58 protein-coding genes and 2 pseudogenes (1 of these 60 running past the window's edge) are annotated in these 57,671 nt (G+C 59.7%); 45 read left to right on the top strand and 15 right to left on the bottom strand.

Annotation, left to right across the window (positions count from 1 at the left end; all coding sequences use genetic code 11):
- The 8 genes from LDL28_RS14440 to LDL28_RS14405 form a co-directional block, all read left to right on the top strand.
- On the top strand, positions 1-254 hold the 3' portion of the coding sequence (locus LDL28_RS14440; RefSeq protein ID WP_233059378.1) for an ImuA family protein. 547 nt of this gene lie to the left of the window's left edge; the window shows 254 of its 801 coding nt (coding positions 548-801); its start codon lies off the left edge, out of view; its stop codon occupies positions 252-254.
- A gap of 13 nt (positions 255-267) precedes the next feature.
- Positions 268-1,668: a DNA polymerase Y family protein gene (locus tag LDL28_RS14435; protein WP_233059377.1), complete on the top strand. Its 1,401-nt coding sequence runs from the start codon at positions 268-270 to the stop codon at positions 1,666-1,668.
- Positions 1,669-1,678: 10 nt separating this feature from the next.
- On the top strand, positions 1,679-1,924 hold the full coding sequence (locus LDL28_RS14430; RefSeq protein ID WP_116703960.1) for a hypothetical protein: 246 nt from the start codon (positions 1,679-1,681) through the stop codon (positions 1,922-1,924).
- Between the two features lie 3 nt (positions 1,925-1,927).
- Positions 1,928-5,074 (top strand): error-prone DNA polymerase, encoded by a 3,147-nt coding sequence (locus tag LDL28_RS14425; RefSeq protein ID WP_233059376.1) that lies wholly within the window; start codon positions 1,928-1,930, stop codon positions 5,072-5,074.
- 188 nt (positions 5,075-5,262) lie between these two features.
- Positions 5,263-5,973, top strand: a complete 711-nt coding sequence (locus LDL28_RS14420; RefSeq protein ID WP_233059375.1) for an autoinducer binding domain-containing protein — start codon at positions 5,263-5,265, stop codon at positions 5,971-5,973.
- A gap of 78 nt (positions 5,974-6,051) precedes the next feature.
- Positions 6,052-6,681, top strand: a complete 630-nt coding sequence (locus LDL28_RS14415) for an acyl-homoserine-lactone synthase (protein ID WP_233059374.1) — start codon at positions 6,052-6,054, stop codon at positions 6,679-6,681.
- Positions 6,671-6,832, top strand: coding sequence for a hypothetical protein (locus tag LDL28_RS14410; protein ID WP_233059373.1), 162 nt, complete (start codon positions 6,671-6,673; stop codon positions 6,830-6,832). The genes LDL28_RS14415 and LDL28_RS14410 overlap by 11 nt, the downstream gene beginning before the upstream one ends.
- Before the next feature lie 703 nt (positions 6,833-7,535).
- On the top strand, positions 7,536-7,820 hold the full coding sequence (locus LDL28_RS14405; protein WP_233059372.1) for a hypothetical protein: 285 nt from the start codon (positions 7,536-7,538) through the stop codon (positions 7,818-7,820).
- 84 nt (positions 7,821-7,904) lie between these two features.
- Here LDL28_RS14405 and LDL28_RS14400 read toward each other — a convergent pair whose 3' ends face one another.
- Positions 7,905-8,387, bottom strand: coding sequence for an IS5 family transposase (locus LDL28_RS14400; protein WP_233059371.1), 483 nt, complete (start codon positions 8,385-8,387; stop codon positions 7,905-7,907).
- A gap of 550 nt (positions 8,388-8,937) precedes the next feature.
- On the opposite strand from LDL28_RS14400, the gene LDL28_RS14395 reads away from it, so the two are divergent.
- Positions 8,938-9,813 (top strand): bifunctional 2-polyprenyl-6-hydroxyphenol methylase/3-demethylubiquinol 3-O-methyltransferase UbiG, encoded by an 876-nt coding sequence (locus LDL28_RS14395; protein ID WP_233059370.1) that lies wholly within the window; start codon positions 8,938-8,940, stop codon positions 9,811-9,813.
- 65 nt (positions 9,814-9,878) lie between these two features.
- Positions 9,879-10,354: pseudogene (locus LDL28_RS14390) on the top strand (IS5 family transposase); the annotation flags it as partial.
- Between the two features lie 254 nt (positions 10,355-10,608).
- Here the strand turns inward: LDL28_RS14390 and LDL28_RS14385 are convergent.
- From LDL28_RS14385 to LDL28_RS14365, 5 genes are all read right to left on the bottom strand, one after another.
- Complete coding sequence (locus tag LDL28_RS14385; protein WP_233059369.1) at positions 10,609-11,232, bottom strand: hypothetical protein; 624 nt, start codon at positions 11,230-11,232, stop codon at positions 10,609-10,611.
- A 27-nt stretch (positions 11,233-11,259) separates the two neighbouring features.
- Positions 11,260-11,784, bottom strand: coding sequence for a hypothetical protein (locus LDL28_RS14380; RefSeq protein ID WP_233059368.1), 525 nt, complete (start codon positions 11,782-11,784; stop codon positions 11,260-11,262).
- Positions 11,785-11,974: 190 nt separating this feature from the next.
- Complete coding sequence (gene repC, locus LDL28_RS14375) at positions 11,975-13,279, bottom strand: replication initiation protein RepC (RefSeq protein WP_233059367.1); 1,305 nt, start codon at positions 13,277-13,279, stop codon at positions 11,975-11,977.
- 381 nt (positions 13,280-13,660) lie between these two features.
- Positions 13,661-14,176 (bottom strand): transglycosylase SLT domain-containing protein, encoded by a 516-nt coding sequence (locus LDL28_RS14370; RefSeq protein WP_233059366.1) that lies wholly within the window; start codon positions 14,174-14,176, stop codon positions 13,661-13,663.
- A 206-nt stretch (positions 14,177-14,382) separates the two neighbouring features.
- On the bottom strand, positions 14,383-14,847 hold the full coding sequence (locus tag LDL28_RS14365) for an SH3 domain-containing protein (RefSeq protein WP_233059365.1): 465 nt from the start codon (positions 14,845-14,847) through the stop codon (positions 14,383-14,385).
- A gap of 135 nt (positions 14,848-14,982) precedes the next feature.
- On the opposite strand from LDL28_RS14365, the gene LDL28_RS14360 reads away from it, so the two are divergent.
- Positions 14,983-15,903, top strand: a complete 921-nt coding sequence (locus tag LDL28_RS14360) for a DsbC family protein (protein ID WP_233059364.1) — start codon at positions 14,983-14,985, stop codon at positions 15,901-15,903.
- Positions 15,900-16,586, top strand: coding sequence for a hypothetical protein (locus LDL28_RS14355; protein WP_233059363.1), 687 nt, complete (start codon positions 15,900-15,902; stop codon positions 16,584-16,586). Before LDL28_RS14360 ends, LDL28_RS14355 begins: the two co-directional genes overlap by 4 nt.
- A 63-nt stretch (positions 16,587-16,649) precedes the next feature.
- Here LDL28_RS14355 and LDL28_RS14350 read toward each other — a convergent pair whose 3' ends face one another.
- Complete coding sequence (locus LDL28_RS14350) at positions 16,650-17,381, bottom strand: hypothetical protein (protein ID WP_233059362.1); 732 nt, start codon at positions 17,379-17,381, stop codon at positions 16,650-16,652.
- 159 nt (positions 17,382-17,540) lie between these two features.
- On the opposite strand from LDL28_RS14350, the gene LDL28_RS14345 reads away from it, so the two are divergent.
- Entirely contained in the window at positions 17,541-17,900 is a 360-nt protein-coding gene (locus LDL28_RS14345) for a hypothetical protein (RefSeq protein WP_233059361.1), read from the top strand.
- 315 nt (positions 17,901-18,215) lie between these two features.
- Here LDL28_RS14345 and LDL28_RS14340 read toward each other — a convergent pair whose 3' ends face one another.
- From LDL28_RS14340 to LDL28_RS14315, 6 genes are all read right to left on the bottom strand, one after another.
- Positions 18,216-18,542, bottom strand: a complete 327-nt coding sequence (locus LDL28_RS14340) for a hypothetical protein (RefSeq protein WP_233059360.1) — start codon at positions 18,540-18,542, stop codon at positions 18,216-18,218.
- Between the two features lie 4 nt (positions 18,543-18,546).
- Positions 18,547-20,724, bottom strand: a complete 2,178-nt coding sequence (locus tag LDL28_RS14335; RefSeq protein ID WP_233059359.1) for a DotA/TraY family protein — start codon at positions 20,722-20,724, stop codon at positions 18,547-18,549.
- A gap of 162 nt (positions 20,725-20,886) precedes the next feature.
- Complete coding sequence (locus LDL28_RS14330; protein ID WP_233059358.1) at positions 20,887-22,461, bottom strand: hypothetical protein; 1,575 nt, start codon at positions 22,459-22,461, stop codon at positions 20,887-20,889.
- Positions 22,462-22,468: 7 nt separating this feature from the next.
- The gene (locus LDL28_RS14325) at positions 22,469-23,650 is read right to left on the bottom strand and encodes a hypothetical protein (RefSeq protein WP_233059357.1); all 1,182 of its coding nucleotides are present in this window, start codon (positions 23,648-23,650) and stop codon (positions 22,469-22,471) included.
- Positions 23,647-24,198 (bottom strand): hypothetical protein, encoded by a 552-nt coding sequence (locus tag LDL28_RS14320; RefSeq protein ID WP_233059356.1) that lies wholly within the window; start codon positions 24,196-24,198, stop codon positions 23,647-23,649. Before LDL28_RS14320 ends, LDL28_RS14325 begins: the two co-directional genes overlap by 4 nt.
- On the bottom strand, positions 24,195-24,359 hold the full coding sequence (locus LDL28_RS14315; RefSeq protein ID WP_233059355.1) for a hypothetical protein: 165 nt from the start codon (positions 24,357-24,359) through the stop codon (positions 24,195-24,197). Before LDL28_RS14315 ends, LDL28_RS14320 begins: the two co-directional genes overlap by 4 nt.
- A 707-nt stretch (positions 24,360-25,066) precedes the next feature.
- Between LDL28_RS14315 and LDL28_RS14310 the strand changes: the two genes are divergently transcribed.
- The 31 genes from LDL28_RS14310 to LDL28_RS14160 all read left to right on the top strand — a co-directional run bounded on the left by LDL28_RS14310 (position 25,067) and on the right by LDL28_RS14160 (position 54,272).
- A complete protein-coding gene (locus tag LDL28_RS14310) occupies positions 25,067-25,438 on the top strand; it encodes a hypothetical protein (protein ID WP_233059354.1) in 372 nt (123 codons plus the stop codon).
- Between the two features lie 2 nt (positions 25,439-25,440).
- The gene (locus LDL28_RS14305; RefSeq protein WP_233059353.1) at positions 25,441-26,088 is read left to right on the top strand and encodes a DotI/IcmL/TraM family protein; all 648 of its coding nucleotides are present in this window, start codon (positions 25,441-25,443) and stop codon (positions 26,086-26,088) included.
- Positions 26,089-26,121: 33 nt separating this feature from the next.
- A complete protein-coding gene (locus LDL28_RS14300; protein WP_233059352.1) occupies positions 26,122-27,024 on the top strand; it encodes a DotH/IcmK family type IV secretion protein in 903 nt (300 codons plus the stop codon).
- On the top strand, positions 27,021-28,370 hold the full coding sequence (locus LDL28_RS15745; protein ID WP_233059351.1) for a TrbI/VirB10 family protein: 1,350 nt from the start codon (positions 27,021-27,023) through the stop codon (positions 28,368-28,370). The genes LDL28_RS14300 and LDL28_RS15745 overlap by 4 nt, the downstream gene beginning before the upstream one ends.
- 99 nt (positions 28,371-28,469) lie before the next feature.
- Positions 28,470-29,651 (top strand): hypothetical protein, encoded by a 1,182-nt coding sequence (locus LDL28_RS14290; protein ID WP_233059350.1) that lies wholly within the window; start codon positions 28,470-28,472, stop codon positions 29,649-29,651.
- A 7-nt stretch (positions 29,652-29,658) separates the two neighbouring features.
- Positions 29,659-30,210 (top strand): hypothetical protein, encoded by a 552-nt coding sequence (locus LDL28_RS14285; protein ID WP_233059349.1) that lies wholly within the window; start codon positions 29,659-29,661, stop codon positions 30,208-30,210.
- 34 nt (positions 30,211-30,244) lie between these two features.
- Positions 30,245-30,634 carry a hypothetical protein gene (locus LDL28_RS14280; protein ID WP_233059348.1) on the top strand — a complete coding sequence of 130 codons (390 nt, stop codon included), beginning with the start codon at positions 30,245-30,247 and terminating at the stop codon, positions 30,632-30,634.
- A 1-nt stretch (position 30,635) separates the two neighbouring features.
- On the top strand, positions 30,636-31,175 hold the full coding sequence (locus tag LDL28_RS14275) for a hypothetical protein (RefSeq protein WP_233059347.1): 540 nt from the start codon (positions 30,636-30,638) through the stop codon (positions 31,173-31,175).
- Between the two features lie 38 nt (positions 31,176-31,213).
- Positions 31,214-34,303 (top strand): type IV secretion protein DotO, encoded by a 3,090-nt coding sequence (locus LDL28_RS14270; RefSeq protein ID WP_233059346.1) that lies wholly within the window; start codon positions 31,214-31,216, stop codon positions 34,301-34,303.
- Entirely contained in the window at positions 34,300-35,274 is a 975-nt protein-coding gene (locus tag LDL28_RS14265) for a TrbG/VirB9 family P-type conjugative transfer protein (RefSeq protein ID WP_233059345.1), read from the top strand. The genes LDL28_RS14270 and LDL28_RS14265 overlap by 4 nt, the downstream gene beginning before the upstream one ends.
- Positions 35,274-36,062 (top strand): toxin co-regulated pilus biosynthesis Q family protein, encoded by a 789-nt coding sequence (locus LDL28_RS14260; protein WP_233059344.1) that lies wholly within the window; start codon positions 35,274-35,276, stop codon positions 36,060-36,062. Before LDL28_RS14265 ends, LDL28_RS14260 begins: the two co-directional genes overlap by 1 nt.
- The gene (locus LDL28_RS14255) at positions 36,059-37,561 is read left to right on the top strand and encodes a pilus assembly protein PilN (protein WP_233059343.1); all 1,503 of its coding nucleotides are present in this window, start codon (positions 36,059-36,061) and stop codon (positions 37,559-37,561) included. Before LDL28_RS14260 ends, LDL28_RS14255 begins: the two co-directional genes overlap by 4 nt.
- A complete protein-coding gene (locus LDL28_RS14250; RefSeq protein WP_233059342.1) occupies positions 37,467-38,183 on the top strand; it encodes an IS6 family transposase in 717 nt (238 codons plus the stop codon). The genes LDL28_RS14255 and LDL28_RS14250 overlap by 95 nt, the downstream gene beginning before the upstream one ends.
- Positions 38,184-38,248: 65 nt before the next feature.
- Complete coding sequence (locus LDL28_RS14245; RefSeq protein WP_233059341.1) at positions 38,249-38,632, top strand: hypothetical protein; 384 nt, start codon at positions 38,249-38,251, stop codon at positions 38,630-38,632.
- Positions 38,629-39,324, top strand: coding sequence for a type IV pilus biogenesis protein PilP (gene pilP / locus LDL28_RS14240; protein ID WP_233059340.1), 696 nt, complete (start codon positions 38,629-38,631; stop codon positions 39,322-39,324). The genes LDL28_RS14245 and pilP overlap by 4 nt, the downstream gene beginning before the upstream one ends.
- A 7-nt stretch (positions 39,325-39,331) precedes the next feature.
- Positions 39,332-40,507, top strand: a complete 1,176-nt coding sequence (gene pilO2, locus LDL28_RS14235; protein ID WP_233059339.1) for a type 4b pilus protein PilO2 — start codon at positions 39,332-39,334, stop codon at positions 40,505-40,507.
- A gap of 31 nt (positions 40,508-40,538) precedes the next feature.
- A complete protein-coding gene (locus LDL28_RS14230; protein WP_233059338.1) occupies positions 40,539-42,188 on the top strand; it encodes a GspE/PulE family protein in 1,650 nt (549 codons plus the stop codon).
- Between the two features lie 115 nt (positions 42,189-42,303).
- Complete coding sequence (locus tag LDL28_RS14225; RefSeq protein ID WP_233059337.1) at positions 42,304-43,428, top strand: type II secretion system F family protein; 1,125 nt, start codon at positions 42,304-42,306, stop codon at positions 43,426-43,428.
- A gap of 55 nt (positions 43,429-43,483) precedes the next feature.
- Positions 43,484-43,996, top strand: a complete 513-nt coding sequence (locus LDL28_RS14220) for a type 4 pilus major pilin (RefSeq protein WP_233059336.1) — start codon at positions 43,484-43,486, stop codon at positions 43,994-43,996.
- Between the two features lie 18 nt (positions 43,997-44,014).
- Positions 44,015-44,488 carry a hypothetical protein gene (locus tag LDL28_RS14215; protein WP_233059335.1) on the top strand — a complete coding sequence of 158 codons (474 nt, stop codon included), beginning with the start codon at positions 44,015-44,017 and terminating at the stop codon, positions 44,486-44,488.
- Positions 44,488-46,155, top strand: a complete 1,668-nt coding sequence (gene pilV / locus LDL28_RS14210) for a shufflon system plasmid conjugative transfer pilus tip adhesin PilV (protein ID WP_233059334.1) — start codon at positions 44,488-44,490, stop codon at positions 46,153-46,155. The genes LDL28_RS14215 and pilV overlap by 1 nt, the downstream gene beginning before the upstream one ends.
- A gap of 2 nt (positions 46,156-46,157) precedes the next feature.
- Entirely contained in the window at positions 46,158-46,874 is a 717-nt protein-coding gene (locus LDL28_RS14205) for a transglycosylase SLT domain-containing protein (RefSeq protein WP_233059333.1), read from the top strand.
- 7 nt (positions 46,875-46,881) lie between these two features.
- Entirely contained in the window at positions 46,882-47,325 is a 444-nt protein-coding gene (locus LDL28_RS14200) for a DotD/TraH family lipoprotein (RefSeq protein ID WP_233059332.1), read from the top strand.
- Positions 47,318-48,256: a type IV secretory system conjugative DNA transfer family protein gene (locus tag LDL28_RS14195; protein WP_233059331.1), complete on the top strand. Its 939-nt coding sequence runs from the start codon at positions 47,318-47,320 to the stop codon at positions 48,254-48,256. Before LDL28_RS14200 ends, LDL28_RS14195 begins: the two co-directional genes overlap by 8 nt.
- Positions 48,253-49,413: a hypothetical protein gene (locus LDL28_RS14190; RefSeq protein ID WP_233059330.1), complete on the top strand. Its 1,161-nt coding sequence runs from the start codon at positions 48,253-48,255 to the stop codon at positions 49,411-49,413. The genes LDL28_RS14195 and LDL28_RS14190 overlap by 4 nt, the downstream gene beginning before the upstream one ends.
- On the top strand, positions 49,403-49,774 hold the full coding sequence (locus LDL28_RS14185) for a hypothetical protein (RefSeq protein WP_233059329.1): 372 nt from the start codon (positions 49,403-49,405) through the stop codon (positions 49,772-49,774). Before LDL28_RS14190 ends, LDL28_RS14185 begins: the two co-directional genes overlap by 11 nt.
- A complete protein-coding gene (locus LDL28_RS14180; protein ID WP_233059328.1) occupies positions 49,771-50,889 on the top strand; it encodes an ATPase, T2SS/T4P/T4SS family in 1,119 nt (372 codons plus the stop codon). The genes LDL28_RS14185 and LDL28_RS14180 overlap by 4 nt, the downstream gene beginning before the upstream one ends.
- A 2-nt stretch (positions 50,890-50,891) precedes the next feature.
- Positions 50,892-51,140, top strand: coding sequence for an IcmT/TraK family protein (gene icmT, locus LDL28_RS14175; protein ID WP_233059327.1), 249 nt, complete (start codon positions 50,892-50,894; stop codon positions 51,138-51,140).
- The gene (locus LDL28_RS14170; protein ID WP_233059326.1) at positions 51,137-51,532 is read left to right on the top strand and encodes a hypothetical protein; all 396 of its coding nucleotides are present in this window, start codon (positions 51,137-51,139) and stop codon (positions 51,530-51,532) included. The genes icmT and LDL28_RS14170 overlap by 4 nt, the downstream gene beginning before the upstream one ends.
- 29 nt (positions 51,533-51,561) lie before the next feature.
- Complete coding sequence (locus LDL28_RS14165) at positions 51,562-51,999, top strand: hypothetical protein (RefSeq protein ID WP_233059325.1); 438 nt, start codon at positions 51,562-51,564, stop codon at positions 51,997-51,999.
- A 2-nt stretch (positions 52,000-52,001) separates the two neighbouring features.
- The gene (locus LDL28_RS14160) at positions 52,002-54,272 is read left to right on the top strand and encodes a type IV secretory system conjugative DNA transfer family protein (RefSeq protein ID WP_233059324.1); all 2,271 of its coding nucleotides are present in this window, start codon (positions 52,002-52,004) and stop codon (positions 54,270-54,272) included.
- 356 nt (positions 54,273-54,628) lie between these two features.
- Here LDL28_RS14160 and LDL28_RS15740 read toward each other — a convergent pair whose 3' ends face one another.
- Together LDL28_RS15740 and LDL28_RS14155 are read right to left on the bottom strand one after the other, a co-directional pair.
- Positions 54,629-54,925 carry a transposase gene (locus LDL28_RS15740; protein ID WP_370636402.1) on the bottom strand — a complete coding sequence of 99 codons (297 nt, stop codon included), beginning with the start codon at positions 54,923-54,925 and terminating at the stop codon, positions 54,629-54,631.
- Positions 54,926-55,216: 291 nt separating this feature from the next.
- Entirely contained in the window at positions 55,217-56,194 is a 978-nt protein-coding gene (locus LDL28_RS14155) for a GNAT family N-acetyltransferase (RefSeq protein WP_233059323.1), read from the bottom strand.
- 194 nt (positions 56,195-56,388) lie between these two features.
- Between LDL28_RS14155 and LDL28_RS14150 the strand changes: the two are divergent.
- Positions 56,389-57,362 (top strand): annotated as a pseudogene (locus LDL28_RS14150) (IS481 family transposase); the annotation flags it as partial.
- Positions 57,363-57,671: the final 309 nt, after the last annotated feature.

The following is a 57,671-nucleotide window of genomic DNA, read 5'->3' as shown; positions in this document are numbered from 1 at the left end:
GCACCACCCGGTGGCGTATCGGCCCCATGCCGTGGCCGGATGGACAGGACTGCCTGGCGTTTCATCCCGGCCGCCCGCGCATGCGGGTTGAACTGCTGCGGCACAGGGGCGGCAGGGCAGGGGAGTGGATCGTGGAGACGGAACATGCGCCGCATCATCTCTCTGTGGTTTCCCCATTGGCCGACCGACCGGTTGCGTCGACATGGTTTCCACGATCTTCCAGCATCCCGCCCGCTGGTCACGCGCAGCCATGATGGCCGACGCGACATGATCTCGGCCGTTGACCAAGCTGCGGTGGCCGCAGGGATCAGCCCCGGCCTGCCCCTGGCACAGGCGCAGGCCCTTGTGCCGGACCTGAGCGTGGCGCCTGCCGATCCGGAAGGCGACGCCAGCGCCCTGTCACGACTGGCCGAATGGTGTCTGTGGTCGGCGCCCCTGACATCCGCTGCCGATCCTGATGGCATCTGGATTGACGCCACGGGCTGCGCGCACCTGCATGGCGGTGAAACATCCATGCTCACCGCCCTGCTTGCACGTCTGTCTGCCATGGGGCTTACGGTACGTGGCGCCATGGCGGATACGCCGGGCTGCGCATGGGCGGTCGCGCGTTTCGGAACGGACATGGCGACGGTCGTCCCGGAACAGCAGCATAAAACCGCGCTCGACCCCCTGCCTGTCGCGGCCCTGCGTCTGGATGCCGCCACCCGGCGAGGGCTTCTCCAGCTTGGTCTGGGGCAGGTCAGGCAGTTGCGCGAGGCGCCCCGCGCACCGCTTGCGCGGCGGTTCGGGAAGAACCTCATTCACCGTCTGGATCAGGCGCTGGGCCTGATGCCCGAACCGATCCGGCCTGTTCTGCCTCGGGACATGATACAGGACCGCCGTTCGTTTGTGGAACCCATCTCCACGGCGGAAGCCATCGCGACCGTCATCAGGGTGCTGGTTGGCGCCGTGTGTACGGCACTGCGGCAACGTGGGGAGGGTGCGAGACAGCTCGACCTGCTGTGCGAACGCGTGGATGGCGGTGTGCAGGCGGTCCGGGTCGGTACGGCCTCTCCTGTGTGCGATGCGGACCATATGGGACGCCTTCTGCGGGCACGGATCGAGACGATCGAACCCGGCTTCGGCATTGAAGCGATGAGCCTCGTGGTAAGGCAGTCCGAGCGACGCAGCACCCGTCAGTTGACGGGCATGGCCACGGAGCTGTCCGCCCCCACGGCAACCGACGCGGACCTGCTTGATCGACTTGGAAACAGCGCAGCCCTTGATTCAGGACTGGTGCGCTTCACCCGGATCGAAAGCCATATGCCCGAACGCACTCAGGCCACGGTTCCCGCCAGGCCCGATATGATGACCTCTGACTGGACATGCCCGTGGCCGCGCCCCGTGCGCCTGTTCAGCCCGCCCGAGCCCGTCATCATGATCCGTCAGGACGCGGCTGGCGTGCCGGGGGAGATGGCATGGCGCGGCCATGCCTATGGGCTTGTTGCATGCGATGGCCCCGAGCGCGTGCACGGTGAATGGTGGCGCGACGCTGGCGAATACGGAAACATCCGGAACTACTGGATTGCGGCAGAAAGGGGTGGCCTCCAGTTCTGGCTATTCCAGTCCGTCCGCGGCCCGGGGACGCCTGATTCTGCCGCGCCGTGGTTCCTGCATGGTCTTTTCTGAGGAGCGCGCAATGATAGAGGACACTCCCCCCGATCTGCGTCCGGCCAGTCTGGAGGAAATCGAAGCCTCCCTGTCACATGGCCTGCGCTACGATGGCCGGCGCAAGGTTCATACGGCGGATGAAATGATGGCCCGCATTACGGCGGAACGCCTCGTGGCCTATCTGCAGGCCTGCGGCTACGTCATCCTGCGTCGCACAGGCGCTCCCGCGCCCAGCACCAGTGCACATCATCATCCCCATGCGGAGCCGGGATAGGCGATGGCCGGGTATGTCCCGCTCCAGGTCGCGACGAATTATTCCTTCCTGCGGGGCGCAAGCCATCCTGATGAACTGTTCGCCACGGCGAAGGCGCTGGGACTTCCCGCGATCGGCGTCACCGACCATAACAGCCTTGCCGGGATCGTGCGGGCGCACCGGGCGGCTGGCGAACATGGGGTCCGCCCTGTCGTCGGCTGCCGTCTGGATCTGGAGGATATGCCGCCCGTCCTCGCCTATCCCACCGACCGGACGGCCTATGGCCGTCTGTGCCGTCTCCTGACGCTGGGCAAGAAACGGGCAGGGAAGGGTGGCTTTTCCCTGACATGGCGGGATATGGAGCGGGAAGGTGCGGGGCTTCTCCTGGTCCTGTTGCCGGATGTGCTGGAAGTTCCCCCTGTCGAAGTCCTGGCCCGCATGGCACGACGTAGCCACGAGACCGGCCTGCCCGGGTATGTCGCACTTGTCCGGCGCTTCCGGCCGGGAGATGCCACGCGCCTTGCCGCGATCGAAGAACTGACGACGAAGGTCGGCCTGCGGACGGTCGTCACGGGCGACGTTCTATTTCACAGCGCCGAACGGCATATCCTTCAGGATGTGCTGGGCTGCATCCGCCATGGCTGCACGATCGACCGGTTGGGAGACCGGCGCGAAACCTGCTCGGGCCGTCACCTGATGGCTGAACGCGAGATCCGCCAGCACTATGCGGGCCATGAGGCCGCGATTGCACGTAGCGCCGAAATCGCCGGGCTGTGCCGCTTCTCGCTTGATAACCTGAGTTACCAGTATCCGGATGAAACCGACGCATCAGGGAAAACGCCACAGGAAGCCCTTGCGGCCCTTGTCCGGACGCATCTGAAAGATCGCTATCCTGCAGGCGCACCGGACAGCGTGCTGGCCCAGCTCCGCCACGAACTCGACCTGATCGCATCACTGGATTACGCACCGTATTTCCTGACGGTCAACACGATCGTGCGGCATGCCCGCCAGCAGGGTATCGTCTGCCAGGGGCGCGGGTCCGCCGCCAATTCCGCCGTCTGCTACGTGCTGGGCATCACCGCTATTGATCCGGTCCGTTCCGGCCTCCTGTTCGAGCGGTTTGTCTCGGCGGAGCGGAAGGAGCCACCGGACATTGACGTGGACTTCGAGAGTGAGCGGCGCGAGGAGGTGATCCAGTGGATCTACGCCCATTACGGACGGGACCGGGCGGCGCTGTGCGCGACGGTGATGCGCTATCGCCGCAAGGGCGCGCTGCGCGACGTGGGCAAGGCGCTGGGCGTGCCAGAGGATGTCACGGCCGCCCTCTCGCGTCATCTGACCGGTCTGTCTGCAGACGGCGATACGCTTTCGGACCGGGCGCGGGAACTGGGTCTGAACCTTGATGACCCGCGCCTGCGCCTGACGTTGCATCTCGCGGGGCAACTGATCGGCTTTCCCCGCCAGCTTGGCACCCATCCGGGAGGCTTCGTGCTGACCCGCGACCGGCTGGACGACCTTGTGCCCATCGAGCCCGCCGCGATGGAGGACCGCCAGATCATCGTCTGGGACAAGGATGACATCGACCACCTGCGTTTCATGAAGGTCGATGTGCTGGGGCTGGGCATGCTGGGCTGCATGCGTCGTGCCTTCGGCCTGCTTGAAACCGCGCGCGGGACACGCATGGACATGGCTTCCATCCCGGCCGAGGACCCGGCCACGTACCGGATGATCGCCCGGGCGGACACGATCGGTACATTCCAGATCGAGAGCCGCGCGCAGATGAGCATGCTGCCGCGACTGAAACCGCACACATTCTATGATCTCGTGGTGCAGGTGGCGATTGTCCGCCCCGGTCCCATACAGGGCGACATGGTGCATCCCTACCTGCTGCGACGTGAGGGGAAGCAGAAACCGGACTGCCCTTCCCCTGCGCTGGAGCGCATCCTTGGCAAGACGCTGGGCGTACCGCTGTTCCAGGAACAGGCCATGCAGGTCGCTATTCACTGCGCTGGCTTCTCGCCCGGCGAAGCCGACCAGCTACGCCGTGCCATGGGCACATTCAAGGGAGAGGGAACGGTCACCTATTTCCGGGACCGTCTGATCAACGGCATGACAGAGCGGGGCTATGACCTCGCATTTGCCGAGCGCACATTCGCGCAGCTGGAGGGGTTTGGCTCCTACGGGTTCCCTGAAAGCCATGCAGCAAGCTTTGCCCTGATCGCCTACGCCTCGTCCTACATCAAATGCCACCATCCGGACGTCTTCTGCGCAGCCCTGCTCAATTCCCAGCCAATGGGATTTTACGCGCCGGCACAGATTGTCAGCGATGCACGACGGCACGGTGTCCCGGTCCGTCCGATCTGCGTCAACGCCAGTCGGTGGGACTGTACGCTTGAGAAGGCGGGATCAGGGCGGTTTCTAGCCGTACGGCTGGGATTGCGGCTGGTGAAGGGATTATCCAACCACGAAGCGGCGAAACTGGTGGCGTGCCGGTCCTCGGCCTATGAAAGCCTGGATGACGTATGGCGTCGGGCCGGGCTCGAGCAGCGCGCCCTGCAGGCGCTGGCCGAAGCCGATGCATTTCAAGCGCTGGGCCGCGACCGACGGGGGGCGCTATGGGACATAAAGGGTCTGGCGGATAGCCCGATGCCGCTTTTCGCCGCAGCCGACCAGCACCGTAACCGCCCGGAGCCAGAGATTGTCGAACCCGTTTTCACGCTCCCGGGCATGACGGAAGGGCAGAATGTGGTCGAGGACTATCACGCGGCGGGCCTTACGCTACGCGATCATCCTGTCGCATTCCTGCGTGAAGAACTGGACTATCGTGGAATCACACGCTGTGGCGAACTGCAGGCCCTGGCTGACAGGCGGCGCATCACCATTGCGGGCGTCGTCATCATGCGCCAGCGCCCGGGCACGGCAAACGGGACCATGTTCCTCACCATTGAGGACGAAACCGGCATGGCCAACCTGATCCTCTGGCCTGACCGGATTGAGCGGCAACGCCGCATCGTGCTGTCAGCCGGCATGATCGCCTGCCATGGAACCCTCCAGAAAGAAGGGGAAGTCATCCATGTTGTCGTCCGGTCGCTGGATGACCTGACACCGTTGCTGGCAACGGTGGGTCAATCCAAAAAGAGGATTTCCATTCAGTCACGGGACTTTCATTAAAAATTACGACGTGCAAAAAAATATATTTCTTAACAAGAAATTAGATGGTTTCTTAATCTTTACATACGCGATTTATTCGATGCCAGACATTTAATGTTTTACATATTTTAATAAATGCTTAATCATATGAATGCATATTAAATGTCCCGTATTTTGGTCTGTATGAATATCGAAAGATCTATTCAAGAATGAGTTCGTGGCTTCCTGATCTTCTGGTCCGGTTGAACTCCATGGAGGAGGCACGACATACACAGGACCTTCTTTCCACGTACCTGAACGCAGCCACCATGATCGGTGACATATACATCACCATCATAGAGTTGAGCCGGGCCGAGGCGCAGATGCGCAATTTCATACATGTCGGCTATCCACAGGACTGGGTTAATTTCTACATTGAAAACAAATATATAGATATAGACCCCATAATAAAGAGATCGATAAACATAAGCTCTCCGTATACATGGAGCGATTTACAATACAAGAACATAAAAGAGAAGAGTATAATAAGAGATATTCACGAATATGGAATTCAAAATGGATACACAATACCAATACACACCCATGATGGCAGGGTCTATTCAATATGCTGTGCCTTCAGGGGGAAATATATTGAAAAAGATGCGGAAATATATCTCAGGACGTTATCCAGTTTTTTTGTAATCAATTATAAAAAACTGTCTTCAACCCCTCCAATCCCCCACAGGGTTCTCACGACGCGCGAAAAGGAATGCCTGAAATGGACCGCGAAAGGGAAAAGCTCCTGGGAAATTGGAATGGTCATAGGCATTCGTGAACGAACGGTAAATTTTCACATCAACAATGCTCTCGTCAAACTGGACTGCAACAACCGTATAATGGGTGTCGTCAGGGCCATCTGCCTCGGTCTTATTGATCTGTAAACCTGACAGAACTGACAGCTAACGTCCGATCCCCCCTGGTCACATTATTCCCTCATCAACATACAAGGATGTACGGGAATGATCGAAATCGTAAGGGTCGAAAACGCCAAATGGTGCGGGGATGCTCTGGCGGAACAGTTCAAATTCCGTTACCGCCACTTCGTGGCGAAAGAACAGTGGGATGTGCCATCGTATAAAGGGATGGAGTATGACCAGTTCGATACGCCCGCGGCCGTTTATCTCGTCTGGAGGGATATTGCCGGGGTCGTACGTGGCATGGTGCGTCTTCTTCCCACAATATGCCCGTACATGCTGGACACCTTATGGCCTGATATGGCCCCTGTTCCACCTGTCCAGCCAAGCCCATCCGTATGGGAAATCACACGCTTCGGCGTCGAGCGGGATCTTTCCCTAACCCTGCGCAAGAAAATTTCCGCAGAACTGATCCTCGCCTGTATCGAGTTTTCGGTAGCTTATGACATTCATACGTACCTGTTTCTGACGGCCTGGGGCGTTCTTAAACGCATTGTGCCCGCAGCCGGAGTGGAAGCAAACATTCAAAAACGTACCACCTTACCATCCGGCCACGACGTGGCCTCGGCTGTCGTTCCAGTATCCCGGGAATTACTTGACAAAGCCCGTGCCAAACTTGGTCTGCACTATAATGTTATTGACGATAGTATCGGTGGACAGAAACATGCTGCATAATGAAAAAATCAGTGACGTTCATATCAAGGCTCAGCAGATAAAGGAGGCTCTACGTTTTCTTCGCAAAGAGGCTCGAAAATACGGCCTGCACAAGACGGAAAACTCCTTATCTATCACAGAAACAATAATTGATAAAGAAATGACAGGTTAGAACTCTGTATAAATAACCCATTGCTATAACACGATTTAAATAAATTATTAACACCTTGTTTATAATTCTTAATGGCTAGCGCCGATAGCTAGAATTAAAACAGGGAATTATATAAATATGTATGATTGCGTTAAAATAACAAATGGAACAAACTATCCCGTGAACGGGAAAGTAACCTATGCTACCTTCTTTTGCTCGGATGATTCCTACAATATGGCTCCGGACTCAACATGGCAGGCAAGGTCACGGGGGGTTTGTCTGGTCACGGAAGTAACCGCCACGGTGATGGTTGATTCAAAGCCTGTTATTGCACAGCCTTATGTATCAACCGGTACGGGATACAGCGATTTTATTGTGTCTCCCGCAGGGCAGGGAACTTTCCTTGTCACCCGGATCTGCAACGGCACGGAAGACCTTCCTCCCAAGGACCATTCCGCGCCAACTACGCAACAAAAATAGACATATTTCATGGATGAAAAGGTCGCCACGAATCCATACGTGGCGACTTATAGTATTTGTAATATATTTATTATGAATACAACATATAATGCACTGTATATGAAACCACAAACAAATTAGGTATAACATAATGAATCTTCCGTTCGTGCTTCCAAGACGACTGATTGGTTTGTTTTTTGTGATGATATCGTGCGTAAATATAACTTCGGTAGGTTACGCAAAAAGTGTTACAGGAAAGTTCGAAATGGGAGGTGTCAAATTCGAATATCACGAAATAAGTTTTGGATCAGGAGGAGGGAATAGAGGAATCTACATTCAGGCCGGAAAAGATATATCCCAAAAATATCAGTTTTCTCCAAACCCTCACCGGAATCCAAAATATAATAAATATCAAGAACGGTTTTACAATGAAGCCGCAAAATTTCTGGCTCAGGAGTTTATTAATCAGGAGCAAAGTAAATTTCCTGAACCCGGTCTTATTGAAGAAACGTTACTTGGAGTGGAATATACATTTGAAGAGCCCCGTTAATTTTGATCATGGGCAAGAAGTCATAGCTCCGCTCCTTTCCTGCCGTACTGCGTCATAACGACCGACGCACACTCTTCCACGCGCTTAGGTTCTGTTGATAAAAGACGATAGCCACAGTTTTACGGCTGCGAGGTTAAGAAAGGCGAGGAACGATTTTCTTGCCTTGTCATAGCGTGTGGCAATACGTTGGAACTGCTTGAGCTTGTTGGACATCCGCTCGATACGGTTGTGATCCCGATAGCGACGGAAGTAGCAGGGGATATCCTCTGTGCGGTTTGAACGCGGCGGGATAACAGGAAGAATACCTCGAAAAAGCAGGTTCTCCCGTATCCTGTCGCTATCATACCCCTTGTCGGCCAGAAGTCGGCGCGGTGTCACGACCGGTAGGTCTATCAGGGCATCAGCACCGGAGTAGTCAGAAACTTCACCGCCCGTCAGTTCAAAGCCAAGAGGGCGTCCCTGACCGTCAACGCGGGCATGGATCTTGCTTATAAAGCCGCCGCGGCTTCGACCAAAGCCTTCCTTATGCGTCCCCCTTTTGCGCCAGCCGCCTGGCTGTGAACCCAAACGAGCGTAATGTCGATCATGTGCTGCCAGTCATCGGTCAGACCAAGTTCAACCAGCGTTTCCAGCAGAGCGTCCCGACACCCTGCTCTGCCCATCGACGGAACCGGACATAGACCGAGTTCCATTTTCCATAGCGCTCATGCATGTCCCGTCACGGACAACCAACTCGCAGGACATAAAGCACTACATCTAATTCTGCCGCGCTTAAACTGTACGAAGAATATTTTCTGCAATTTAAGTTGTTACTTGAAACTATTTACACAGATGGCTTATTCAGGCCGCCGGAAATCTGCAACTATAGTATTCTTTCAGCACAATCTGGTCAAAAATACCAGATTACGATCTTGATATAGCTCCGGCATTCATATTCCGTTTTTCTACGGAAGGGACTATACAGAGCACACATATATGTTATAATTATTTAATTATACATTTTTATAAATTACAAAAGAAAATAGAAATGACGCACAGGAATTGCATTATAAATTCGTATAAAAATATACGCAATAGGATAAACTCATATAGAAATATACTCAACTCTAAATACAGAATGAAAAATAGTACGCATTTTATCCGCACCAGCGACCTTGACCAGGCGGCGACCGATTTTCATAACAACAAAATAGAACCATGGGTAGGCAAAGTATATGAGTTGCCACATTGGTTTGATACAAATATTGATTCAGACAGTAAGGAATACAAAGAAAATATCCTGAAATTATGGTCTGAAATTACAAACCGTAAGAAATATGACCCCGAAATCGACGAAGTCACCCCACTAGATGGTCTTGATGCTATAAGACGTCCTGCGTTTTATTCCACGGGAAGCGCTTATGAAGCGGGAAAGCACCTGATGGCTATCGGGCACCTGCTTATGCGAAGCAATATAAAATCCGGGAATAAGGTATTGGAATACGGTGCTGGTTTTGGCCAGACGTCTGTTGCATTCGCACGGGTTGGGGCGCAGGTAGATACGGTTGATGTCAACAAGCCATTTTGTGATGCAGTCAGTGAAGTTGCCAAGTTTTATGATGTGAATTTGAAAAGTCATATAGGAGAATTTGGTTATAATCCATCTGGCGAAGATCATTATTACGATCTCGTCTTCTTCTATGAGTGCTTCCATCATTGTCTAGACATAAAGAAAATGATCGCTCAACTGAAAAAGATTGTCAAACCCACAGGAAAGATCCTTCTTGCCGGGGAGCCTATATGTGACGAATTATCTCCGATACTTCCTTACCCTTGGGGAATTCGTCTCAATTGGGAAAATGTCGCGATCATGAGATACCGAGGGTGGATGGAACTTGGATTCCAGAAAGACTATTTATTCAAATGTTTTTCTGATGCAGGCTTTTCTTGCCACGTATACAACGACCCGAATTCTGACCCAGCCCGAGTATATGAATTTCTTCCCATAGCGTAGGGCCTGTTAGGTCTTGAATAACAGAATGCACTGCATAGCTGTTTATGATGAGCATGATGCAGTCTATTTTTTCTGATCAGGCCTGGTCCGTCTGGGAGCCTTTGATCGAGGAAGTCCGCCCGAAGGGGAAGAGCCCACCAAAGAACCTTCGACGGACGATATCCACGATTTTCTGGCGCCATCAGAACGGCGCGAAATGGCGCACCATACCAGATGAGTCTGGTCCCTGGTGGATTGCCGCACACCTGTTCATTCGCTGGTCGAAGCTCGGAGTGTCGCAGCGCCTCTTTGAAAAGGTCAGCAGCACGGACCCGGCATTGGGCATGGCCTTTCTTGATGGCACGACGATCCGTGCCCATCACAAGGCGGCCGGGGCCGCCAAAAAGGGGGATACGGGGGATGGCTCAGGGATCGTGAGGCGCTTGGCCGCTCACGTGGAGGTTTTGGCACCAACGTCTGCGTAGCTGCGGATGGATATGGCAGGGCACTATCCTTCACGCTGTCGTCCGGTCAGGCACATGAACTGCCATCTGCATATCCCAGCTATCGGGTATATTCAGTGGAATGACAAATGGGTAAAAATCATTATTCATTATATTTATACCGTATAATATTAACACAAGTTTATAATGAACATTATGTCAAGAAACTAGTAGTCCCTTTAAACATCTTCCTTCATTGTCGCTAGGGCCTTACCCTTTGTGCATGTCTTTTTCTAAAAATCAGGAAAAAATATTAAAAATCAAACGGCATTACACACCTCGTGTATGATCGTATGCTCGCCCGCAACAGGCTTTAGGTTCCTTTCTGCGCGCGCCATGCGCCGAGGGACACCACATTGCCGTCCTGCGCCACCGGATCGGGCTGGATAGCTTCTGCCCTGGTGGCTTTCCTGAGCTTTGTCTTCCTGACAAGCTTTCCCGCGCGGAAGCGTTCGATGTAGTCGACGACGACTTCCCATCCGCCCATGATCTGCCCGCTTAGTTCCCATGTCCGTGCAATCCGCCGTGCGGCGGCGGCCCTCTGCTGCCGGTATTCGACGTTCATGAGGCGATGCTCGATGCTGGTGGCAAGAAGTATCTGCCGTTCCTGGCTGATCATGTCCCGCGCCTCGGCGGTCTCCCGGATCGCCTTGCTGACGGCGGGCTGAAACCACGCACGCAGTTCCAGTTCAAGTTCGGCCTCGTCGGTAAAGGCGGATGGGTCCCATTGCGCGAGATGGGACCGGACCTCGCGCGCGCCGTTCTTTTTCAGCATGGACAACGACCGGGGCGGCGGATGGCCAGCTTCCTTCATCGCTTCCGCGACATCCTCGCGTTCGAGGCTGAGCATCTGCATGAACTCGACCGACTGTTCCACCCGACGTTCGAGCGGGAACCGCGTGACGGTCTTCACACCGGCAATGGATTCTACAGGCACGGGATTATCTGTCATGGCTCACCTCGATCAGCGCATTTCATCATTGCGCGACTGCCGCGCCAGCGCGACCAGCCCCTGCTGTGTTTCCGCCGCGCGGGCGGTGGCGTCCGCCATTGGGCGCACGCCGAACACCTTTTCCACCCATGTAATATCACAGGTCCACCCGGTATGTCCGCTGCGCCAGTGCCAGTGGGCCATGGCGTTATCCGCGCAGGTACGGGCCTGCACGAGCGTCCACCCGTTGACCCATGCCAGCCAGCACAGGGCATGCTGCTCCTTTCCTGTCGCCATGCTTCGTCCCCAGTGACGCACGGCATGGCAGTCGGGACACAGGGCAATCACGCCCTTGAGGACCTGGATGAAGCGGGTGTCGTCATAGGCCCAGCCTTCGTCGGCCTCGACCGGATGATCGGGACCGACGCCGCCACAGATACGGCAGCGATAGCCCGCGCGCCTGTATGCGTCGCGTCGGATCCTGTCCCAGTCCTTCCGGCGCAGCATGGCGCGCAGGTTCCAGCCCCACAGCGACTGGGGCACCATCCACGGCCGCACGTAGGGCGGCCTGCGGTCAGGCCGGAAGCGGAATGGCAGGTAGGCCCGGACCGGCGAGTTTTCACCGATGCCGCCGACACCGCCATCCCAATAGAAACAGCGTTTACCACCATCCCACCGCGCACCGGCCCGGGCAGCGTATTTCGCGGCATCGCGCGGAACGCATAGCGGGTGGGATCATGCCCGCCCGTCATGGCCGTTGTCCGGCGGTATGAACCTGGGACGGCCTGGCTGGGAGTGCCGTCCGGGCGCATGCATCCCGCAGGGCGTAGAGGCTGCGGTCGAGATAGAGTGCATGACGCGCCCCACGATCCACCAGGGACCGGAAATAGGCGTCCCGATAACGGATTGCCTCGCCCCGATGGAGACGTGCGGCCATGATGATGACGGTAATGCTTGCCTGCAGGCGGCCGAGCACCACACAGGCCTGCCGCCATGCGTGGTGGGTGATGCCCATCTGGCCGGACAGATGTTCCGCGGCGTCGGTCAGTTCGGGCTGTGTCGGTCGATCGGTTGGACACAGGTCGCGCAATGGGGGGCAGATTTCGAGATAGAACGTCGATGTGCCGCGAAACCCACGCAGTGCGGACAGTTCGTGCCGGGGTTTTGTTGCGGCCGGGTCTGCTGGCGCTGCGCTCCGCATTGCTTCAATGCGATTGCGGCCTGTGGCCGCTACGTTGACTACCTTAATTTTGGATAGATTGTTTTTTGTATCTGTATAGTGGGTGCCGGAATCGGGGTCCATGGGTGCCACTTTCGGGGTCCATCGGGCATCGGATCCCGGGTTATCCACAGGGGTCGGAACTGCTTCGAGTTGGTGCCAGATCGCCTTCATGTCGTCATGATAGGCCGCAAGCGTCGCGATGGACTCCGTGCGCAGCCGTCGGCGCATGATGCCTGCCGCACGCATGATGGCCGCCTCATCATCGCGCTGCTCGGCAAGCTGGCGTATCGCCCCGTTCAGATCCGCGATCGCATCGCGCAGGAACCTGACCCGGTCGCGATGGCGCCGCTCTGCTTCCAGCATTTTCAGGAACCCGGGCCAGCGATAGCGCAGCGAGGCAAGGCTGAACCCAACCCTGCAGGTATCGTCCTCACCCCGCCAGCGCCGCCCCCTCTGGCCGTTCCGCCCGTCATGGGCCGTCAGCATCCGTGCCTCGGCCAGTTCACGCACAGCCCTGCGCAACGACGTCAGACACAGCCCCGTCCAGTTCACGAGTGTTGAATTATGGGCGTAGATGAAAGGCGTTTCCCCTTCGTCCCAATCTCCTGTCGCCGTGTGCTCGACCATGCACACCAGAAGCTCGAAGGCGTTGCGGCCGAGCCCGAGCGGACGGCGCAGTGCGCGCAGGACCCGCACCACGTCATACTTGCCAGGAAAAGCCGGCGCGGGCCGATCCAGTTCGGCCATGGCGTCGAGCATGGCGGGCGTCAGGGTACGCTTTCCGCGCCGGCGCACCGGGCGCGCATCATCATTGTGGTCCTGTATCACCATTCGCAAAAAGTCCGGGAACTAGGGAGTTTTCAGGAGCCTCACGGCCTAGACACCGGACAAACCTTCCCCGTTCGCAATTTTGTCTTGCGTTCCGATGGGACTCTCATGTACGAGGAAATTGCTGGATTTCTTCGTACATGAACTACGGTTTTTGGGTGCCCTGGCTTTCCCGATTTGGCGATCGGGGGAGGCAGGGTTTCTCATATCTGGGCTAGGTCATCGGCGGGCCTCTGCAATCATGCGCCCGGTCTGCATGGCTATGCGGCCCACGGCTCGAAAACACCTTGCCCCGACTCATTTCGCACCACAAGGAAAACCTTGGTAAACCGCTGTTTTTCTTGCGTTTTTGTGTCCATTTTGGCACGGGACCCGAAAGGCGGTTCATGAGGTGATGACCTGCTCACTGGCACCATTTCCCATGCGATTTGAAATGGTTGCGTAGTATTGCCCCACGGTCCAGCCACTCATGTTGTTCGCGGCGAGGGTACTGGCGGAGACGAACTTGCTCAAAGGGGCACTGCTATCCGACTCGGTTGCGATCTCCGATCCGGCCTTTGTCCCGAACATGTAGGCGCCATAGGTCTGGGCAGCGGTGGCACTTGTCCCGGTCGCTTTTGAAACCGCCGAGGCATAGTCGCTGATCACCGCGCTGGCGACCTGCGCCTGCACGGCGGGATCGCTCCTGTCGGCATCGCTGAGTCCCAGTTCGGACGCATACTGGTCCCACGTCCCATTGGTGACCTGCCATACTCCTTCCGCCGAGGACGTCGCGTTGCCGACGTTCTGAAAATGGCTTTCGATCTGACCGAAGGCCGCCAGGGTGTCGGGATTGATCCCTTCATTCTCGGCCGCGTTGACGGCCGCCGAACCGTAAGACTGGCTGAGCAGGGTGGACATCGCGTCAGTAGATCCCCACGCCCCTGTATAGGTCGTGCTGGCGGACGACCCACCCGACCCTGACGACGAAGCCGATGCCCCGGCATAGACGAAGTTCGGCGTGCCTGGCTCCATGATGCTCGGAATGATCTGCTGGGGAGCCTGCGCCATGGCCACAGGCATGGACAGTAGGGAAACCAGCCAAGGCAGGAAAAGGCTGCGCCGCATCATCTGTCAGGATGGGAGAATGCGATCATGCCATTGGGCCGCTGTCCCGTGACGACGCAGCCCGTCGGGTGGTCGGCGACGAGCGGGCGATACGCGACGACATCCCCGCTCGGGATCCATGCAAGGGTGTGCCCGCTCAGTTCCACCTGGGTCCAGTCATCGCGGGTTGTGTCGGTGACTGCGATCTGGGGGGCGGCGACGCCCACCTGCCGCGCGGAGCGCGAGGGGGCTGCGTAAAGCGGCTCGAAGTCCCGGGCGGGGCTCATGCATGTGGCGGGCACGGGAAGGGGGGAGAGGGGCTGCGCCTGTTCGGGCGGACTGATCGGCGGCCCCCAGTTCCGGTGCCCGATTTCGCCCGTCCGTTCAGTCGAGAGACGGTCCAGTTCGTCGGGGGAAAGGTGCTGGGCGAATGCCGGTGTGGCCACAAGGGCCAAGCATAGCATCGAGGCGCATGTCTTTCGCACGGGGAGGTCTCCTTGGCAGTGCGTTCGTTACGGGACTCACAGTGCCATGCCCGTTTGTGGGTGCGAACACACGGCGGAAATCCCACCCACAACCATGCGTGAGACTCTGGAGGACCACAGAAGGAGCCTCTTTTCATGAAACGTCTTGCATCGGCGGCCACCATCGTTGCGATGGTCGGGGTAGCCCACGCCGCGCCGCAATGCCCTTCCGCACAGGACGGCCCACCATCCCAGGCGGTCGCGACCGCGCAGCAGGGGCCGACCGAGCCGCAGGCCCGTCCCATCCCGGCCAGTGAGATCGGCGCCAGCCCCGCGCTCGCGCGGATCGCAAGCAATGGCGCCGCCCTGTTCGACATCGGCCGCCCCGAGGACCAGCATGGCCTTCGCGCGGTCTATGCGCGCAATGGAGACCATTTCAGGGTCTTCTTCATCACGGCCGACAACCAGGCCGAAATCGGTGGCGTGATGTGGGATGCGGCAGGGCACAACATCACCCGCGACGAAGTGGCGCCCATCCGTGGCACCATTCCCACCGTGGTCCTGGACACGTCCAGAGGCACGGCAGGCGGCGCGGGGGCATCCGCGGTGAACCCTGTCGGACGCCTCGCCGCAACCTCCTTTGGCCTGCATGGCCGCAAGGACGCGCCCCGCGTCTATGTGGTGGTCGATCCACTCTGTCCGTTCTCGATACGCGCGCTCCAGACGCTGCAACCCTATGTCGATGCCGGCAGGGTGCAGCTTGCCATCGTGCCGATTTCCATCAACGACCATGAAAACGGCGGGACCAGCACGCCTGCGGCAACCGCGATGCTGAGTGTGCCTCCTGACGACATGGTCTCGATGTGGCGGCGGATCATTACGCTGGAACATGCCCCGGCTGATATCTCCGTGTCCGATGGCGCGGCGGCGGCGCTCAAGCTCAATCTCGCGGCCGCGCACGCCATCGGGGTGCGGGGAACGCCGACCGTCGTCTGGAGCGACCGGAAGGGCATGCCGCATGAAGAGGCGGGGCTACCTGATGATACGGATGGCTTTGTTGCGGGACTGGCCCCGTGACCCCGCCGCAAAAACGCGGGCGGGTGGTCCGTGCGATGAAATGGCTGTCCTTTCCGTTTCTGGTGCAGTTCGTCAGAAGCTATCAACTCGCGCGGGATGGCATGCGCACGCTGGGCGATGCGCCGCGGGAACAGGATGTCCCGACTTTCGTCGAAGGGCCTGTAATCGACGATAGGGCCATTGAGCAGCGGGAGGACCCCAAAACCAGCCGTTACAGGCGCTTTTGCGTTCTGCTGCTGATAATAATCGTCGCCGGGCTATGGTGCGACGCGATCTTGTGGAGCGGGCAAGGTCTTTTCTCGGCCGTGAGCATCGGGCTTCTCGCACTGGCCCTGATACTGGTTTCCCAATATGCGAGCCTTCGTTTTCCGGGCGGGTCCGCGTCCGCCGTAGCGTCAATGTCCCAAGAAGATGCCATGCGGTTGCAGGCGCGGCTGAGAACCCGGCGCTACGGCCGGTTCTGCGCCCTGCTGCTGGTCATTCTCCTGGGGATGTGGGCCTACGCCGTCATATGGCAGGGGCAGGGTGTTTTTTCGCCCGCAAGCATCCGGTCCGTCGCGCTGACGCTCATCCTCGGGTCCCAGTATGTGAGCCTGTGTTTCTCGAACTGGATGGCGCGGCTGCCCGGACGGCGATCGTTCTCCGAGTTTCTTCAGGACGGGCGGGAGTTCTGGCCACGATAACAGAGTTCACCATGCGCTGGACGTCCGGCAACACACCATCACAAGCGGTTCTCGCTTTCTGCCTTACCGCTCGTACAACAGGTGCTGAATATAGCTGGCGTGCCCACCCCGCGATCCATACTGCGCGCTCGCCTTCTGCACGAAAGATTGGTTTCGCTTCTCAGCTATGGCATCACCGCCCTGTATCGTGGTGACGCCATAATGCGTTGTCGCCCAACTGATGTCGCAGCGCCAGTCACTATACGCGCTGCGCTCGTGCCATTGCTCCATCGCCTCGTCAGCACAACGCGTAGCCTCGGCGCGCGTCCAGCCATTAACTTCCATCATCCATGCCAGCGCCTCATCCTGCCTGCCTGCACTCATCGTCTTGCCCCAGTGACGGACGGCATGGCAGTCAGGACAGAGCGCAATCACACCTTTAAGGGTCTGCACCCGCGTCGCGTCATCGTAGCGCCAGCCCTCATCCGCCTCGACCGGCCATTTCGGACCCCGCCCACCACAGACGCGACAGCGCGAACCTGCCCGGGCATAGGCATCCTTGCGAATACGGTCCCAGTCTTCTTTTGCGAGTAATGCCCTGAGATTCCGGCCCCAAAGTGCCTGCGGCACCATCCACGGCCGGATATAGGGCGGCTTCCTGTCTGGCCTATAGCGATAGGGAACAAACGGCAGCAAAGCGTCCAGACGATCAACGCCTGCCTTCCAACATTTCTCTTTTCCATCAAAGACGGCGCCAGCCGCTTTCGCCAGCTGTCGCTGGTCATGGGGAACGCAAAGGGCTATAAAAACGGACATTAAAATATCTCATGAGCTGGAATGTCTCAAAAATGCCCGATCCACTGGCAGCGATCAAGTTGCTCGCCCCTCGGTCAACATAGTGCGTTTTCGCTTTGATCTGGCTCATAACGGTCCCATCATGGTTGGCGCTTCATGGGGCACGGGGTCGAGGACCGAATGAGCGATTTCAGGGACTCAGAATATTACGGCTCCCGTGTGGAGCCGGCGCGGCGTGAATCAGGCTGGCTCTCCGACGGGGACTTCATCCGCCGAGGTCGAGAGGAATACAGGGATTATCGGATGGGGGCGGGAGGGCAGTCGCCCTCAACCGCAAAAGGCATCTTCTCCCTGATCCTGCTGATTATGGCTGCGGGGGCACTGTTCTCCATTGCCCAGGGGCTGGAGGCCGTGATGAACAATGCCTCCAACGCCGTCGACGACGTTGACAGGTCCCTTTCTGCCTTCCCCTGGAAAGGGATAGCGATCGTAATCGCTGATATCTGGCTGGGCTTATATATCTGGCTCAAGCTGAGGTAGCTTTGTGGTGATTGCCGTATCGGCAACGCTAGAATGTACCTGCCTTTCTGGACATATTCCCGACAGACCACGACGCGCCTTCATAATCGGGCCTGTCCGCCTGGTCGGCCGGGTCCGTTGGTTTCACGATCGTACCATCGCGCGAAGCAACCGGAGGCTTCCAGCGTGCCGGCACCGATCCGTAGGGCGCATACGGGTCATAAAGCGCCTGCTTTACTGCCGGGGGACGGAGCGGGCGGCTTGAGGCGGATGTAAGGTTCCCGTGGGAACAGCCCGAGACTGCCAGTGCCAGTCCGGCTACCATTACAGGGAGCCTCATGCCTTGCGGCCTTTAAGGGCGGCCAGTTCTTTTTCCAGCTCTGCCGCGCGGGTTTTCCAACGATCTGATTGCTGCTCAAAAAAATTACGTTCCGCTTTCAGTGATTCGGCATAATCGCTAAATTCATCCCTATTTCTTTCGAACTTATTCGATTGCCGCTCCCAGTACTGCGTATCAGACCGTAGCTGCATGACCTCCTGCTGCAACGCCTCATTCTGGCGCACCACGGCATTGTAGTCCTCCACCGAAATCGTTTTATTGGCGCCGCGCTCCGTAGCCTGACGTATCCGGATAAGCTGGTCTAGTATAATGGGATCAGACATTTCTCTAACCTTCCTCACGACCTGAAACCATGAGATGGGACTGCGTTGTTGAATCCAGGCCTTTCGTGCCTGACGTGCTGGCAGGGTCAGGCGCATCGTTTCCGGTCCCGGGAGATCGACTGATACTACTCTGCGCCAAACTCACACCTTTTTCCAGATGTGGCCTCAGAGGCTGCGTCGCGCTATCTGAGAAGCTGTCGCTATCAACACGGCTCATCGCGTTCATTCCCGCCATGGCCGGCAGATGATGCGGCAGGGTGGAAATCAGCCGAAAAGACATGACTGCAAACGTCATCTCCGTGGTGACATACATGGCGAGCATCACCACGATGGCGATGAAATTGTCCACCAGGTCACCCTGCGCGAAGACGAAGCCGACCGCAATCGAGAAGCTTTTCATCAGGAGCCATGACATCGCGGAGAAGATCGTGTAGCTCAGGATCAGGCCAATCACCATCATGGAGGGCCGGAAGATGATGGTGAACAGCACCTCGTATCCCCGGATGCCCCTGCCATGCAGGCCCTCTCCCTCGAACACCATATGGGCCAGCATCCATAATGGAACAGCTATGACCGCCTCGATCACAAGGATCAGCCAGCCGGCTACGCCTGCAATCCAGTACAGATATGGGGTCATCGGCAGGATGTAGGCCAGGGTGATGCCAGGTACCAGCAGCATGAAGGCCCCTGCGAAAATCGGGGTCAGGAGCGCGCTGATCGCGCCGCTGAAAACGACGGCCGATGCACTGGCGGCCACCTGTGCGGGATCGAGTGTCATGACCCCGGCCACGGCAGACGCGGCGGATGCGGTCTTACTGGAGCCGATGGCGACCACGCCAATGATGGTCAGGGCAATATGGATCAGCAGGTGTCCCAGCGTAATCATGCCCGCGAGGGGGTCGGTCCAGCCGGGTCCGCCACCGCTAACAGGATGACTGCTATCCACGCCCGAACTAGGCGCGACCATTTCATTCACGATGAGCGTAAAGATATCCTCGTTGATGCCAACCGCGCGGGTGATCTGTGTCAGCAGTGAGCCCGGCGTACTGCCGATCCGCCCCCGGGAGAACATGCGCGTGGCGCCGTAGGGCGCGCTGGCCTGGTCCGCAGTGATGATATTGTCTTCCTGCTGGGCGAGGTAATCGCCGATGGCCCGTGCAAACGGATCGACGTCATCAGAGAGAAACCAGCCCAATCCTGTCCATGACGGCGCGATGATGGCCGGCTTGAGAGATGAAAAAGCAAGGATCTCGGAGTTCAGGCCTGCAATTTCCAGATAATACGCCCCCAACCCGCTCCAGCCGAGATTATGCAGGGCCGTGACCCCAGAATCGGCGCCCTGGTCGCTGGCGGCCTTGCGTATGGTGGACACCGCGCTCGACGCGATTGTGTACAGCGCATCGGAATAGGACTGCGCATTCACGATCAGCAGGGCGTCAAGCGACCTGAGGGTCGAGACATTTCGGGTTACCCACAACGTTGCAGCCAACGCCTGTATGGGGTCACGCAGTTTGCTGACAAGGTCTTTCAGCGCCTGCTGCTCTTGCGGCGCGAGGTCGGACAGGTCAACATAAGGTGCCAGGGCCGAAGACGATATTCCGGCGTTGGAAGTTGGCAGTTGTAGGACAATGCTCCCACAGGGCGCGGCAGCCGTATGCTCGTTCGCCGCCAGATCATAGGAGAGAGTGATCTTTCCCGCGCCATTATTCTGGACTTCGGGCGCAGGGATCAGATCACCGTTGTTCGATGCCTTGTTGACGATGGCGCGACAGAGCTCACTCGCCATCACGCTGAAGATGATTTCACGGGTAGAGGGCGCCATGGGTTCCGCCAGAGGCAGGGCATCGGGACCAACAGCGTTTATCGTGATGTTCTGCAGGTTTCTCGCCATGCCTATGGCGGATTTGGAGAGCACCAGAATCATGTCCTGCCCGGTGGAAAATCCGCCAAGGGCGGTGACAGGGCTCATCATGATGAGGGCCATTGCCACACGCACCGGGACCCATCCGTTGAAGCTGGCCGAAAATATCTTGCCACTCTCGGCGGTGCGGTGGATCTGGATGACGGTGGCATACGAGATCCATGCCGCGACGATCAGCATGACGTAGGCGGAGAAATACGAGAGCATCGTTCCCGTCGCGGTCTGTGTGGAGCCGCTCATCGGAAAAATGCTGTCCAGCACACGCCCGGTCCAGTCATCCCCGGCGGCAAGGTCGCTCCATGTCACGTTGGATGCCGTCGTGTCGGCGTGAGCGACCCCTGACAGGAACATGCATCCCGTCACGAGCAGGAACGTGGCCGGCACGCACAGTCCGACCGGACGCAGGCGCGTGTGGATCATTGGTCAGCGCTCCATGGACGGACCGCTGTCGCGTTCGCGCCGCTGGCCAAAGGTATGCTCGAAGAATTCACGAAACTTGTTCGCCAGTCGCTCGACCATCGCCCCCACCTGCTGGAGAAAGTTTTTTCCCGGATATTCTCCAGGGATTTTTTCGAGTTCGAGACCCACGCCCCCGACACTCCGCAAGACCTCGGTGACCGGCTCCTTGTCCGATGCCCCACGCTCGCGTGCTTCGGTCTCCAGCCGCCTGACAGTGGTTCGCAGGTTGGTCCCCGCCTGCATGAGTTCCCGGCTGGCCGCCATAAAGTTCGGATTGCGCTGGACGATCGCATCATATTGCTTGCGCAGGTTGGCGTAGGGGCCGTCGGACGTCATGCCCGCGATCACCTCGCGCACCGGCTGACCGCTTTTCCGGGCCGCGGCGTCAATGCTTTCAAAGAAGGCGGGTTCTTCCCGGCGCAGGTTCCCAATCTTGTCCCGCACGGCCTCCACGGCTTCGGCGGTGCGGTTGACGAATTTGTTGACGCGACGCTCGTCTTTTTTGCCCATGAAGTTATTTGCCCATTCCTTCACGCCAGAGACCGGTGAGGGAACCGTAGCGGGCGCCTGTTGCGGCTTGTTCTGTGGCGCGGGCGCAGATTGGGGCTGTGCTTGATCAGGACTTTTTTGCGGGGTCGTGGGCCGAGGGTCTTTGGCTTCTTTCTGCGGTGCATGATTTGGAGGCGAGTCACTATTCTCCCTCTCGCGGGAATTGTCGGCATCCTCGGCACGGGTGCGGTTCTCCGCCCCTTGATCAGACGCCTGAGCCGCGCTTCCCTTGGTATGCGGCACCTCGTTCCCGTCGCCTTGTATCGGCTCATCGCGGGTTTCCTGTGGTGCAATCGGCCCTTCGGGTTCCGGGCCGGGAGCCTGTGCAGCTGCGGCCTCTGTGGAAGACGGGGCAAAGCCCGGGTCACCCGCTTCCGGCGGAAACGGGTCTGCTGAAGATGGCTCCGGTTCCGGAGCCGCCGCCGGGGTCGGACGCATCTGTTGCGGCGGCTCAACCACCGGCTCAGGTGTGGTTTCCGGCGGGACGGGGTACGGAGCGGCTTCATGTGCCATTGCGGGCTGCCCAAGCGCGGCCTGGACCCGCTGCACAAGATGGTCGGCCGCCATGCGCGCCATGAACGAGGTCTGCTGTTCGGGCGTCATCCTGGCGGTTTCCATTGCCACCGACCGGATATCGGCAACCAGTTGCCGGTCATGCAGCCCTCCCGTCTGTTCCAGGGCGGACCTGACCTGCGGATTTTCGAGCCCCGGATAGGTGGATGCAAGCTGCGCCATACCTGCCGTAAGGATTGGCGAGACAGCCGGGGCCTGACCCGTCCCGCTGAATTTCTGCCAGTCCTGCATGAGCCACGCGACCTGCGTGCAGAATCGTGGATCGTTCTCCAGGGCCGGGTTTTCGGCAAGGCGTTTCTGGAGGTCTTCAAGGTCTTTTGCGAGGCCGCGCTCGCTTTCCGGAATAGCGCGCTGCTGCGCGTCCAGACCGGCCAGGGCCGTCCCTATGAAACTCTGCTGTGTCACGGTATCCGACATTTATTCCTCAGTTGCTGGAAATTGATGGGACGGGCATCGGGGAAATCCCGGGCCTGCGCTGTTCCGCCGCAATGGAGAGGCGCGCGGCCTCGGCCAGGGCACGGCTCTGGTCCAGCTTGAGCTGCTGCCAGAGCAGCCAGTTGCGTTGCGCATCCAATAGGGCGATCTGGACGAGTACCGATTTGTCGCTCGGCATGGCCTGAAGGTCTGCCTGCCAGTCGGTGCCCGAGTATTTCCGGTTGACCTCCAGCTCCGTAGCCTCGAACTGGCTACCCGTATCGGTCTGCGTTATCCCTTCGCGCTGGGCTTCGGCTTTCTGGGCCGCGGAAAGGGTGACGGTTCCGGCATGCCAACTCAGCACATCGTCACCAATCTTGTGCGCCAGCGAGATTGCCGCACTGTAGGAGCGGCGTCCGGGCAGGGCCTGTTGCCCCCCGGTTGTCGTCAGCGCGCTGCCGCGGAGTGCCGCGGATGCTACCGGCTGGATCAGCGTCATCTCGAAATCGTTGGCCTTGTCGATCGCGGCCGGGTCGGCATAGACGGGAGGCGTCAGGAGGCTGGACGCGCTCTGGTCGGCTCCCTTAAGGTCACTGGTCGCGAGGGAACAGATCCCGGCCTCGGCTTCGGCATCGTCGCAGTACTTCGCAAAATGATGATTGTTATTCGCCTGGGAGCCCTGACCACCACCAGCCCATGAGGGTGTGCCGCGGGCGGCACGGGTGCGGCTGTCCTTCGCGCTGTCGAGCGTTGCGGCGACTTCCTCCGCGTTATGCGCAGCCACAACCGTCGACTGGCCCCCTTCAAGGTTGAGGCAGTCCTGCCGGTTTACGGCGTGGTTGTCACGAATGACCGCATTACGCACGTCACGGGCCAGGCGGGCCTGCACCATGTTGTTCGCATCCGCGATCTGCTCCTGCGCGCCAACCTGCGCCTTGAGGTAGTTGGTAATTTGGGTAAAGCCGCTGCCAAGCGAGCCGTTGATCAACCCGAGCGTCGAGTTGAGTACCGTCCGGGTGGTTGTGATGACCGTGTTCATGGCTCCCTGCATGGTGGTGATCGCGGCGACGATTGGCGCGACATCGAGCCCGAAAAGTGCGTAGGCCGGACGGGGCGCGGCCATGCTGCCCGCCATGAACGACACAATGACGATGACGATCACCCGGACCCGCCATGATGTGCGGCCCGTCATTGGGTCAACGTGGAAATGCCGGTGCTTTCCCCCATGAGTTGAAGCGTGTAGCCGTCAGGCAACTGGGTATCTCCGGTGACGTCCCACGAACTGTTGCCATTGGTGTTCGTGGACGCGCTGATCAGCGCGTCACCGCCGCCTCCGAAATTCAGCGAGGGGCAGAATGATCCGGCGCCAAGTCCGAGATTGAAATTGGTATCGAGGCCGGTCACGGTCAGACCGCACTGGGCCATCCCTTCCATGTTTTCCCAGGTAGAGGTGAGTTCAGCGCAGATTTTCCCCATGGCGGCCTGTGCGATCGCGGCGATATTGATTCCGTTCAACAGAATGTCGAGCCCGACGCCACTGAAGAAATTACCCAGACAGGTGAACTTCGTGACGGACTGGGGCTGCTTGATGGTGGCATCATCGGCACCCATCTGGGCTGCCATTCCCGTCGCGGCGGACTGGATCAGCGCCTCGCACCCCTGGGAACTCGCGGCGACCGCACTGGCGTCATATCCGAGGCAGGCCGTCACCATCACGCAGGCATATAAGGTACGTCTCACGTAGCCGCTCCCTGCGCCATGGGTTGGGGCTGGTCGCCGGCACCGTTATCTTTGGCCGTTCCTTCGCCATACCATCCACGCCCGAGAACCGACCGGGCGCGCGCGGCGTCCAGCCATTGCGGCATACGATCCGTGACAACACGACCTTCCTGATCTTCCATGACTGGCTCCGACAGATGTTATCATCATGAGGATAGGTCTGGCGGTTGTGGGTGCGGACATGAGGCGGAGATCGTCACCGGAGGCGACGCGAATATATCCGGACAGAAAGTGCGTGTTGCACCCATGCGGAAAGTACATGGCAGGTACGACGTGGGGTATTCCGAAGCCGTAATCGTGAATATACCTACATCCTTCAGTAGGGGCACATTACTTAGAAATATCGGGAGGCAGGTTGATTATGCGTGCAAAGCTGCCATTCACGGTGTAATGTAACAAATATATTCAATACTGATTGCAGGTCAGGAGGGTTCTTGTGCGGTCTTCACTAATAACAGGAAGCGCATTTTCCCGTTTTTATCAGGACTATTTAACTCCTGTATTTATCGGCTCCCCCGCCCCTACGGTGCGAACGGGGACGGACGGCAGGTTCCCCGAAAATGGACAGGTCGGCCGGACACCGCGCTGGAGCGCGGATGAAGAGCGGTACGTTATGTTAAGGTACCCGACGCAGGTCGCGGTGAAATTTATCGCGCGCGTCACGGGGCGTACCATCCAGGCCGTACGCGCCAAGGCTATACGCCTTGGCGTACGTCGACCGCTACGCGGTCGGGCGGCTGGCGCCGCCTTGCTCATGGCGCCCCCCCCCCCCCCGCACATTTCAATCACAAAATCAAATACTTATTTAAATAAACTTGACTTTTCCGGATTGGTCTCGCGCAACCAATCCGGCCGCGCGATCTGGGATGACCGGGCTGTCTCACATCTCGCCGAACTCTGGAAACGCCTCTACAGCCCTGCCTTCATTGCCAGAATTCTTGGCCTGACGGTCAAGACCGTCGGCGAGGCCGCGCGTCGCGCAGGCCTTCCCGCCAGGACCGGCCTCACGCTGCGCACGAGCTGCCCGTCTGACGATCCGTTCGCCGTTCCCGAAAACAGCACGGTGGCAGGTCAGATGGTCAAGAAAATCTGCCGTGTCACCAGCCGGATCTTCTTCGTCTCGCCACGCGACCAGAAAACCGTGCATTGCAGCCTGCTCGGACGCAGGCGTCTTGCCACATACGCAGCCGGATTTGCCTGAACATGCGCAATAGCAGTCAGGCGATTACACGACGTCTTCTTGATCCGACATTCGGGCAACTGATGATGGGGCGGCTGACGCTTACCCTTATTGTCAGCATGATCGTCAACGTCGGTCTGGCGATTTCCCTTTTCGTGGCAATCACGCATCCACCCCGCGTGAAGCACATCTATCACGACCCGTTCGGAAAGCCGCGTGAGCTGATCGTTACCGATCAGCCGTATTTCACGGACGCTCAGGTTACGAACTGGAGCGTCGAGAAGGTAACCGGCCTTTATACGATCAATTTCTTGCAATACGCGCAGCAACTTTCATCCTATGCCCAATACTTCACCACCCCGGCATGGAATACATGGCTCGATGCCTTCAAGAAGCCAGGGAATATCGAGTTTATCAAGAGCAGGAGGGTCATGCTGACGGCATCCCTCAAATCCGCAGGCTCGGTCAGATGGGAAGGAATTACACCGCGCGGGGACTATGAATGGCATGTCTATTTTCCCATGTACCTCAAATGGGAGAACGGCAGCGGCTCCAAGACCGACCTGCTTGCGGTCAACGTCATAATTCGCCGGACGAATGATCCCCTTCATCCCGATGGGCTGGTCATTGCGGAGCTGAACGCACCTCGTGCCAGTGATGGCGGTGACTGAATGGTCTCATCACGCACGGTATTACTGGGTCTGATGCTTGCCTCAGCCCCATTCCCGGCCATGTACGCCCAGTCCCTCAATCATGATGACAGGTCCGAGCATGCCGATCCCGTCTATGCGGGCAGCCTGCCGCCGCCTCCCGACGCGATGGGCAGGCTCTATAACCGCTTTGACGCGGGCCAGCGGGCGCTTGACGGGGCCGATGACCCGCACCGGATCGTGGTGCCGGTTTCGCGCTCCGTAACGGTCGCCATGGCGGCTGGCGCACAGATCAATATCGTGCGGATCGCACAGGATTATCCGGCATCCATCACATTTCTTGATGAGACGGGTCAGCCGTGGCCAATTGCATGGGACATCGCCAGCAACAAGAACGGCGGCTGTGATCAGGACGGGGCGGGGCATAATACCGCCGTACGCCCGGTCGGCATCAATGCCTGTGTGCCGGAGCCGGGTTCGAATGTGCTGCAGCTCACGCCGGTTACACGCTACGCCCATGGCGGTGTGCTCGTCAGTCTCAAGGGTGCGCCAAAACCCATCAGTTTCATGATCGTGGCAGGAACCGGCTCATATGACGCCGATCTTACCGCCCGCATAGCCGCGCGCGGTCCAAACGCACATGACAGGCCAAGTGCAGGGCCGGACATACCGGCCACAGGCTCCTCGTTTTTCAACGCCATGCTCGACGGCACACCACCGGCCGAAGCAGTACCGCTTCTGGTTTCAGGTGGAGACCCGGACCGCATACGCGCCTGGCAGTACGGTCACCACATGTATCTACGAACGAATTACGAAGTCGTTTCCCCCGGGCCTACGGGGCATGAAGCGCAGTATGGCTTCACGGTCTTCGAAATTCCAGAAACGCCTGAAGTCCTCGTAAACAATGGTGCCGGAACGCCACCCTTTCCTCTCCATCTCGCGAAGGATGGCCCGTGAACGCACAGCCAGAACCTCCCAGGACCAGGCTGCGCGCAAGCCTTGACGATACACGGCGCGTTGCCGCCTATGTCGTCGTGCTGTTCGCGATCGGTCTCGCAGTCCTGTACTTCGTGTTTCATGTCGGCAGGCAGGATACACCGCACTCCGCAAGCGTGAAGACACCCGCCCTCACGGCACCCGCGGGTGGCAACAACCAGTCGCCACGTCTCGATGACATCACCAGCCAGCAGGAAAAGAAAAACGCCGAAGACGCTGCGCGAAAGAACCAGTCCTATACGCCCGCCCTTTCCGGCCGCGACCTCCCGAGGGAACACCACATAGCCGAACTGGGAGACCCGCCAGGAACTACGAAACCTACGGACGAGGCACAGAACAAAAAGCCACCGGCGCCCGTCACACCCCCCCCTTCCGGCTCGAAGCCTTCCGCTCGGGAAGTGCAACCGGCACCCAAACCGCCACCATCACAGGTGAATGATCCGTTCAGCAACGCTCCTGCAACATCCGCGACGCCAGCCGCGAAGACGCTTCACGCGAATACGTCGCACGAAGAGCCCGCAATCAGCCTTGCAGCGCAGGCCGAGCTGATCGCCGCGTGGTCCGGACATGGCTCCCAGCTTGAAATGATGCTCCCGGATGATGACAGCCGTCCTTCCACCCGCCGCGGTAACAGCATCGCCAGTTCGACCGCTTCCACGATAGTCCGGGCCGATGCCTTTGGCCGAAGCGCCGAAAATACGAATGACAGTGGGGCACAGACGTCACCTGCAGGAAGCGCCAGCCAGTCATCACACGCGGGACAGAAACCCATGCTTGCCGCAGGCCGGGGTGTCTATGGCCATTCGGTCATCACCTCGAACAGCGATCTGGGTGACCAGGTGCTTGTCGAGATAGATTCAGGTCCATTCCCCAAGGCGCGTATCAGCGGCGCGTTCCAGATGAAGAACGACCGGCTCGTCATCAAGCTTGACCGCCTGATGATTGGCGATACAGACCCCATTGCGGTCTCGGCTTACGCCGTATCCCCCAAAACCGCCGAAACCGGTGTCGCGTCCGAAGTGGACGAGCATCTCGCCACCCGCATCATCCTGCCAACGGCAGCGGCCTTCGTTGAGGGGCTCGGCAACGCAATGATGAGCGCGAACACGACGTCCTACACCGGCGGATACGGGATGACCTCGTTCACCCATCTCAATCTTGCCCAGCAGATGGGTGCCGCCTCCGGGCGGATGGGAGAGCAGCTCTCGCAGGTGCTCCAGAAGCAGACCGCGCAGCAGGCCACGGTCAAGCTCAAACAGGGTGACGAGGTCGGCGTACTCTTCGACGAGCCTGTCTATGCGCCCTGATCCGCACCCACAACCGGTCGCCCCACAATGGTGCGACAAAGGAGAGGTCCTATGAAAGGTAGCGCACTCATGCAGGAAACTGACGGCGGATCGGTGACGATGCTACGTACGCCCGCAAGCAACGCCCAGGGTAGTCCGGGCGGCCCGCCGCCGCAGCCCGGTGTCCGCAGCCCGGACGCCACGGGTTCGGAACCCCCGCAGGGGCCGGCACAGATGACGACAGCACGCGGGCGTGTTCCGCAGGACGAAGCGCAGGTAGCCCGGTCAGTCCTGTCTCGCCGGAATATCTACATCGGCGCCGCAGTCCTTGTCGGCGGCATGGGTATTGGGGGTTTTCTTGCCGCACACCATGGTGTGTCCGTTCCCTTTGTCGTGCAACAGGGCGCTCCCAACGCCAGCGGCACGACACTCAATCCGGCACCGAACCAGACCGCGTCCCAGACAGCAAGCATATCGCCCCCCCGGTTTGATACGCCGAACACGCCGCCTGTGGCTGGGCAGGCACAGCTACAGGCCAGCATGCCTGTGCCGAACACTGCTCCTTTCCCTGCATCGATCCAGGTGGCCCCCCCTATGGCCCCAACAGTAGAGTCCGGTTCCATTCAGACCGCACAGCCGCCCGGCATGCAGCCCCCATCCGTTTCAGCCGCGTCGGTAGCTGCGGGACCTGTAGAGCCGCCGGCGTCGCCCGCCGATGAACATGCCGCGCCGGCTGCATCTTCTACACAACCCACGGCCGAGGACCGCCTTCTCGTGGAAATCAGCCACCGGATGGAAGAACTTTCCGACCACGTTGATACACTCGAACACAAACTGGACACGACGCAGCAGGCATTCGGTGAAAAGCTTGCAACCGGTATGGGCGAGTTCGGTGGCCGTCTGGATGAACTGCGGCATCGCGAGGACATGCTGGAAACTCAGGCCCGTGAACAGGCCACGAGGGCTCAGCCCGTTCCTGCCCCCGCCCCAGAACCGGCGGTGCAGGCAAATGCAACGCCTCCTGTCACGCCCCCGGCAAAAGCGCCGCAGACGCCGCCCCAGGAGAAGAAGCCGGCCCATCATGAAAGCGCGCACCACGACGCACCCGCCGCGCCAGCCATCGCCCTGCCGCATTACACGGTTCAGGCCGCCGCTCCCGACATTGCCATCCTCACAGGCCCGGAAGGCAATCCGATCCGCGTCGAACCCGGCGCCGATCTCGGTGCATGGGGGAAGGTCGTATCCGTCAGGCAGGAACGGAACGGCTGGGTCGTCCAGACCGAGCGCGGCGTAATCCGGTAATCATCCCATGCAGGGACTGTTCAATTTCGTCGCGGATATCGGGGCCGCACTGGAATGGGTGCTACCGATGCTTTGCTATATTGGCGGGGCATCATTCCTTCTTGGCGGCGTCTACGGGATCTATGAACGCTCGGCCCAGGCCGCCGGTATGGTCGGTCGGCCGTTCGTGCCTGAATTCATGATTTTCGTCGGCGCGACACTGCTTTCATTCCCCCAGTTCCTGAACATGGGCAACCAGACACTCGGGTTTGATACAAGCGCGTCCCTTTCCGGCAGCAACGCCCCGGCCGCCGTGTCGATCGACACCCTGACCAGCGCCATTACCGGCGGACCGGTCCAGGTGTTCTCGGCGATACTGCGCATGTTCCGGTTTTACTTCATGAGCTATGGCGCGCTGATCGTCTACTTCGCGATCATCCGGCAGGTCGGCCGCGCCAAAGGCACCAACAACTCATCCACCGGACTCAACATCATCATGCTGGTCGGTGGTTTCCTTGTCATGAACGCGGATGTCATCGGCCCCAAGCTCCTTGTCGAGATGAATCTCGGGTCGTCATGAAAACACTCCGCCAGATCCATACGGTGAATTACACATGAACAAGCTTCATCACGCCCGAAAACTTGCCTGTGTCCTCGGGATTTCCGCCCTCACACTGCATCTGACCGATATGCCCGCGCATGCGCAGGCCATCGACCAGATCGCACAGAATGCGACTACCCATATCAATCTGGCATGGGGTTATCTGATGAACATGGTCTGCTGGGTAGGCGGCGGCCTGCTCCTCGCAATCTCCGTATTCGCCTGGTACCAGCACCAGCGCAATCCCAACGCAGGCATCCGCATGGGCATGGTGCTCACCGGACTGGTCTGCGGCGGCTTCCTGCTGACATTTCCGTTCCTCGCCCGCACCACGGCCTTCACGCTCTTTGAGCAGAACCCGACCGTCACCGGCGCGCAGAAGCAGATGCTGTTCGATCAGTAACATGTTTGACCCCATCACGCATGCGAGGGCGCCCAAGGGCGCTCTCAGGCTCTCCATGAACCCGGTTCCGGAAGGGCAGGGCTGCAAGTGCTGCGGCAATATGAGTGCCCGTCTCTCGGTCGCGGACATCCCGTTATGCCCGACCTGCGCGCCGGCATATGCGCTCGACGAGCCGGACATCGACACGGTGGCCGTCCTCATCTGGTTGCCCCAGATGGATCAGGGCGTGCTGGGACGCCTTGCCAGCGCAATATATGTTGCCAAGACGCGTCCCGACGTTGCCAACGGCGAGGGGTCTGCCCGGGCGGAACAGGCAAACCGGGTATTTTTGGCACTCTACAAATTACGCGAACAGGCGCAGGAAAGGTTCGGCACCAATTCGCCTGCCGCGCTGCGCAGGATCGTTTCCAATACACCGCGCCATGACCTTGACGGCCGACACGGCACATCCGGCCTGCGCATCCTCATGCGAGGGAGATGGTTCAGCGTAAACCCAGAATTCTACACACGCACGCTTCGTCTCTGGGCCGCCGGTTTATGAAAACGCGACGGCAAAAACCGGAAACCGTCCACAGGCGTGTGCCGCTACGTCGCGCATTCAGCCCGACAAACGCCATACTTCGTGCCCTGAGTGCCGCATCCAGGGCATTCCGCCGCGAAATTACTTCATTCTGCGACCTTGCGACATGCGACGCCAGCGGCCTCATAACATTCGGCGGCGATTACGCTACCGTCCTGCGCATCGGTGGCCTGCGCAGGCTTGCGACAAAACAGGATATCGTTGCGGCCGCAAGAGCCCTTCGTGACGAACTGGCCAGCCTGTTCGCTGAGCCCGGACACGCCCTGCAGTTCTGCTACTCCGCCGATCCCGACGCGGTCCGCGACATTGTCGAACGGAACCTTACCGACCGGCGCGCCATAGCACGCGCCCTGAATGCGGGCTTCGAGGATGTGTTCACCGAGCGCGCCCGTGTCCTGACGCCTTACATGCGCGAGGACCGGATATGGCTTGTGGTATGGACCCGTCCCGGTCGCCTTTCCCGCCCCGAGCAGAAGCTCATCGCGCAGCGACGCAGACGCGACAGGGCTGGCATTCCCCCGATCGGCGATGCACAGAATCCCTTTCTCTCCTGCCCGGAGCTGGCGACCATCCATACCGCGTTCGTCGCACGCGTCCTGGAGGCGATGGCCAAGCGCGATGTCATGGTGGAAGAACTCGCACCGCGTGATGGCCTGCGGGCCATTCGCGAGGAGGTCTATCCGGAGACCGCGGGAGCGGACTGGACGCCTTCCACGCCACTGGACCGCCCGCCCCAGCATATCCCCGACGAAGACCCGCCGCCCGACATTTCGGACATGCTCTGGCCACCACTGCGTGAACAGGTCTTCATGGACGACGCCTATACGCCGGGATTTTCCTGGGCGCGTCTCGGGGTGAATGACTGGACGCCCGTGGACATGACCCGCGCGCCGGATGCACAGGCGCTTGCGCCATTTACCGAGCTTGCAGCCCGTATGGCGCAGCGCAGGATGCCCTGGCGCATGGGCGCGCTGATAGAAGGCGCACGCCCCGGCTACTTGAGCTGGAAGGCCGCCATCGCCACCTTCCTCAAGTTCGGGACCAACAGGGCCATCCATATGGCCTTTCAGGAACTCGACGCCATCCGGGCACGCCAGGATGAGGCGATCACCAAATTCCGGGTCTCATTTGCGACCCGGGCCAGCATGGGAGATGAGGAACGCCTCGCGATCCGTGCGTCCCGCCTGCAGCAGGCCATTGGCGCATGGGGTGGCGCCAGCGCCACGCGCGTATGTGGTGACCCGCTCGCCGGTGTCATGTCCTCGGCGCCAGGTCTCGCCATCGCATCGACCGCGCCACCGACCGCCGCCCCCCTGACCGAAGCCCTGACGCTGATGCCATGGGCGCGCCAGGCCGCGCCATGGCGCGACGGCGCGGTCATGTTCCGCGCGGCGGACGGAAAGATCGTCTTCTATGATCCGTCGGGCGCCGGACGGGGCGCCGTGCTTGACCTGTTTGTTGGTCCGTCGCGACGCGGCAAGTCGGTCCTCGACAACGCCCTGCTCCTCGGAACCCTGCTCAGCAACGCGAGCATGAGCGATGAAGGACCGCGCATCCCCATGATCGGCAAGCTCGACATCGGGGATTCCACCGGCGGCTTTGTCGACATGGTGACCAACGGCCTGCGCCCCGAGGACCGGCATCTTGCAGTGCATGTGCCCTTTCAGCTCATCGCCGAACATGCCTACAACATATTCGACACCGAGGCGTGCTGTCGCAAACCCCTGAGCTATCACCGCACGTTTCTTGAAAACTTCCTCTCGCTGGTCTGCTCCCCGCTGGATGGCAACGCATTCGAGAGTATGAACCAGTTGATCTCGGCAGTGATCACCTGCGTGTATGAACTCTACTCCGATCACGGGCCATCGGTCCGCCCCAAACCTTACCGGGCAGGCACGAACCCGACAATCGACACCCGCCTTGCCGCATTGCGCATAGAAGTCGCGCAACATGCTACGTGGTGGGAAATCGCCGACGCCTTCGCGCAGGCCGGAGACACGCGGTTTGCGCACTTCGCGACCCAGCAGGCGGTCCCCGTCATCGAGGACATGCTGGATGCCATACGGGAAGACCGGGTCAGGATTCCGTTTGAAAAGCCTAACCCGACAGGCGGCCAGGAAAACACGATCGACATCTTCCGCCGCTACATCAGCGCCTTCATCAGCCGTTATCCCACCCTGAACCGTCCAACCAGACTGGACCTTGGCGACGCGCGCATCATCGTGATGGACATTGCCCGTGTCGCACCCGAAGGGCCCGGCGAGTCACAGCGCCAGACGGAACTCATGTTCCTGCTCGGCTTCCAGATCATGGCCCGGAACTTCTTCCTCGACCCCGACGAAGCCAACAACGTCCCGGCCCATGTGCGCCCCCACCACGAGCGACGGTTTCGCGAGTTCCGTGAATCCTTCAAACGCATCGGCTGCGACGAGTTCCAGCGCACGGCGGGCGCGCCACTTATCCAGCGCCAGTTCGAAGAAGCTGCCCGCCGCGCAGCCAAGCTCAACGTAAAGATCGGGCTTGCCAGCCAGAAACTCGCGGATCTCGGCACCTATCTCATCCAGCATTCCACCGGACGCTTCATCCTTGGCGCGGCCAATCCCGACGAAGCAAAGGAAATTGCCGAGACATTCCGACTGACCACTGCGGGTCACCAGATACTCGAAACCGGCCTCACTGGCCCGCGACAGGATGGGGCCGGATCGCCACTAATCCTCCAGATCCTCGTCAATGGCGAGTGGTACGAGCTTCATGTCCTGAACCTCATGGGACCGATCGAACTGTGGGCTCTTTCCACAACTCCCGAAGATACGGCCCTGCGCCGCCGGGTCTATGACGCACTGGGCACGACGGAAGCCCGCCGGAGACTGGCGCAGGTCTTCTCGCGCGGCACGGCGCTGACGGAAATCGAGCGACGGAAGCAGGCCCGGACCCGCCAGGGAGAAACCGGGTCCGTGGCGATGGGGGGTGTCGTAAGTGAACTGGCCGATGAAATCATCAACGGAACGGGGCTCGGCACCGTCATCCGCCAGGAAAGTTCGGTGGACACGTCCGGACCCACAACGGACCCCACGATACTGTCCCCATGAAACGAAACCATCTCCTTCTGGCGGTGCTGCCCATCCTGACCGGGTGCGGCGCGCACGCGGACACCACGCCTGTTGACGTGACCACGCCGGCGCTGCCCTCCCCTGAACTGGCGCTTCAGCATAGCGTTGATCGCGTCCACAGCTTCATGAGCAGCCTGAATGAACGGCTGGACCGGCCTGCGCCGGTTGCAGTCCCTCCCGGGGCGGTGGAGGCCGCGCTGGCAAAAGCGGCGGCATCTGCGGCGCCGGTATCCCGGCCTGCCCGGACGCCGTCCCCGCAGGGGCCACACGCGGAGCCTGTGGCCATCCGTGGCAAGGGCGGCGTCGTATGGTTCGCCTATGCGGACGGCTCCCCGCTCATCACCTGCAATCCCGGTGATCTATGCCTCGTCCGGCTACAGTCGGGCGAGACCACATCGCAGGACATGGCGGTGCTGACAGGGGGCACAGGATGGCGCGCCGACGTGGTGCGCGGCACCAGAGGCATTCATGCGGGATGGGCCGTCGCCCTCTCCGTGACACCGGGTGCCCAGGACGCCGTGCTGCGGCTTGTCACCAATCGTCGGTCATACATCCTGCGCCTTGCGCCACACGCGCCGAGCATGAACTCGGTGGCGTTCGCCTACGGCCCGGGAGATCCGGTTTCACAGTCCGAGCCCTCGACTTCCACGTCATCGAGGACACAGGACCGGTCGCCGCCAGACTTCTCCTACCGTATGAGCGGTGCGGAGCCTTCATGGAAACCGATGCGCGTGTACCGCGACGGCGGCCGCACCTACATCCAGTTCCCGCCGGGGGGCATCAATGCGGCTCCCCGCCTGGTCATCGTCTCCCCGCAGGCTTCGAGCACGCAGGATTTCGAGACGACGGGAGATTCCTACGTCATCAACCAGCCCGTCGATGAGGCCCTGCTCATCGGCAAGGAGGCAGGTTCCCCCACAATCCGTATAGCCCATGAAGGAAAGCAGTGATGCGCCTGCGCCATCATGTCGCCAGCCTGTCCGTTGTCGCAGCACTCAGCGGCTGCGCCGGACAGGCGCCCGACACGACCTCCCATATTTCCGGGGCGACCTTCCGCGATACTTCCGCCCTGACCGTCTTTATTGCCGATATTCTGGCGAACAGCATGGATGCACGCCAGTCCACGATCAGGCTTCTGCCGTATTCGGGGGCAGACACCAGCCACGCCGCGATCCTGCTGAGCGATACGCTGCGTGAACGCGGGTTCGCGCTGTCGCCCGACGGGATGCGCTATCCGGGCGCCCATGACGTGCGTTATGCCGTCTCCCCGGTCGGACAGAACCTGCTGCTGGAACTCGATGTCGATGATGCGGATGCAACGTGTCTGTACGGACATGACGGGGATGGCGCACTCCAGCGGGTTGGAAGCTGCACGCTGCGCGCCGGCTCTGCCCTTACGCTCCGCATTCCCAGAACCGGTCCGGCCGGAATACCCGTTCTTCCGGCCACGACACCCGGCGTCGCCACGCCGCCGCCTGTCGAAATCTGGTCTCTCGTCGAAGGACAGCCCATCCGCGACCAGATGATCGCATGGGGTGATCGTGCCGGATGGAAGGTCATCTGGCCGCATTCCCTGAACTGGACGGTTCCCGCGATGACCTCGTTCTCCGGCGATTTCGTCAAGATCATGGGCGATGTGGTGCGTACCATCGCCGACGAAGGCAAATCCATCCATGCCGATTTCCATCCGTCGAACCGGATGCTTGTCGTCACTTCTCCCGGCGGAGACAGCCGTTGAAACCTTTCCTTACCCTTGCCGGCTCCTGCGCCCTTCTTGCCCTGCTGGCGGGATGCACCGATTTCAGGCGGGCGCATCACGCCGAAGATTCCATCCAGAAATTCGCACAGGAGAATCATGTCCCCGACCAGCCTGTCGTGACATTCAGTGACAGGCCGTGGCTACTGGGGGACAGCATCCGGGAAGTGGACCCGGTCCCCGACACCTTGTTGCGCCCGGCGGGCCTGACATTCGCGCGCCCCATGTCCCTGCGGGATATCGTAATGGCGGCAAGCCGCGTCACAACCATCCCCGTAAAGGTCGCCCCGGACGCTGACGATTACGACACCGGAAATGACGCGGACAGCGCGCCCGCCACAACGCCGGTTTCATTCAACGGCACGACCCTTCCGCCGCCGCCAGGTGCCACGGCTACGGGCATGACACCACGCCGGAGCGGCGGTTCGTCCAGAAATCCCGAGACCACGTGGAGCCATGTCGGCACGTGGTTCGACTATCACGGCACCCGTGAAGGCCTGTTCCAGACGATCGCGACCCGCTTTGGCATATCGCAGCGCTGGGTAGACGATCATATCGAGTTCTTCCGCTACCAGACGAAGACATTCCCGATTCCCGCCTTCGCAGGCAAGACCACCTCCAACAATTCCATCATCGCCTACACGGGCGGCGGCAACGGCTCGTCCAGCGGTATGGGTGGCATGGGTGGAGGCATGGGCGGTGGAATGAGTGGCGGCATGAGCTCGGGCGGAATGGGCGGTGGCATGGGCGGCAGTGGCGGCTCGTCGGGTCAGTCCATGGGAATGGGGTCCATTTATTCGCAAAGCGAGACCGACCGCTGGAAGAACCTCGAAAAAACGGCGCAGACCGTCTCGAACGGCGCGCAGGTTGTCGCCGATGACGGGCTTGGCACACTGACCGTGACCGGCACTCCTGACCAGGTCGCGCGTGTCGATGACTGGGTGCGCGCACTCAGTGACAACATGCTCAAGCAGGTGGCAATCGAGGTTCATGTCTACACGGTCAAGGTCTCGCGCGAGAGCAATTACGGCTTCAGCCCGCAGATGTCCTTTACCTCCCATGGCGGGCTGGTCGGCCTGACCTCGACCCCGGCCGCCATTCCCGCGCTGCAGACAACCGACACCCCGTTCTCCTTCGGGGCTTCGATCCTCAGCACCGGCAAGGGAACAGGCGGGCTTTTCTCGGGATCGAAAGTCGTCGTCCAGGCGCTCCAGCGCATCGGCAACGTCACCGAGCAGTATGACCGGTCCGCCGTCACGACCAATGGTAGCGTGGCCCCCTTCCAGAACGGGATCAATACGACATACCTCGAAAACGCAACGGCTCTGTTGCAAAGTTGGCGTGCCTGTTGGAAACCGCGGTCAGTTTTGAGGCGGGGCGTTGTGGATGAACGATTTCAAGGGTCGGCATTTTGGTGGAGCTGTGATCCTGTGGGCGGTTCGGTGGTATTGCCGCTACGGGATCAGCTATCGCGACCTTGAAACCATGCTGGCCGAGCGCGGTGTGAGCGTGGATCATTCCACGATCTACCGATGGGTGCAGCGCTATGCGCCCGAAATGGAAAAGCGCCTACGCTGGTACTGGAAACGCCCGGGCTTCTCCCGCAACTGGCGGGTGGATGAGACGTATATCAAGGTGAAGGGGCGTTGGACGTATCTATATCGGGCGGTCGACAAGGATGGGGATACGATTGATTTCTATCTGTCGCCAACCCGAAACGCGAAGGCGGCCCAACGCTTCCTGGGCAAGGCGGTGAACGGTCTGAAGGACTGGGAGAAGCCCGAGACGATCAACACGGACAGGGCCCCGACCTATGGGATTGCGATCGGCGAGCTCAAAAAGGACGGCAAGCTGACGGATACGGTGAAACACCGCCAGGTGAAGTATCTGAACAACGTGATCGAGGCCGATCATGGCAAGCTGAAGCAGCTGATCCGGCCTGTTCGCGGATTCAAGACCCTGAAGACGGCCTATGCGACCATCAGGGGCTTCGAGGTCATGCGGGCCTTGAAAAAAGGGCAGGCCAAACCCTGGCAACAGGAAAAAGGCATCATGGGAGAAGTGCGTCTGATCGAAAGGCAGTTCGGGATTTACACAGCCTGAAAACCTTGGGAATCAGGCCCGATCCAACCCATTCCTAACTTTGCAACAGAGCCAACGCAACCTCCATGCTGGCGACCAATGCCGGCTCATCCAGCTCGCTCTCTCCCGGTGTCGTCATGTCGGGCTTCATGGGATCGGTAACACCCAAGATCATCGACAACCGCATCCTGCTGCATGTCAATTTCCTCCTGCAGACGCTCCTTTCAATCACCACGATCAACAGCAACGGATCGTCGATCCAGGCCCCCAAGACGTCCAGCACGTCGCTCGATGACACGGTAACGCTCCAGAACAATTCCACCCTTGTCCTCAGTGGCTACGTCGATGACGCCACCCAGCGCACCCGTAACGGTGTCGGTTCCGCCCTGAACTGGCTTCTGGGCGGCGGTGGCGACGCCGTGGTCGAGAAAACCCACGTGGTCGTAACCGTGGAGGCGCACACGCTATGAAGCTGTTACTGCTCGCCGCCTGCTGCGCGGCAGTTTTTCCTGGCGCGGCGGTTGCGTCTTCTGCCATTCCGCTGCCTGTCTGCGCCTCACACCTCGCGGAGTCACCGATTGGTGGCGTGATGACTCAGGACCAGATCGACGCCAACAATTCCTGCATCATGACCCTGCAACAGGATACAGCAATTGCAGAAGCCGCCGCAAAAATAGAGGACGCAAACAGGCGGGCCGCCGGCAAGCCGGACAAACCTGAAAATCCTTTGCGAGCCTATTCCTCCCCGGCTTCTCCCGTCATAGTGACCCCGCAACCCAGTCCACCGCCGTTGCCTCCCCATCGCGAAGAAAAGACAGCAGCCCATTCCGAGACAGCGCCATTATCCACGCCTGCCACTCCCGTAATGCAATCACCCCCCCTCCCGGTTGTCGACGGCATCATGTGGGACGGATCGACCTACACAGCCATCCTCATGTTTCCCGATGGCAGCTCAATGGAGGTGAAGCGCGGAACAACACTTCCCGACGGATCCACTATCGCTATCGTAGCCCAGTCAGGTGTTTATACAGAAAACAACAATATAATCCGCCCATTACGTTCGGCGAGCGGTAAGGTGCCAGTTCCGCCCCCGCCTACCATGGCTACCGCAAAAAAAATGACGGGACCTCCCGTTTCGCCGCCTGCAACGGCAGCACAGTGAGGGCTCCATGGGATTTTTCATAAAGGATGGGGCTCGGGTCTGGTGCGGCGATCTGCGATGGAAACAATATTCGCGCAAGCCATCTTTCTGGAGCATCCGTCATGATGCCGTTGAGATGGGGATGACACATTTCGTCCGCACGCCCCAACTACCCAACCGGATCGGGTATCTCAAGCTGGACCAGAGGGGCGAAAAGATAACTCCGGACAGCCTGCTCCTGTCGGTTGCAGACCATTTCGGCGCGCAATATTTTGGCCAGTACGAAGTAGGACCTGACCAGCATTGGCTGATCGCCACCGACGATATGGGAATTCCGCTCCTCGGCTCGGATGGGATCTACACGACTGACGAAATCGACGCGATAAAAACATCTTTCGCGGGACACACATTCACCCGCGAAGATATCCTTTCAGAAGATGAGTTTGCCGCTCTTCAGAAAGTATTGCCGCCGACACAGGTCGTTCTGCGATCGATATCACTGCGTTCTTACTATATCGGAGCATCAATCATCTGTGCGTCCGTCCTTGTCGTCGTACAGGCCACACGCGTCATAGAACAGCACCGCCTGGAGGCATTGCGTCTCGCCGCGCAGAAAACCCTGAACCAGACTACCCGCCCCTTCAAGCCGCCACCGCCGGTCGCCCCTGGCGACTGGATAAGAACTTGCATACGCGCGGCACGATCATTTCAGGTTTTTGTCAACGGCTGGACACTTGGGCACTGGGACTGCATTGACCACAATCTGGCCGTTACATGGCAGCGCAGTGGCGGCACGCTCGCGCCTGCTCCCGCAGGTGAGATACAGGACAGCGGCAATACGGTAGTCACCCATATTCTTCTCGATGTTCCTGCTGCCGATCCGACGCTACCCCCACCTTCACTTGATGAGCGTCAGTTTCTCGCTTTCATCCAGAAGGCAGGCGAAACACCAGCAATAGGCAAAGCTTCCAACGACACCGTCCGCAGGGCGGCAGGTGGTCCTGTTCCGATGCTGGCTGCGAGTTTTACCTGGCGGAGCGATCCACAGGCGATTCCGTGGAACGACTTTCGTGGCCTCCACGTCACGCAGATGTCGCATGTCGTGACCTCAACCGCACAGACGGGATCCAGGAACAGTCCGACTGGTGGTTATCAGATTCAGGTGATGCTCGACAATGCCGCTGAACCTGCCCCCCGACACTGAGGACCATCACATGCCCAGACGGATACTGAACTTGCTGTTCCGGCGAATGGATTCAGGACCACGCAATGAACTGGTCGTCCCCCGGGACCTTGAGGGACATATCTACATCGACCAGGTCAATCAGGAAATTCTTGCCAGTGAAAACCTGAAAAGGAAAACCAGTTTCCTTGAATGGCTGGATGAGACACGTCGCCACCAGAACATGCGCCTTGTCCGGGTGAACTGGGTTCCGCTGAGCACCGTGACGGACAGGCTGGCCCATGAGCATCATGCCGGGGGCGTCCACGATCAGGAAGCGGCCGACGAGGAAGTCCGTGACCACGCCCTGACGCTTCTCAAACAAGCCTCGTCATGGCGTGCCACTGATATCCACATCATGCGCAAGGACCGCCATACCGAAATCCAGTTCCGCATCAACGGCAGTCTCGTCACTTCCAACCGGTTCGAACTCGACAACGCCTACGCAGACCGTCTCATGCGCGCGCTGTATTCGCTCGGCGGGTCGCGCGAAACCGCATATAGCGACCTGTCCTTTCAGGACGGGAGCATCGCGGGCGACGTACTGCGGGGCATGGGCCTGTCGAATGTCCGTATCGTCAGGGGGCCATGCTTCCCCGTCTCGGAAGGCGGAAAGTTCATGGTGCTCCGCCTCCAGCCCGCCGGAGAACGCAGCAGGCGGCCGGCACAGCCGATCAAGGAAAAGTTCAGGCCACCCCGCAGGCCGCCGGGCAAGCTCAAGCTGGAATCCTACGGATTTTCGCCGACGCAGATCGAGCGCCTCCTGAATATCGTGAACGCACCATCTGGCATCCTGATCTGCACGGGGCCGACAGGTTCGGGGAAGACGAGCCTGCTCTTTGAACTGGCCCGCAACAAGGCCGACATGCAACCCGGCCGTCGCCTCGTCTCGATCGAACACCCCGTGGAACTCCCCATGCCATGGGCGATCCAGCTTGATATAGCGAATACAGGCGGCGACACAGGGCGTAATACGCAGGCGGTGGGACAGGCTTTCAGGGACCGTCAGGTCACCAGCCTGCGTATGGACCCTGATGATCTGGTCGTGGGCGAAATCCGTGACGCAGAAGTGGCTCTGACCACTGTTGCCGCTGCCCAGACCGGGCATTTCGTCATGTCGACGTTGCATGTAGATGACCTTTTTGACGTCCCCCTTCGGCTGCACAACCTGGATTATGAACGGCTCGGCCTGAGCACTACCTGCAACGCCTCTGTCCTGCGTGGTCTCGTGGCGCAACGCCTGCTACCGGTCATCTGCCCGTTCTGCGCGATACCCTGGACCGTAAATGACGAGCGCATGACCCACCGCGCCCGTGAAGCCGTCCTGACATGGGGGGATGATCCATCCGCCATCCGCAGGATCGGCCCCGGCTGCGAGCACTGTAACGGGACCGGGATCGCCGGACGCACCGCCGTCGCCGAAGTGGTGGAGACCGATGAGCAGCTCATGTCGGATTTCGTGGAATTCGGGGTGGCCGTCGCGCGACACCGCTTTCGGGCACGCGACAACGTCGACCCCCCGATGGTCGAGACCGCAATGGGGCGCGTTTTCGAAGGTCTCGTCGATCCCTACGCCGTCACACAGACCGTTGACCGTATTCGCGCGCGCGATGTCGTCCTCGCCGAACGCGAGGCTGGAGCGCGGCGGGCGAGAGGCGGATGAACGTGCATAGCCAGCCGGTCTGCCACGCCGGATACGCTGAATGGTTCGCGCCCGTGTCCGCACCCACAACCGGGTGCGGGACACTCCTGTTGGACAGGATGGAATACACAAACCCATGGCTCTGAAAATCGTCTATTCGGATGTTTCTCCAACCGGCCCCGAACGTCCGACGACAGTGGCGGGCTGGCTCGACACCAACCTCTCATTCACATGGGAGGCGAGGGGCAAGCTTTACCAGATGATCGCCCTGCGCATGGGATGGGGCATCTCCACGGAGAGCATACTGACATTATACGCGCGGCAGCTACGCCGACGCGGCAGGCGTTCCGTGCCCAATATCCTCGACACCATCAGGACACGTATGGACACGAAAGGCCTCTCGTTTGCCGAGGCCATCAGGCCATACGTTCCCAGCGACGAATACATGATGATCGTCTCGGGCGACAAGGCGAACAACCTGCCTGGGGCACTGGATCTGGTCTGCGACGTCAAGACACGTATCCGCAAGATCATGCAGGCGGTGCGCAGCGCCCTGTACCAGCCCGCCAGCTATCTCGGCGTCATCTTCATATCCCTCTACGTGATCGCGAACTGGGTGGTGCCCAGCCTCGTCACGACATCCTCCATCATGAAAAACGACGACACTTCGCTTCATATCCTTGTCCTGGCGTCCAGTCTTGCGACCGGAAAGATGGCGATCGTCTCCGCCATGACGATCGTGGCCCTGACGGCAGCGTTATGGCTCAGCCTGACCAGGCTGACCGGCCCGGTCCGTGTGTTCCTCGAACGCTTTCCCCCATGGTCAACATACCGCAATGTCCAGGGATATGTCTGGCTCTCGGGGTTCATAGCCCTCGTGAGGGCAGGCATGCCCGACACCGAGGCGTTACAGCATCAGGCGGACACGGCAACGCCGTGGCTGCGCGAACGCCTCGATGCGATCCTTGCCAATCTCGGGCCTCGTGGACGGTCGCTGCCTGACGCAATGTTTGCCGCAGGGTACAACTTTCCCTCGCCCGAAATGATCGACGATATCGAGGCGAGCTGGGGCGGCAAGGGCGCTTACGATCGCCTCCTGAAGAACAGCCAGGTCTGGGCCGACATGCTTGAACAGCAGGCGCTGTCAGGCGCGGCCCGGGCACGCTCCGTATTTTCCATCGTCATGATGCTCCTCGCCGGCGGCCTTGCAGTCGTCGCAAGCAATGTCGGCTCCGGAGCCGGATCGGTTGGCGGCATGTAAGCGCCATCCACGCTCATCCCTGAATCTACCCTGAATATACAAAGGAAGACCACGCATGGACACCCTCGTTCCTATTGTCGTCAAAGTCGTTACGGCACTCCTCGCACTCGCCGCAATTCTGGGCCTCGTCTATGAACTGTTCCACAAAAGCAGCGCTGAAACGGCGGCGGGCTACCAGAGCAGCCTCTTCACCAATATCGAGGGCCTCTATCATGGCGGCCTGTCGGCGGCAAATTACGCCGACCTCACCAATTCCGTCGCGATCAGGGCCGCAGCCGTTCCACATGGCATGACGAACGGCGATGGCAGCACCATCGTGGGACCATGGCCGAACTCCATCGTAACACTGAGCAGCGCGAATGGTGGCGCTGGCTGGCAGGCCTCCTGGACCAATGTGCAGAGCGACGGCTGTGCCTCGTTCGTACGCTCACAGGCAGCATCCACCATTACGATCGGGGGCACGACCGTCACACCCACGGATACATCTGCGACAAGCGAGATCGCCAATGCCTGCAACGCCGTCCAGTCCGGGGCCACGACGACCATTGTCTTCGAGTATAACGGCTGAACGTGAGGAGCACCCCGGATGCCCTTTTTGACCCTGGCCTTTGCGGTTCTGCTTCTCGTCGGGAGCCTCGCGCAGGGGCTCGGGGTCAGCAACCGGCAGATACATCCGGTGCGTGACATTGTGGCCGACCCTGCCGCGCTAGCCTGGCTCGCGTACAAGGCCGCCGTGCAGCTTTATGTCGAGCGCAATCCCGGTTTCACAGGCTCGGTTCCCCTTGCGCAGCTTGGCCTGCCCCAGAACGGGGCGGGCCTCGCGGCGGCGGACAATCTCGTCACGCGCAATGGCGGAACAACGCAGGTCGTCACTTGGATGGCCCTGTCCGGGATCTCGATTGACAGCATACGTCGCCTTGCGGCTGGCGACCAGAGCATCGGTATTTCCCGAGGTACAACCTGGGAAACACCCACATATGGAAACATGGGCTCACTTCCGGTCGTCGTGCCACAGGACGATATCGTTTCGTGTGTTTCCTTCACCGGGTCAGGGTTCTGATGGAAAATATAGCTGGCGCCATCATCGCGGCGATCGTGGGCATGATGATCCTGCCCCATTTCCAGTCCATGGTAGTGCAGAACACAAGCCTGAGTACAGACGCGACGACGTCCGGGCAATTCCGCTCCCTTTTGGAAGCGGGACAGAAATACACCGACAAGCATAGCGAGTCCCTCTTCGGCTCGGTTCCCGTCAACGGCGCTCCGGTTACCCTGCCGCTGTCCACGCTTGTAAGCGACAGCGACCTTCTTCCCGGTTTCACGACCATGAATCCCTTTGGCCAGACATGGGTCGTCTATCTGTTGCAGCCGACACAGGGCACACTCTCGGTCGTCGTTGAAACGCAGGGCGGTACGACAATCAGCGGGGTGGACGAAGTCCGTATTGCCTCAGGCACCGGAGAGCAGGGCGGCTTCGTGCCCTATGACGGCATGTTCGGGAACCTGAACTCATCCACGGCCACCGGTGCCAGCAGGAGCTGGAGCCTGCCCCTGACTTCGATACCCAACCCCGGCCCAGGGCATCTTGTCGGCCTACTCCAGTATTCCAATGCGCCAGTCATGAACGCCGATTATCTCTATCGCGATCAGGTGCAGGGACATCCCGAATTCCAGACCATGAACGCTCCATTGAACATGGACGGCAACAATATCAATGCGGCCAATGACGTGAACGCAACACGAGGCATTTTTTCCGGCGGAAACCCAAACGGGGGATATGGCGGCGTGAAGGTAGGTGGTGCCTATATTTATGGCGACGACACCGATGCCGCTGTCCGTGCACCCGACTCAGGTGCGGTCTACATGCAGCATCCAAATGGACAACTTGCGGATCTGCAGGCTGCGCAAGGCCACTTCAGCCTCAATATCGGCACCAATGGGATGGAACCGGATGCTGGTCTTCCTCCAGGTCTGGTTGGAGGAGTTCACAGCGTGGACGGTTACTTTGAAGGCTCGCTTGCTCTTGGGCAGGGTGGAGCAAAAAATGTTGTTTTTGACAACGCAGGCCGGGGCTCCGTTGCACAATCGATGACGGCTGGCACCCAGTTCATCGTCGAAAATCCCGGCTGTGGTTTCCAGGTAGGAAACACGCAGTTTTGTGGAGATGCCTACAATACCTGGATCAATACTCCCGGCACGACGTATTTTCATCATGCCGATGGAACCAACGCCGACATCTCCGCCGGCTCAGCCACGGTCGATGACGTCAAGCTCGGAACCGATAACGGAGCTGCGGCAGTGGGTGGCGGCTGTTCTCCCAACGGTATGATCGCGCAAGAAACTACCGGGGACGGTGCCACCCTGAGCTGTATGAACGGTGTCTGGAAGCGGATATCCTCGAGCGCCCACGTGACATGGTATCTGCTCGCCCAGACGCCGGGAGGCTACCGAGGTCCCGGGAACTATCTTAGCACACAGTATTACGGTGACCTTGGTGAGCACCTGATGTGCGCACTCACCAGCATTTTCGAGGAGGGGACTGCCGACCCCCACTCCGTTCCCAACGCGACCCGCGTGATGCCAGTCGGTGCGGGACCAAACGGTGGACTGATCTGGTCATTACAGCGCGGGAATGATGGAAGTATTGGGGGATCCGCGGCATGCCTGGACCTGAACAGCGATGTCATCCAACCTGAGGGAAATGCCTACGTTGGTATGACCAACTGAGCATGCCGACCGACATGCTTCCTCCATGCGCTGCGGTTGCGGCCCGATATTACAATGTTCCTATTGAAATAGTGGAGCATGTAAGCAGCACCTCGCAGTCCGGTGGTATCGGACCGATGGGAATACAACCTGGATGGTTGCCTGTTCTGGAACGGGCCGGTTTTTCGTCCGAAGCCGTGAAGACGAATGCCTGCATGAACATCGCCGCAGGCGCATGGATACTGAAATGGGCCGGAGTTGGAAACGCGAAGCGGCCAGAAGGTATGGCTGCAGCGCCCCCGCCGCCCCCTACCCCGTCGCGTCCCCTCTCCACCGACCTGCGGACATGCCTGAAGCTATCGGCTCGGCAGTACGGGATACCCGGGCAGCTTTTCCTCGCGGTGGTCATGACAGAAGGCGGGAAAGTCGGCCGCGTCTCACGTAACACCAATGGCTCCTATGACATGGGACCGGCACAGATCAATTCGAGCCATCTGCCCGAGTTGGCCCGCATGGGAATTACCCGGGACCAGGTCATCAATGACGGCTGCCTCAATCTCCATGTCGGTGCATGGATCCTCTCCCGTGCCCTGAACGGACAGACACCGGACAATCCCGGTGAGTTCTGGCGGCGGGTGGGAAACTACAACAGTTCGACACCCGAGTACAACCGGGCCTATCAGGCCAAAGTCTGGAAAAATGTCGTCGCCGCGTCGCACCCACAACGGCCTGCCGGATGATCGTCTCATGAAGAGATCATTCGCTTTCATGCCCGGCGCGCTGCTTGCACTGGCCCCGGCACTCACCGCGTGCGGCGGACACCGGACCGCTGCATCCCCCGCCACACCGACAATGGCACAGGAAATGTCGGGCCTGCTTGAAACCATGGACGGGCTTGGACAGATCCGTTTCCCGATGGCCCGCCCCGGATCGGTCCTGCCGGCAGAGATGAACCGCCCCATGAGCTGGCACTGGTCCGGTCGGCTCGACGACGGCGTCCGGCTGCTGGCCGGCCGCGTGGGTTATTCCGTCATCACGCCACCTGCGGCCCACGCGATCACGGTGCGTGTGGACGATGACAACACCACGGCCGGACGCCTGTTCGACCATCTCGCCGCAGCCGCCGATCCCCGCGCCGAAATCGACATCGACGTGCCACGGCACACGATCAGGATAATCTGCCATGTATAAGCCATTGCGTGCCCTGCCGCTGCTTGTCGGCCTGACACTGCCGCCCGGCACGGCGGGCGCGGCGGACACCACGGGCAAGGGACCGGTTGCCCTCCCTGTACCTTCCGTGCCCTCACCACAGGACGGCACCGCCAATCCGGTCAACACGCCCCTGACGGGCGCGTTCATCGCGCCGGTCATCACGGACGTCAACCGCCCCCCCTCCATGGAAGCCCTGATGGCCATCCGGCCCGGCTACTCCCCGCGACAGGAATCCGGGAACGGTCGGGATGATACCGTGCGCCAGGCGGCATGGGCCTATGGCGCGCAGGGTGGCCTCGCCGGCCGATCCTATGCCATCAATCGCATGCTCGAACGTAACACCACGACACTGGATCGCGAATTCGATTTCCGTCCCCTGGTATTGCCTGTCGGCAACGGATCACTGCTTCTGCGGCCACCCGTCGTAACCAATGCCCAGATGGCCGTTGCCCTTGATCCTTCAGGCCAGACGGCGCAGTTCGCCGAACAGATATACGAGATCACCCGACAGGCGCAGGTGGTAACGGCCGCGCCCCAGTGGCGCACCTGGCTTACCCGCCGATATGACCTCCCCGCTCCCCCCAGTGACGCATTGAGGCCACGCACGGCTCACGAAGTCTCGGTCTGGCGTGAGGGTGTCGCACGGGGATTTGCGGCGGGCGAACGCCAGGCGGTCGAAATCTTCCTCGACGACCTGGCGCGCCTCGAGCGTGAAATCGTCGGCATGGCGCGCTACCGGATGCTACTGAAAGCGGGCAAGGTCGAGGCGCCACAGGTGGCGCTGCTCAACCACCCGACACAGGGCGGCCGCGACCTCATGCGCGTTAACGTGCAGGACATCCGCATCAGTTCCCAGCCGGGTCTCGACGCCAACCGCGCGCACTGGCGCATCTCGGGAGAGGGCCGGTGACGCCCGGAACCTCCTCCTCAAATGCGTGGGATGCGGGACGGGTCGCGAGCCTGATTGGCGGTGTTACGGTTGCCATCATCCTGATGACATTGCTGGCGTGGTTCCGGTTCCACACACAGATCGCGCAGGCAATCCTGCTCATTCAGGACATGGAACTTGATGTCATCGGCCTGTTCACACACGGCTACGACCAGATCCATGGCAGCCTGCACCATGCCGTCCCCGAGCGGGTCTCGTGGGCGACGCTATGGCAGTTATGCACGCTCACGGGCATGGCGCTGCGCATTCCCGCCATTGTCCTCATCATGGCCCTTGCGGCGCTATGCCTCACCTGCGCGCCCCGCAGCCGTTATCGCGAACGCTTTGGCCTCGACGGCATGCAGGCGGTCCTCGCCCGGATCCACCCGGTGGGTGCAGCATGGGTAGGGGGAAAGCTACGTCTCGTGGAACCAGCTCCACCGACGAAGGGCCTGCGCCCGCTCGACCCCGCCCTGCGCCCGACGGAGTGGCTCGAACGATATAGCCCGGGAGACGTGAATACGCCGCAATGGGCCGAAACCACGCGGGATGCCCTGGCCAGACAGCTCGGCCAGCCGTGGACGGACCCGAACGCACTCCCCCCGGCGGAGCTTTGCCTGTTCATGGTGTTCACCTTTTTCGGCCAACGCAGGAAGGAGGAAGCCCAACGCCTCCTTGAAGCCCTGTCCCGTGCCGTGGCGGGGAACCTGAAAAAGGGTGCACCGGCAGCGCCCGTCCGTCTCCCTAAACGCTTCATCCGGCGGCTCAACCAGACATATGCCGCAAATACCTGGGCAGAAGCCATTGCGATGGCGAATGCCCACGCCTACAGCCGCCCGGCCCTGCTGACCCTGCTGCAACACGCCCGCACCCGCAGCGGCGTCGTCAATCCGGGCCTTTTCTGCGCGGTACAACTGCTCGACCGCGATCTGTGGCTGGCGCTCTCCGCCCCTTCCTACCCGCAGCACGGCTCCCCCCTGTACGTCCTGTCCACGACCGTCTGCATCGAGGCGCAGGCGCTTGTCGAACACTGGCAGGCTGAAGGCATGGAAGGTCTCCCGCTCCGCGAGCCGCAGATTTCGCGCACCCTCACCACCCTGAAATCAGTAAAGGCAGGCTTTTCGACCCATGACGCCTGAAGATACGAAAACCGGCACGCTGTTCCTCGGCGCACGGAGCGCCGCCACCGAACTGCGCCACTGGGTGCTACGCACCTACCTGCTCGAAGAAAACCAGCTTGACCCCAGCATGGTGATGACCCTGCCGCAGCTCGATCACGTGGCACGCCATGGCACCTTTTATGGCTACGATGTCTCACGGGCGCCGGAGACGCTTATCGCACCGGTCAGGAACTATATCAGCGCCATCCGTGAGGGACGCCAGCCCCGAAGCGGGCGGGAACTCCCGCGTCGCCTTTACCAGGCGCACCGGCGGATCACCGAACTCATGGAAGGCTCCCTGCGGCCCGGCAGCCGGGGCGGAAGGAGGCCGACCCCGTGAGCAACCCGTTCTGGCCCGAGGATGGCGTTTCCCTGCGGGGTGAAGCGCTGGACCGGCTCCTTATGTGGTGCTCCGAACAGGATGCATCGCGTATCCAGTTGCAGACCGACAAACCCATTGTCATGAAAGTGCATGGGCTTAACCGTACGATCACCCGCGAGGCGCTGCTACCGGGGATTGTGGAAGACGCCATCAATTACATGTTCCGCGACAGTACTGCGGTCACCCACCTGCGCCAGTCCAGGGCGCTGGATCTGTCCCATACCATATGGCCGGACCGGCGCGCCCGGCGCTACTCCTTCCGCATCAACGCCGTCCCCACCCTGGTCGGTCCGGAACAGGCCGTGGGTATCACGATCCGGCCCCTGGTCGATATCCCCCGCCCACTCGCCGAACAGAATGTCGAACCCCGTGTTCTCGAAGCACTTGAAGGCGATAACGGCATGTACCTGGTCTGCGGCGCGACAGGCAGCGGCAAGACCACGCTGCTCGGGGGGATCAACCGCAAGCGGCTCGAAGATCCCGACTGCCATATGGATCTGGTGGAGGGCTCAGCACCGCTGGAGCTGCTCTATGATCTCGTGCCGGCCGTCAATTCCACCGTCATGCAGACCGAGATCCCACGCGGCCTCCCGACTTTCGCGGAATTCATCCGGGCCGCGATGCGACAGGAACCAACGGATATCGTCGTGGGAGAAATTCGTGATCCTGAAACGGTGGTTGCGGCCATTCAGGCCGCCATTTCCGGGCATCGCCTTCTCTCATCGCTGCATACCTTCGACTGCGCTTCGACTGTGCGCCGTATCGCCGCGCTCTGCCCCGCCGACCAGCGCGACAGCCTGACCATCTCGTTCGTGGAAAACCTCAGGGTAATCGTCAACCAGCGCCTGCTGCGCTCCACCGATGGACGGCGCACGCCGATACGCGAGTTCCTGCCCGTCAGCCGCGCCTTCCGCGACCGCCTGCTCGACGCGGATCCGAAACACTGGCCGGAACTCACCCGGAAAGCGGTCGAAACGTCCGGACAGAGCTTCGAACAGTCGATCAGGTCAGCACACCGGGAAGGCCGCATCACCGAGGCGGTCGCGGCCGCCGCCATCAGACAGGAGCTGTAGCCATGTGGCGATTTACCGCCGACCCCGTGCGGCTGCTCATCATCGACTGCCGGGCGTTGGCGCCCATGGCGCTGTGGCTTGTCCATATGCGTGAATGGACATTCATCACCGCGATCATCGGCGTGGCGTTTTTCGGTATTCTGGCATGGATGGGCCTGACCCTTCCCGTGGCATGGCGCATGTTCCGGGTCTTCGTCTCCGGGTCCCGCCGCCCGCTCCTGCCAGCGTGGAAACGGCGGGACTACGCATGAACGACATCGAAACCATCATTGACGTCGTGAGTGACCTCATCAGAAGCGGCGGGTACACCTTCACCCTGGAAGGAACCACACAGCCTTTCCTTACCCCATGCCGGATCGCGGAGCCCGAATTCCTGCTTCCGGTTCTGGCACGGCTGGCGGAAGAACTCTGGCGGCGGGAAACGGAGACAGGCTTCGGCCTCCAGATCGAGCCCGACGAAACAGCCCTGACGGGACACAGGCTTGTCGCCATCCATCACGCTCCCCTGTCGCTTGTCGTGCTGTGCATGGATGAAGTCCTGCGACGCGTGGGCGAGGGCGGTCAGGAGATCCCCCTCGAGGCCCTCCATAAATATGCAACCGCGCTCTATCCGCAAACAGGCCCACAATCGGCCACCGCATAACGGTAGCACATAATGCAAAGGAACGACCCGTGATCATCATCCTCACGAGCGAAGACGGTCCCGTCACCATCACACCGGGAGCCAGCAACGCCAGCGTCATATGCCTGCCAGACACACCGGGCAATATTGCGGTGCCTGCGACTACCACCATCCAGAAGCACGATCCGGTCCGTTCGCCGCGCCGGAAGAGCGTAAGCCCTCCACCGATGGGCACATCCGTGAGGATCGGCATATGTGTCGCGGGACTGTGCCTCATCATGTTCACTTTCGGCCGGATGGTTTTCTCGGGGCATGGTCCTGTCAGCCAGGACACCCGTATTGCTGCGCTGGCGTCATTGCCTGAGCGTGAATACCGTGTACAGGGGGGCGACGTACAGGCTCCCCGGTCCGTTGCTCCGCCGGTCGCGCAGGCGGGATCACCGGCAGCGGCACCTGCGTCGGTGAACGCCTCCTTCGGGCTGCAGTAACCATGGGCGTCATCGAGCGTCGCATTGACGGGCCACAGGATTTCCATGAGCAGCGCGGGGGGATCGCCTACCGCGATACCCGCACCGTCGGCACTCACATCAAGGAAGCCCTCACGACCGGGGCATCTGCCATCGGGCTGGTGGGCATGGCGACCACGATCTTCTCGGTCCCGGCCCTGACGACGGCGATCGTGCCCCTGGCGCTTGCCTATGCCGGCTATGTCATGACCCGGCCGATCACCATGCCACTGCGCCTGCCGGCTGACACCAGGCGGAAAGATTACGGCAATCCTGTCCCCGACCCCAGACGAGCAGGCGTCCAGAGACCGGGGCCGGCCAAAGGTGACTGGTTTCTCGGCTGGGATGAAACGACCGACCAGCAGATCTGGCTTGCCGGCGAGGACATGTCGATGCACGCAGTCCTGCCGGGTGCTACGGGATCGGGCAAGACCCAGTTCATATACAGCCTGCTGTGCAATGCCCTCGCGCAGGGTAGCGGGTTCACCATTGTCGATGCGAAAGGCTCGAACAATCTCGTCTTTTCGGTCGCGGCGCTTCTTGAACGCTGGGGCATGAGAAGCAACCTGCGCATCATCAACCTCATCGTCTCCGACGGCGACCGGAAAACCAATACGTGGAACCCCTTCGGCAGCGTCAATGCCGAGGGCATGACGGAGCTGCTGCTGACCCTGTTCCTGCCCGAAGACGAAAACGGCGCGGGCAATTCGCAGCACTTCAAGGACCGGGCAGACGCACTGATCCGCAGCATGGCGCATGTCTTCGTCTGGATGCGCGACAACCTGGGCATACCCATCACAGCCGAGACGATCAGGGCCAACTTCTCCGATATCCAATCCCTTATCGACCTGACGCGCTCTCCCGGCCATTCGAACGACCAGCGCCGGTTCCATTTTTACAATGATGCATCCGGCAAAATCGACACGATCCCGCTGCCACCCGGGTTTCCCGCCACGATGCTCAATCCCGTCCGCGCCTACGTCGCGGAAACGGGGGGATATTCCTCGGAAAAAGGCGACGCATCCGGGCAGGACAAGGTACGCGAACAGCATTCCTACGTCGTAGGCGGCTTTGCCCGGACCTTCACCCAGATGACCACGACACTGCGCCATATCTTCCAGTGCGCGGTGCCCGATATTGATTTTCGGGATATCATCTTCAACCGGCGCATCCTGGTTGTCCTGATCCCCTCACTCGAAAATTCGACCTCGACCAACGCGGCCCTGGGCAAGACTATCATCACCGCGCTACGCTATGCCCTTGCCGGTGCGCTCGGCACCTCGCTTGAAGGCAGTTACGAGGATCTGGTCACCAACCGCCCTTCCGCATCCTCCACCCCCTATCCGCTCGTCATCGACGAAGGCGGGTACATCGCCACGCGTGGCCTTGATGTCATGATGGCGCAGGGACGCGAACTCAATATCAGTCTGCTCCTGTCTTTTCAGGAGGTGGGATCATTCTACGCAACGCTGGGACGTGACCGGAGCGTGCCGCTACTGGGCAACCCGAAGCTCAAGATCATCGAAAACCTTGAGGATTCCGGTCCAACGCGGGAATGGCTTGAGCAGACGGCTGGCACGATGCAGGTCAGCGTGCTGCCTGGTTACGACACCTCGGCGGCGCTTGGCGTGTATACCGACCAGACACGCGCCGATATCCGGGAAGTCAAACGCATCTCGTGGAGCGACGTACAATCGCTCCAGCAGGGACAGGCGATCATCCTGTTCCGGGGCAAGCGCATTTATACCCGCCTGTTCTATGCTGGCGTAAAGCCGTCTGGCGTCAATCGGGTTTTCCCGATGATGGCCCTGTCCAGGCCATCACGGAGCACAACGGCCATTACGATCGGCGGCTCTTTCGACCCCGATGCGGACATACGGGAGCACCTCATTGCGGGCGATGATATCGTTACCGCGTCCCGCCTGCCCGCGCTGGGCGGGGTACTCAGCGCCGTTTTTAACCGGCTGGCGACAGTCATAGACATTCGGGCGACGCCGCTCGACGATGCGCAGGAACTGTTTTGCGACGGGCTACCATCTGTCCCCGCCGCACCCTTTGGCTGCCTGTTCAAGAACCTGCCGACGCCCTATCCACGACGGGGCGATACCCCCGTCACCATGGTTAATCCCAGAATATCCCGGGAACTGTCCGAGACCATGGTGGCGTTTGACATACGCACGGGTGCCAGCGAGCCGCACGCACGTAACGCTGTGGCTATTGCACTCAATGCAACGGTGGCTTCCCCGGATACGTAGGGCGAGAGCAGCCCCCGTCCCTACGTCGCAACCGGCAGTCATGCCGTGAACAAGATGAATATCGGATCGGTGTGTAAGCCGCATGATGGCAGTTTTCGCCCGCATCTGAGACGAAAAGACACCTCAGCATTATTCCTTAAAGCAGACATGGTAACCGATAATGTATTGATGATGTTCAGTCCAACTTGTCGTTTCACAATCACATGATAGCGTCTGGCTTGACCTAAAATTTCAGGAAAAGTAGGATAATGGAGAACAGGCAGGCGCTTTCCGCGACAGAAAAGGGGGCCTACGGCTGTGGTGATGCTGCCTCCAACATGATGTGGGGCGTGACGTCATCCTATGCGCCTGCACCTTCAAATCGGTGCGCTAGCGCTGACAGGTCGGTCGGGATGTCCAGCCCGGTAACCCCGTGCTGAGACCCGCAAAACCTGGCGCAGCCTCTCGATTGGCCATTCATGCCGAAGACGTTCATTCTCGCGGGCCAGATCAGCCTGAGGCGCGGATGTCGGCCCGGTCGGACGATAATCCACTCTCCATTTGCCTGGAGTGGATTTGCCGATACCCAGGTCGGCCGCAACGCGCGTGCGTGACAGCCCACTGCTCAGCGCGATCCTCACGGCCTCGCGTTTGAAATCTTCCGTATGCCTCATGCTCTCGTCGGTCTCCTGATACGAGCTTGAAACGCTCAGATGACCAGCACAAAATCGTCACAAATCCAGTTCACATCTCTCGATGTACGTCCGTCAGATTCTCGCTGCCTGACGGGAAGATTACAATATAGTACGACCCCGTTCCTGGCTCGACTGGAAAAACACTTGCTCAAGTCGTCGACAAGGGTCTCGAGCCCATGCCCCGAAGCCTTTTTTGGCAACTCAACTCCAAGCTACAAAATAAAAAACTCCACTTTTAGCTACAACAAAAGTAATATACATTACAATATATCATGTTCTATCTTTATATGAGGTATAGATGTCAACCCCTTTATCACGTAGACGGACAAGGAGTGCACTGGCCGCCCTTTCCCATTGGTAGCATATGGACGTGCCAATCACCTGTTGGCGGGCGATAGGTATCCGACCAAAGCTAGCGATCATTTTTGCCGATCTAATCGAAGCAAAACTGTCAAAGTCAAAGGTCAACTTCTTTTCATGGGCAAATTCTATACTTTTCCATAATAAAAGCATATTCGCACCAGCAACCTGCGCTTCACGGTCACGGGCCGACTGCCAAAAATAAACATGTTTATGGTCCCATACCAGCACGACACAGGAAATCTGGCGACCGGTTTCATCTCGTGCTGAGAATACTAATCCCTGATTTTTCAGTCTACAGGCATGAAATATCTTTTCAAGCCGCGCGAAGTCGTGACTATTTTTCTTTTTAGGCCGGTCTACTAGGGACATGCGAATGAATTCGGTTATGTCCGTGCTGCGAACTACCGTCAGCTTGCGGTCAGCGGAACGGATGAGATTCCGAGTTTTCTGGTCGCAATCCCTCCAGACTTCTTCAAGAGGCGTGTCTGGTGCAATACGAAAGGTAAACTGTTGTCGAATCAAAAAACCATTTAGAGAAAAAGCAAAACCTGTTTCGTCATCCGGGTCGAGGCTGAGTTGCAGGCTGTCATAGGCAGGAAGTTTTTTGACCAGTTCCGCAATGGTATTGCGAATATTCTGCGCCCGCCGGAACGGCTTGGATGGGGGCAAGAAAAGGCGAGGTCCTAGTGTCCTGGTATAGGGTGGCGTGCGGATCAACCGCAGTCCCAGATGGTTTTTGCAAAAAATATTAAGACTAGCGATAACTTTCCCGTCTTTCGTTACCTCAATAACCTCATAATTATTATCAGTCGCGGCATCTAACCACCATGATTCGTGAAAAATAGAAGGGCTATATTCATTAGATACCGGGTCTGTATCAGACATGGGAGACTGGCCTTAACTGACAAAACTAAGTGTATCGTAGTGTTGCTATATGTGACATTAGATGTCAATTGTGTCGTGCGGATACATAAATTTTGTATCACCTGTTAGGTGGCGAGATGTCATTGGCATGATGTGGAGTAGGCGGCATCGCGTTACAGACCATGGTTTGCGTCCTTTTTGGGGGAGGAAGACGGATGCTTCAGATCCATCCACAGGCGCGCACGACACCGGCTGTGCGAACTGACATAGCCCGCTCGTCAGAGCCGACATCTGTGCTGGTCAGGCACTACGGGATTAGCGGTGAAACCGTCCGCAAGTGGCGAAAACGTGGTTTAGATACCTGCCAGAACCGCAGCAGCCGTCCTCGGAGACTGGCCTGGAAAGCTCCTGATGAGAAACGCGCCATTATCTGTCAGCTCCGACGCTCTACCGGTTTTGGCCTGGATGATCTGAACTTTGTCGTGCGGCATTTTCTGCCACATTTGAATCGGGATAATATCTGGCGGATCTAAAAGAAGCCGGACTGAACCGCGTGCCTCCTGCTCCAAAGAGTGGATCTGTTCGCCGAAAAGGAACGTTCCGGGACTATGATCCGGGGTATGTCCATATTGATGTGAAGCATCTTCCAAAGTTACAGACAGCAGATGGAGAACGACGCAAACGCTACCTGTATGTCGCCATCGACCGCTGCTCCCGTTCGGCACATCTGACCGTGTGTGACACGGAAAATGCAGGGAATGCTGTCGGTTTCCTCATGGCTGTCAAGGTTGCCTTTCCTTTCCGGATCACCCGCATCCTGACAGATCGTGTTTCCTGCTTTACAGCAAGCCTGCCTTGATATGACGATCGACCGACGCCGGACGAAAGCCTATTCACCGCAGACCAATGGAGTGGTCGAACGCTTCAATGGCCGTTTCGTGACCGAGGTGCTGCAGGTCTGCGTTCAAATCACGAGGATCTGGAAATCCTGCTCAAAGGCTTCTGCTTCGCTTGGAAACATCGCCCGTAACGTGTTCTGGGTGGCATATCCCCTGCTGAACGCATCACGTCGTGTCTTGAAAAACACCCCGTGTCCCGTAATTCTGATTACGTCAAACCAGCCAATCGTGACATCATGAAGCAGGTCGATGAAATCCTTGATTACGCCAATAACGTCTCGCCTTCTGACAGCAGGCGCATGTCACCAACCTGCCGTATCCAGCTCGAAGATAACTGCTATAGCATGCCAGGTTCCTTTGCCTATCGTTTGATCAGTCTGGAGGTCATCGCTTTGATTGTCTTGCTTGCCAGAGCAGGTTGCCGCTATGCTTTCGATTACTTGGCGCTTGCTGCCGGGCAATCGCCGTCTGATAGTTCGTGCCCGAATGCCAACTCCGCCAGCATCTATGCGCGCAATAGTGATCATTCCCAGATGGTTTTACCCGCGATGAGGTTTGCTCACAGGGGGCATCACTCAAACCATGATTCCGAATGTCTC

Origin of the sequence: Komagataeibacter sp. FNDCR2 (assembly GCF_021295395.1) — a bacterium.
GTDB lineage: Bacteria > Pseudomonadota > Alphaproteobacteria > Acetobacterales > Acetobacteraceae > Komagataeibacter.
The sequence above is the reverse complement of the archived record's forward strand: the minus strand, read 5'-3'. Positions and strand labels throughout refer to the sequence as shown.

What these genes read in the sequence shown, in the direction of transcription:
- LDL28_RS14200 (WP_233059332.1), top strand. Translation starts at nt 46,882, where the DNA reads ATGAAGAGATCATTCGCTTTCATGCCCGGCGCGCTGCTTGCACTGGCC.
- LDL28_RS14220 (WP_233059336.1), top strand. Translation starts at nt 43,484, where the DNA reads ATGGACACCCTCGTTCCTATTGTCGTCAAAGTCGTTACGGCACTCCTC.
- LDL28_RS14300 (WP_233059352.1), top strand. Translation starts at nt 26,122, where the DNA reads ATGCTTGCCTCAGCCCCATTCCCGGCCATGTACGCCCAGTCCCTCAAT.
- LDL28_RS14205 (WP_233059333.1), top strand. Translation starts at nt 46,158, where the DNA reads ATGCCGACCGACATGCTTCCTCCATGCGCTGCGGTTGCGGCCCGATAT.
- LDL28_RS14330 (WP_233059358.1), bottom strand. Translation starts at nt 22,461, where the DNA reads ATGTCGGATACCGTGACACAGCAGAGTTTCATAGGGACGGCCCTGGCC.
- LDL28_RS14360 (WP_233059364.1), top strand. Translation starts at nt 14,983, where the DNA reads ATGAAACGTCTTGCATCGGCGGCCACCATCGTTGCGATGGTCGGGGTA.
- LDL28_RS14395 (WP_233059370.1), top strand. Translation starts at nt 8,938, where the DNA reads ATGAAAAATAGTACGCATTTTATCCGCACCAGCGACCTTGACCAGGCG.
- LDL28_RS14305 (WP_233059353.1), top strand. Translation starts at nt 25,441, where the DNA reads ATGCGCAATAGCAGTCAGGCGATTACACGACGTCTTCTTGATCCGACA.
- LDL28_RS14370 (WP_233059366.1), bottom strand. Translation starts at nt 14,176, where the DNA reads ATGTCCACCCTGCTCAGCCAGTCTTACGGTTCGGCGGCCGTCAACGCG.
- LDL28_RS14160 (WP_233059324.1), top strand. Translation starts at nt 52,002, where the DNA reads ATGGGCGTCATCGAGCGTCGCATTGACGGGCCACAGGATTTCCATGAG.
- LDL28_RS14260 (WP_233059344.1), top strand. Translation starts at nt 35,274, where the DNA reads ATGCGCCTGCGCCATCATGTCGCCAGCCTGTCCGTTGTCGCAGCACTC.
- LDL28_RS14325 (WP_233059357.1), bottom strand. Translation starts at nt 23,650, where the DNA reads ATGACGGGCCGCACATCATGGCGGGTCCGGGTGATCGTCATCGTCATT.
- LDL28_RS14350 (WP_233059362.1), bottom strand. Translation starts at nt 17,381, where the DNA reads ATGTCCGTTTTTATAGCCCTTTGCGTTCCCCATGACCAGCGACAGCTG.
- LDL28_RS14315 (WP_233059355.1), bottom strand. Translation starts at nt 24,359, where the DNA reads ATGGAAGATCAGGAAGGTCGTGTTGTCACGGATCGTATGCCGCAATGG.
- LDL28_RS14285 (WP_233059349.1), top strand. Translation starts at nt 29,659, where the DNA reads ATGCAGGGACTGTTCAATTTCGTCGCGGATATCGGGGCCGCACTGGAA.
- pilV (WP_233059334.1), top strand. Translation starts at nt 44,488, where the DNA reads ATGGAAAATATAGCTGGCGCCATCATCGCGGCGATCGTGGGCATGATG.
- LDL28_RS14225 (WP_233059337.1), top strand. Translation starts at nt 42,304, where the DNA reads ATGGCTCTGAAAATCGTCTATTCGGATGTTTCTCCAACCGGCCCCGAA.
- LDL28_RS14170 (WP_233059326.1), top strand. Translation starts at nt 51,137, where the DNA reads ATGAACGACATCGAAACCATCATTGACGTCGTGAGTGACCTCATCAGA.
- LDL28_RS15740 (WP_370636402.1), bottom strand. Translation starts at nt 54,925, where the DNA reads ATGAGGCATACGGAAGATTTCAAACGCGAGGCCGTGAGGATCGCGCTG.
- pilO2 (WP_233059339.1), top strand. Translation starts at nt 39,332, where the DNA reads ATGGGATTTTTCATAAAGGATGGGGCTCGGGTCTGGTGCGGCGATCTG.
- LDL28_RS14280 (WP_233059348.1), top strand. Translation starts at nt 30,245, where the DNA reads ATGAACAAGCTTCATCACGCCCGAAAACTTGCCTGTGTCCTCGGGATT.
- LDL28_RS14250 (WP_233059342.1), top strand. Translation starts at nt 37,467, where the DNA reads ATGAACGATTTCAAGGGTCGGCATTTTGGTGGAGCTGTGATCCTGTGG.
- LDL28_RS14430 (WP_116703960.1), top strand. Translation starts at nt 1,679, where the DNA reads ATGATAGAGGACACTCCCCCCGATCTGCGTCCGGCCAGTCTGGAGGAA.
- LDL28_RS14405 (WP_233059372.1), top strand. Translation starts at nt 7,536, where the DNA reads ATGGGAGGTGTCAAATTCGAATATCACGAAATAAGTTTTGGATCAGGA.
- LDL28_RS14185 (WP_233059329.1), top strand. Translation starts at nt 49,403, where the DNA reads ATGACGCCTGAAGATACGAAAACCGGCACGCTGTTCCTCGGCGCACGG.
- LDL28_RS14420 (WP_233059375.1), top strand. Translation starts at nt 5,263, where the DNA reads ATGAGTTCGTGGCTTCCTGATCTTCTGGTCCGGTTGAACTCCATGGAG.
- icmT (WP_233059327.1), top strand. Translation starts at nt 50,892, where the DNA reads ATGTGGCGATTTACCGCCGACCCCGTGCGGCTGCTCATCATCGACTGC.
- LDL28_RS14410 (WP_233059373.1), top strand. Translation starts at nt 6,671, where the DNA reads ATGCTGCATAATGAAAAAATCAGTGACGTTCATATCAAGGCTCAGCAG.
- LDL28_RS14155 (WP_233059323.1), bottom strand. Translation starts at nt 56,194, where the DNA reads ATGTCTGATACAGACCCGGTATCTAATGAATATAGCCCTTCTATTTTT.
- LDL28_RS14215 (WP_233059335.1), top strand. Translation starts at nt 44,015, where the DNA reads ATGCCCTTTTTGACCCTGGCCTTTGCGGTTCTGCTTCTCGTCGGGAGC.
- LDL28_RS14195 (WP_233059331.1), top strand. Translation starts at nt 47,318, where the DNA reads ATGTATAAGCCATTGCGTGCCCTGCCGCTGCTTGTCGGCCTGACACTG.
- LDL28_RS14415 (WP_233059374.1), top strand. Translation starts at nt 6,052, where the DNA reads ATGATCGAAATCGTAAGGGTCGAAAACGCCAAATGGTGCGGGGATGCT.
- LDL28_RS14245 (WP_233059341.1), top strand. Translation starts at nt 38,249, where the DNA reads ATGCTGGCGACCAATGCCGGCTCATCCAGCTCGCTCTCTCCCGGTGTC.
- LDL28_RS14290 (WP_233059350.1), top strand. Translation starts at nt 28,470, where the DNA reads ATGCTACGTACGCCCGCAAGCAACGCCCAGGGTAGTCCGGGCGGCCCG.
- LDL28_RS14425 (WP_233059376.1), top strand. Translation starts at nt 1,928, where the DNA reads ATGGCCGGGTATGTCCCGCTCCAGGTCGCGACGAATTATTCCTTCCTG.
- LDL28_RS14275 (WP_233059347.1), top strand. Translation starts at nt 30,636, where the DNA reads ATGTTTGACCCCATCACGCATGCGAGGGCGCCCAAGGGCGCTCTCAGG.
- LDL28_RS14435 (WP_233059377.1), top strand. Translation starts at nt 268, where the DNA reads ATGATCTCGGCCGTTGACCAAGCTGCGGTGGCCGCAGGGATCAGCCCC.
- LDL28_RS14265 (WP_233059345.1), top strand. Translation starts at nt 34,300, where the DNA reads ATGAAACGAAACCATCTCCTTCTGGCGGTGCTGCCCATCCTGACCGGG.
- pilP (WP_233059340.1), top strand. Translation starts at nt 38,629, where the DNA reads ATGAAGCTGTTACTGCTCGCCGCCTGCTGCGCGGCAGTTTTTCCTGGC.
- LDL28_RS14340 (WP_233059360.1), bottom strand. Translation starts at nt 18,542, where the DNA reads ATGTCTGATCCCATTATACTAGACCAGCTTATCCGGATACGTCAGGCT.
- repC (WP_233059367.1), bottom strand. Translation starts at nt 13,279, where the DNA reads ATGGTGATACAGGACCACAATGATGATGCGCGCCCGGTGCGCCGGCGC.
- LDL28_RS14345 (WP_233059361.1), top strand. Translation starts at nt 17,541, where the DNA reads ATGAGCGATTTCAGGGACTCAGAATATTACGGCTCCCGTGTGGAGCCG.